Origin of the sequence: Rhizobium phaseoli (genome assembly GCF_010668805.1) — a bacterium.
Classification (GTDB): domain Bacteria; phylum Pseudomonadota; class Alphaproteobacteria; order Rhizobiales; family Rhizobiaceae; genus Rhizobium; species Rhizobium phaseoli_A.
In genome coordinates this window covers 169,424-225,544 of record NZ_WUFT01000011.1, presented here as the reverse complement: position 1 = coordinate 225,544, position 56,121 = coordinate 169,424, and the positions used below count along the sequence as shown (strand labels likewise).

The following is a 56,121-nucleotide window of genomic DNA, read 5'->3' as shown; positions in this document are numbered from 1 at the left end:
CGATCACCCGCCCATTTCCTCTCAGGCCCCGGCGGGGAGACTCACGACGAGGCTCTTGGGAGCACTGGCGCGCACCAACGCCGCATATGTGGCATCCCACAACGCTCCTCAGCCTGCGGCACGCAACTCCCAGGGTGATGCCTCGAAGGAAAGTGCCCCGGCGGACCCAGCGTACGGCTTTTCGATATCGCGGCGACCTTACCCTCCGAAATAGGCCGGATGGTCGATATCGGCGATAAGGCCGGGCTGGGTTGGCTGCCAGCCCAGCAGCGCGCGGGTATGTTCGCTGGAAGTGGGCACGTCGAAGCCGGCGAACATCGCAAACCAGCCGAAATGCTCTGCCGCCTCTTCCCGCGACAGCGAGACGGCGGGCACGTCGAGCCGCCGGCTGATGACCTCGGCGATCTGCCTGAATGACACTCCCTCTTCGGCAACGGCCAGGAAGGGGCCGCCCACCGCGCCGCGCTCCAGCGCCAGCCGATAGAGGCGGGCGGCATCGAGCCTGTGCACCGCCGGCCAGCGGTTCTGACCTTCGCCGATATAGGCCGAAACACCTGTTCGCCGGGCGAAGTCGATCAGGATCGGCACGAAGCCGTGGTCGCCATGGCCGTGCACCGAAGGCGGAAGCCGGACGGTGGAGGCGCGTAAGCCGCGCGCCACAAGCGATACTGCGGTGATTTCGGAGGCGCGGGGATAGGTCTCGGTGGTCGGCATGGGCGGGTCCTTTTCGGTGCCGAAGCGGCCGGGCGCATGGCCGAGGCCTGCGGTGACCAGCAGGGGGCGGCTGGAGCCTTGAAGCGCTTCGCCGAGCGCCTCGATGGCGCGCCGGTCGAGGGCGCAGTTTTCAGCGAATTTCGAGAAATCATGGTTGAATCCCGTGTGGATCACGCCGTCGGCCTCGGTCGCGCCCCGCTTCAGGCTCTCCACATCCTCGAGCGTGCCGCGATGGACCGCAGCGCCGGCGGCCAACAATTCTTCAGCCCCCTTTTCTGAGCGGGTGAGGCCAAGCACTTGATGGCCGCCAGCGATCATTTCGCTGACGACGGCCGAGCCGACCCAGCCTGTGGCTCCGGTGACGAATACGCGCATGTCGATATCTCCGTTTTCGATGGAGACAGATATCGAACGCTGCTGTATCCTGGTAAAGTAGTGACTTTATCATAGTATGTTGGCTAACAGGATGAGTGAATTCGTCACCTCTGAAAACCGGCTGGGCGCCTATCTCAAGGATCGCCGGGCTAAGCTCGATCCGGCCGCCTTCGGGTTTGCCGGCGATCGCCGCCGCACGCCCGGCCTGCGCCGCGAGGAGGTGGCAAACCGCGCCAATATCAGCCCGACCTGGTATACTTGGCTGGAGCAGGGGCGCGGCGGGGCGCCGTCCGCCGATGTGCTCAACCGGATCTCGCGGGCGCTGATGCTGACCGATGTCGAGCGCGAGCATCTGTTTCTCATCGGCCTCGGCCGCCCGCCCGAAGTGCGCTACCGCAGGCAAGAGGGGGTGACGCCCAGGCTGCAGGGCGTGCTCGATGCACTGGACCCGAGCCCGGCGCTGATCCGCAACGCCATCTGGGACGTGATTGCCTGGAACCGGGCGGCAACCGTGCTGCTCACTGATTACGGCGCGCTGCCGCCCGAAGAGCGCAACGTGCTGCGCTTCATCTTCCTCGATCCACGCGTGCGTGCCGCCCAGTACGACTGGGAAAGCGTCGCCCGCTTCGTCGTCGCAGCCTTCCGGGTGGACGCGGCCCGCGCGGGTGCCGCGGCCGAGGTCGAGCCGCTGGTCGACGAACTCTGCCGTAAGAGCCCGGAATTCCTGGCCATGTGGCGTGACAACGATGTGCGGACCCACGGCGAGGGCGCCAAACACATCAAGCACCCGGTGCTTGGGCTGCTCTCTTTCGAGTATTCGGCCTTCCAGGTGGACGGGCGGCCGGATCTCAGCATGGTGGTTTATAATCCGGCGACGGCAGCGGATGCGGAGAAGATCAGGCGGGTGGTAGGATGAGAATACTTAAGCGCGGGACTGATGCCAGCGCACCCGCCTCGTCCTTCGAGGCTCCAGCCTTCGGCCTGCACATTTCAGGATGAGGCTCTCTTGAGCGTTGGCGTCATCCTCCGACTACCGATATTGCGGGCGCGGCATCCACCAACGTCCCTCATGCTTGAGGTGCGCAGCCCGTGAGGGCGGAGCCTCGAAGCACGCGCCGCAGTGTTGCTTCTTGCAAGCACTGAGCGCCGGCACGCATGCCTCGTCCTTCGAGGCTCTCTCAAGCGGAGACGATTCATCTCGAACGTTGTCTGTGATTTCGCAGCAGATGATCTCTACATCCCAAACAGGCAGACCATCGAAATCTCCGTGTTTGGGATGTCTCGGACATGCTCTTCGTCTGACCGGGTTTCAGCCCGGTCAGACGTTTAGCCACGATACGGCGGCGCTACTGCAGCGTGCGCGTCTGGATCTGCTCTGCGGCTGGCTGAGAGGCGGAGGCGGGCATGGCGCTGCCTTCCAGGCCGGTCGCCACGACCGAGACGCGGAACCTGCCGTCGAGGCTGCGGTCGAAGATGGCGCCGACGACGATGTCGGCGTCTTCCTGCACTTCGTCGCGAATGCGGCTTGCCGCTTCGTCGACTTCGAACAGCGTCATATCCGAACCGCCGGAGATTGAGATCAGCACGCCCCTGGCGCCCTTCATCGAGATATCGTCGAGAAGCGGGTTGGCAATTGCCGCTTCCGCCGCCTTCATCGCGCGGCTTTCACCGGAAGCTTCGCCAGTGCCCATCATGGCGCGGCCCATGCCGCGCATGACCGACTTCACGTCGGCAAAATCGAGGTTGATCAGGCCTTCCTTGACGATGAGATCGGTGATGCAGCCAACGCCGGCATAGAGCACGCGGTCGGCCGTCATGAAGGCGTCGGCGAAAGTGGTTTTCGCATCGGCGATGCGGAAGAGGTTCTGGTTGGGGATGACGATGACCGTATCGGCGGCCTGGCGAAGCGCCTCGATGCCGATCTCTGCCATTCTCATGCGGCGGTTGCCTTCGAAGGTAAAGGGTTTGGTGACGACGCCGACCGTCAGGATGCCGGCGGCACGCGCGGCTCGGGCGATGACGGGTGCTGCTCCCGTGCCTGTTCCGCCGCCCATGCCGGCGGTGACGAAACACATGTGCGACCCGGCCAGATGATCCATGATCTCATCGATCGATTCCTCGGCAGCCGCATGACCGACCTCCGGCAGGGAACCGGCGCCGAGACCCTCGGTCACATTGGCGCCGAGCTGGATACGGCGCGTCGCCTTGGAGGTGGCGAGCACCTGAGCATCCGTGTTTGCGGCGACGAATTCGACGCCTGCCAGGTTTTCCGCGATCATATTGTTGATCGCATTACCACCACCACCACCGACGCCGATCACAGTAATGTGCGGCCGCAGTCCCGAAATGCCGCCCTTGGCGTCCGTCATCGCGCTCTCCTTTGATGCTTCGTTCACGCCACGCCCTCGTCGCGGATAGCGAATCGTCGCTTAGGATAGCCGTCCAACAAGGCAGAGGCGAGGCGAAAGACGTCTCGCCGACAACGGCGGCGATCGGTAAAGAGGGGCTGGTCGCGGCTTTGAGGGCGGGAGCATCATGTCGATAACCGACAATTATGCTTCTGAGGCGCTCAATTTTCCACCTCGATCTTACCCCGCCACTCCCACCGCCACCGGCAAACACAATATGCACACCAACCCTACCGCCCCAGCCTCGAGCGCCAGCGACCCGCCATAAAGCCCCGCCAACTCGTTCACGATGCTCAGCCCAAAACCATTGCCAGGGACGCGTTCGTCCTCCCGCACGCCCGGCAGCAGCACGGCGGCGAGACGGTCGGCGGGGATGCCCGGGCCGTCGTCCTCGATGGTGATGCGGGCGATCGGGCCGTCGCGCCGGGCGCGGATGGTGACGCGCGAGGCAGCCCAACTGAAAGCGTTATCGATAAGGTTTCCGAGCATTTCCTCGACATCGCTTTCGTCGCAGGCGACCCGCAGGCCCCGGGGGATGTCGCTGTCGAAGGCAATCCTGCGCTCGGCATGGATCTGGCCGATCGCCCGGTAGAGATCGGCGAGCGATGCCGCCATGTCGGTGCTGGCAACATTGTTCGACGAGGCCATCACCCGGCGGGCGGCGGCGAGGTGATGCTTGATCCTGTTGTCGATCCGGGCGGCCAGGCTGCGCAATGCGCCTTTGGGATCGTTTTTATCGTCGAGCGCCAGCAGCAGGCTCGCCACCGGGGTCTTGAGGCCATGGGCGAGGTTTGCGAACTGCATGCGCGTTGCCGCGAGCCTCTCCTCATTGGCCGCCAGAAGCGCATTGGTTTCCAGCGACAGCGGCGCAAGCTCGGCGCTCGCTTCCTCGGGCAGGCGGGCGCGTTCTCCCCGGTTGATGGCATCGATATTGGTCGCCATGGATGTCAGCGGCCGCAAGCCAAAGCGGATCTGCCAGAGGGTGCCCGCCATCAGCACCAACCCGAGCAGCAGCATGCAGGGAACCAGCCAGAAGAGAGCGCGAAGCGCCGGGCCGACGAGGGCGATCATCGGCGCCGTCGCGGTGATCGTCAGCGTCATGCCGTCGATGCTGCGCACGGCCTGGCGAAGGTAGAGCGGCCCTCTTCCACGATCGCCGCCCGTGCCGGATGTCGGCATGCCCATCAGCATATGACGCAGATCCTGCCGTGGCGGCGGCGCGTCTATCGTGCCGTTCATCAGTGAGCGGGAGGTCAGGCGCTGTTCTCCGGCGTCGATCTGCCAGTACCAGCCCGAGGAGGGACGATCGAAAGGCGGCGCATCGAGCGGCGCCGATAGGGCGATTTTTCTTTCCGCGTCGTGTGTCACGGCGCCGGCAAGGGCGCCGATCTGGGTGTCGAGACGCTGGTCGACCTGCTCGCGCACCACAGTCTTCAGCGCCAGCCAGAGCACGATGGCGGCCACAGCGAGCGCCAGCGTCACGAAGATGCCCGAGAACATCAGCAGCCGGCCGGCGATCGATCTCGGCTTGAACAACGGAGCCTTCATAGCGCCGCTGCCGCCGTCAGCATATAGCCGCGGCCGCGCACCGTCTCGATGCGGTCGCCCCCGAGCTTCTTGCGCAGCCGGGCGATGATGACTTCGATAGAATTGGAGTCGACCTCGGCATCCCCGTCATAGACGCGCTCGGTCAGCTCCCGCCGGTCAACGATCATCTCCTTGCGCAGCATCAGGCAGGAGAGCACCCGCCATTCCAGCGCCGTCAACTTCAGCGGCAGGCCGTCGAGTTCGAAGGTGCCGAGCTGGGCATCGAAGACCAGCGCGCCGCAGGTCAGCCGCGCGGCCGCGTGGCCGGCCGCCCGGCGCACCAGGGCGCGCAGGCGCAACACCAGTTCTTCCACCTTGAAGGGTTTGGCGAGGAAATCATCGGCGCCGGCCTTGAAGCTTGCGACCTTGTCCGGCCAGCCGTCGCGCGCCGTCAGCACCAGAACCGGCAGGTTGCGGCTGCCCTCGCGCCAGCCCTTCAGCACGCTGACGCCATCGATCTTCGGCAAGCCGAGATCAAGCACAGCGACATCGAAGAGTTCGGTCAGCCCCGCATGGAGAGCGTCCTCGCCGTTGCGCGATATGTCGACGACGAAGTTTTCCGATCGCAGCACGGAGGCGATCCGGCCGCTCAGGTCTTCGTCATCTTCGACGAGCAGTACGCGCATGGTGCAGGGCTTTCATCGGGGCCGGGCATCTTTGGGGACGGACCAAAACTATCGGGCCGAGCTTAACTCAATCTGAACGGAGAGGTTCAGGCGGGCGACGGGGTGGAGCGGCTAGAGTGCGACCACGACTGACGCAAGGAGCAGATATATGCCGAATGAAGACCAGGACAACGTGCATACCGAGGGCGCAGCCACGCCCGTCTCGCCAGGACAGCGTCGGCGACGGCTGGCGATTCCCGTCATTGCTGCCGCCGTGGCGCTTGTCATCGGTGCTGCCGGGGGTGCGGGCGCGGTGAAAATGATGCGTCCTATGCCAGAGATGGCGCCGCTGGCGCCGGTGGCGATTTCGGCCATGCCGGGATCGAGCCTCGTCACGATCAAGGGCAAGGTCGCCGAGATCTACGGCAACAAGTTCGTGCTGCAGGACGATAGCGGCAAGGCGCTTGTTGAAACAGGCTGAGCCGGCGAGGGTGGCGCTCTCGTCACCCGAGACGAGGCCGTCACCGTGCAGGGGCGCTTCGACGATGGCTTCGTGCATGCGAGCTACATCGTTCGCCAGGACGGACGAACCGAAGCGCTGCGCCCGCCGAAAGGTCAGCCGCATCGACCGTTTGAGGATTTCGATCACAGGCCTTGACGGGCCGTGAACCAAAGCCGCGTTGCGGTGTTTACAAACGTGCTTCTAAATTCCCGCAAAGGAACAATTCCCATGCAAAGACTTCTCCTATCAGGCCTTGCTCTTGCCGCACTGGCCGGCACTGCCTTCGCCCAACAACCGCCCGCCCCGCCACCCGCCGGAGCTCCGCCCGTGGCGACCGACCCGGCCTCACCACCACCGCCACCGCCTCCGTCTGCTTCTGGTGATAACGAGCCGATGACGGGTGGGCCGGATGCGCGGCCGGGCGATCGCCCCGATGACCGGTGGCATGGTTCGAGAGGCGACATGGGTTTTCGCGACGACAGGGGTTTCCGCGGTCATCGCCCGCCACCGCCGCCGCCGTCCAAGGCTGCGCATTTCCGGATCGAGGATGGCGACACCCGGATCGATCTGAAATGCGCCGAGGACGAACCGATGAAGGCCTGCGCCGACCTCCTGCTCCAGGTGATGGACCGCCTGCAGGGCCAGAACTGATCTTGAACATCCCGGCATAGCCCGGATGCCGGACGATGAACCGCCCGCCTTCTCGCGCGGGCGGTTTCGTCTCCTTCGGAAGCATTGACGACGAGCCGATTTGCCTTTAGCTGTGCCGCTATGAAAATCGCATTGGTTCTGGCAGTGGTGATCGGGCGCATGGGCAGGATGGTGTAACCATCCAGCGAAAGCACCCATGCGCGGTAAGCAGGCTCCTGACGGGGCCTTTTTTTATGCGCTGAATTTGGGCGCGGGCCTCGTCGGACTTTCCACACATCATCACACTGATCAAGGAACGGAACCATGAGATCCCGTCATTCCATCGACACCCCGCGCGCGCAGATGACCGGCGCGGAAATCGTTCTCCAGGCGCTGAGAGACAATGGCGTCGAGCATATATTCGGCTATCCGGGTGCTGCGGTGCTGCCGATCTACGACGAGCTTTTCCAGCAGGAAGACATCAGCCATATTCTGGTTCGCCATGAACAGGGAGCCGGCCATGCCGCCGAGGGATATGCCCGCTCGACGGGCAAGGTCGGCGTCATGCTGGTGACCTCGGGTCCAGGCGTCACCAACGCGATCACGCCCCTTCAGGATGCCTTGATGGATTCCGTGCCGCTCGTTTGCCTGTCCGGCCAGGTGCCGACGTCGCTGATCGGGTCCGATGCCTTTCAGGAATGCGATACTGTCGGCATGACCCGCGCCTGCACGAAACACAATCGGCTGGTCGGCGACGTCAATGATCTGGCGGCGGCCATCCATGAAGCCTTTCGCATCGCCGGATCAGGCCGGCCCGGCCCCGTTCTGGTCGACATGCCGAAGGATGTGCTGTTTGCGAGCGGAAATTATACACCGCCTGAGGCAGTCGCCCCGAGGACGAGCTATCAGCCGGACCGCCTAAGCGACATCAGCGAGATCGAGGCTGCGACCGCTCTGATGGCGACGGCACGTAAGCCGATTATTTGCGCGGGCGGCGGCGTCATCAATTCCGGTCTTGAAGCGTCAAAACTGCTGCGTGAACTGGTCGATCTCACCGGCTTTCCCGTCACGTCGACGCTGATGGGGCTCGGCGCCTATCCGGCTTCCAGCCCGAACTGGCTGAAGATGGCCGGGCTTCACGGCTCCCATGAGGCCAATATGGCAATGCATGACTGCGACCTCATGCTCTGCATCGGGGCGCGCTTCGATGGCGGGCTCGTCGCCGGCGTCGATGGTTTCTCACCGAATTCCCGGAAGATCCAGATCGATATCGATGCTTCCTCGCTCAACAAGACTGTGCGCGCCGATATCGCCATCCGGGGCGATGCCGCGGGTGTGCTGGCCGAGCTCGTTCGCCTGTGGCGGGCGCTGCCGCAGGCGCCGGACCGGGCGCGGCTGACCGAGTGGTGGAGCGCGATTGCCGGCTGGCGGGCGCGCCGATCGTTTTCCTATGCGAAGCGCGACGACGTCATCATGCCGCAATATGCCATCGAGAGGCTTTATGAACTGACGAAGCATCGGGATACCTACATCACGACGGAGGTCGGCCGGCATCAGATATGGGCGGCGCAATCTTATGACTTCGAGCGACCGAACCGCTGGGTGACTTCAGGCGGCCTGGGGACGATGGGATACGGGCTGCCCGCCGCCCTCGGCGTGCAGATCGCCAATCCCAACAGCCTTGTCATCGACATAGCCGGCGATGCCTCCGTGCAGGTGACGATGAAGGAAATGTCGGCCGCCGTGCAGCACAACGCACCGATCAAGATCTTCATTCTCAACGGCGGCGATCAGGGAACGGCTCGGCAAAGGCAGCACGGAAACCCGGATTTCGTAAAACTTGCCGAAGCCTATGGCGGACACGGCATTCGCTGTGAGAGGCCGGCCGAACTCGACGATGCGATTACGGAGATGATCGCGGTGAACAAGCCTGTTCTGTTCGACTGCCGCGTTGTCGAACTCGCCGATCGCCTGCCGACGATCGGGGCGGGGCGGGCGCGCAACGAGATGCTGCTGTCCGGCGAGGTTGGCGCCGCGCTGTTTGCCGCGTCAGCCGATGTTGGCGGAGAGGGACGCGTCTAGCGACTTGGGAGCACGGTTTGAAATGTCAGTCGCAGCAGTGGATTATGCGACTGACATCGAACCGTCAGGCCTCCGATATAGCCTAGCGCCGACAGCATCATCGCGGCGCCAATCTGATCTCGCTCAATATCTCCACAGGCGGAAATCGGACACAATCGGCGGCATCGAAATTTACCGAGAACTGCATGCTGTTTTCGTTCGCCCATTTGATCGCGGCCACTGATTTCGCCTTCGGCACTTTCGCTGCAATGGTGCAGCGAGGCGCCCAATTGCCGGGTCGATAATGCTCATGACAGAAGGTGGGATCGATCTTTCGATGGAGAGTCGCGTGCAGTTGGAGAAGAGCGTCGTCTGGGATCGGGCGTGCCCATAGAACGAGGAACTCGTTCTGAAAATAGCCGATGCCCGAAAAAGCTACGGTTACGGTGGAGTGCGTGCGGAAAACACTGTCAAGCGCCTCGCCCAATCGATCTGCATCAAACGCCTGATAAACTCCGAGGGTGAGGTGCGGAGGATAACCCAAAGCCCGCATCGAAGCCGTCTCTTCGAATGCCGCGGCTTCATCCCAGAGTTTGAAAACCGGCGATGCGGTCTCGTTCAGACATTTGAGGCTGATCCCGTAAGGCATTTGCGAGCGTTATCCAGTCTATCGCGCCGGGACCTTAGGCCGATATCGTTGCCGATGTCGAGCGGTCAGAAAGAGTTGATGGCGGTCGGCGGTATTGGATATCGGAGTTGGTTTTTGTTTGTTTTTCGCCGCGCGGATTCGACTATCATGGGATGCTTGAACGATAGGGATGCACGGCATGATCGATCATGTCACCATTGCGTCAGTGACCTTGAAAAGAGCAGGGTATTCTATGAACGCGCTTTCGACCCTCTGGCCTATCGCCGCACCTTCCGGAAGGAAGGCGTTTTCTGGGCTTTCGATGTCGGTGGCAGCCTCCTCGAAATCCAGCACACTGACGACAAGCCGCCTCTGACCCGCTTGCACGTTGCCTTCCGGGTTCGGAGCAGGTCGGAGGTCGAGGCGTTTTATCGGGCCGCGCTCGAAGCAGGCGCCCAGGACAATGGCGCGCCCGGCCCGCGGCCGGAATATGAAGAGAACTATTATGCCTGCTTCGTTCTCGATCCCGACGGATACAATATCGAAGCGATGCTCAACGAGCCGGCGTCGCAAGGGTGAGGCGCAGGCTCTGCGGAAAGGTTTTTCAGCCGCTCAAAAGGCCGGCCAATCCTGAGAGGCGCAGAAAGCCGTCCGACCTGATGCCAGGCGCCTCACACGCTATTCCCGCGCGATCACCCGCCAGGCGGCCGGTGGGGTGGCGAAGGCGCGGGAGAAGGCGCGGTTGAAGGCGGCTTCGGTGGCGTAGCCTGCGTCGTCGGCGATCGCTGCGATCGGCTGGCTTGAGGTGGCGAGCGCCACACTTGCGAGGTAGAGCCGCCAATCCCTGATATAGCGGATCGGTGAGGTCGAGAGCATCGCCTGGAAGCGGTCGGCAAGTGCGCTGCGCGACAGGCCGGAGGGGGCGGACAGATCCTCCAGCGACCAGTTGCGCCTGGGATCGTCGTGAATGCGGGAGAGACAGCGCGAAAGCCCCGGGTCGGCCAGCGCCGCCAGCCAGCCGACCGAGCGCGGCTCGGCCATTATGATCTGATGGCGGAGGATTTCGATGAAGATGATTTCGGTCAGCCGCGGCAGCATCGAGACACCGCCGGCGCGCGGTCGATCGACCTCGTCGACCATCTGGCGGATGGTGGCGCGCAGCCAGTCGCCGTCATTGGCGGCCCGCGTTCTGAGATGGATCAGCTTGGGCAGCGCCTGGCGCAAAGGCGCGAAGTTCAACCCGTCCCACTGCAGATAGCCGCAGAGCAGCCGTACCCCTTGCGTCTCCTCGCCATAACGAAGCACAGGGATCTCGCGCCACGGCTTCGGCGGCAGGTCGCGGGTCGGCAGCACCAGCATGCCGTCTCTTCCGGCGCCGAGCTGATGCCCGGTGCCGAACGGAAAGACCAGCACGTCACCCGTCTCCAGATCGGTCTCTTCACCTTCGGTTTTCAGCCAGCAGTTGCCTGCAACGACGATGTGAAACGGCATCGTGCCCGAGGACCTGGCCGCAAGATTTGCAAGCGACGGCGCGGCATCGGTCTGCCAGTCGCCCGTCGGCATGAAGCAGAACTGCAGCGATCCCGAAAGGCGGATCGTCGACAGCAGTGCCGACAGCACGTCGTCGCGCGCGACACCCGCCGCGTCTGGATTTTCGGACAAGACTTCACGCATTCCGGCCAAATACGCGTCCCGCGCACCCTCCTATGGTGAATAGGTCACTTCAACAGGAGATTACTATGCAAACGCCAAGCGACAAACTGGTCGTGCTTGTTACCAAGGGCATCCAATCCGAACTGTCTTCCGTCGCCTTCACCATTGCCAATGGCGGCATCACCGCCGGGCTGAAGGTCTCGGTCTCCCTCACCAGCACCGCAATCGACCTTGTGCGCAAGGGTGGCCAGCGGATGACGCATGTGCCGCCGCTCGATCCCCTCTCAACGCTGATCGAGAATTTTCAACAGCGCGGCGGCACGATCTGGGCCTGCCCGCCCTGCGTGACCTCGCGCGGCTATACGCAGGAAGACATGCTCGATGGCGTCGTCATCGTCGGCGCCAGTGCCATGCATGCCGAGATCAGGCAAGGTGCGGCGACGCTGTCGTTTTGACTGTGACGAGCCGGGCCGGGAGGGGGCGGCAGCGTCTCCGGCGATGTCGTCAGTCCGCGGGCTGGTCGCAGGCGCGGGGGCGGCGCCAAGCGACTATTCTTGCGCTCGGCAATATACTTGTGAGATTGTACCGATATACATGCGATACTGCCGAGGCAGGCAGCGCGGGGGCTTCGATGACATCCGTAAGGGTCAATGAGCTGATATCGGTGGCGGGGCAGCCCGATGCCGCCGGTTTTGCTGCTTTTGCGGCAGACGGTTTTGCGGGCGTCATCAATGCCCGGCCGGATGGCGAGGAGCCGGGGCAGCCGGGCGATGCGGCGGAAAAGGCTTCTGCCGCCGCTGCGGGGCTCGCCTACAGCTTCGTGCCGGTGAAAGGGGCCGAGATCACCGAGGCCGATATCCGCGCCTTCCAGAGGGCGATGATGCAAGCGAAGGGGCCGGTCGTCGCTCATTGCAAGAGCGGCACCCGGGCGCTGACGCTCTATGCGCTCGGAGAGGTGCTCGACGGGCGGATGCAGCCCGGGGACGTCGAGGCCTTCGGTCACAACCTCGGCTTCGATCTTGCCGGCGCACGGCGCTGGCTGGAAAAGCGGGCAGGGCAGGCGGCTGTCGTGAAGGCCTTCTTCGAACCCCGCACCTGCAGTGTGCAATATGTCGTTTCAGACCCGGTCACGAAACGCTGCGCCATCATCGACCCGGTGCTCGATTTCGACGAGATGTCGGGTGCGACGGGAACGACCAATGCCGACGCCATCCTCGCGCATATCGACAGCGAAGGGCTGACGGTCGAGTGGATCCTCGATACGCACCCGCATGCCGACCATTTCTCCGCCGCCCACTACCTCAAAGGAAGGACCGGCGCGCCGACGGCGATCGGCGCCCATGTCACCGAGGTCCAGGTGCTCTGGAAGGAAATCTACAACTGGCCGGCACTTGAAACCGACGGCTCGCAATGGGACCGGCTGTTTGCCGATGGCGACACCTTTGAAATCGGCGGGCTCAAAGCCCACGTGATGTTCTCGCCCGGCCATACGCTTGCCTCGGTGACCTATGTCATCGGCGACGCCGCCTTCGTGCACGACACCGTATTCACCCCGGATTCCGGCACGGCGCGCACTGATTTTCCCGGCGGCAGCGCCAGCGCCCTCTGGCACTCGATCCAGGCCATCCTGTCGCTGCCCGAGGAGACCCGGCTCTTTTCCGGCCACGACTATCAGCCTGGCGGTCGCCATCCCCGCTGGGAAAGCACGGTGACCGCCCAGAAGGGCGCCAATCCGCATATATCGGGCATCGAAGAGGCCGGCTTTGTGGCGCTGCGCCAGGCGCGCGACCGTACGCTGCCGAAGCCGAAGCTGATGCTGCACGCGCTGCAGGTCAACATCCGTGGCGGGCGGCTGCCCGAGCCCGAGGAGAACGGCCGGCGCTATCTGAAGATTCCGCTGGATGCGTTGTAGGAACGCAGGGAGCAGCGCTGCGGCGCGTGCTCCGAGGCTTCGCCCTTGCGGGCTGCGCGCCTCAGCATGAGGGAGGTCGGAGGGTGCCGCGCCCTCATGGCCAGCTTTGAGGGATGCGGCGGCGGCGCCCAAGAGAGCCTCATCCTGAGGTGTGTAGGCCATTGGCCGAAGCCTCGAAGGACGAGGCGGGTGCTCCATTTGCAGAGCTGGATGCGTCTGTAGCAAGGAGCAGCGTTGCGGCGTGCTTCGAGGCTTCGCCCTCTCGGGCTGCGCACCTCAGCATGAGGGACGTGGGCGGATGCCGCGCCCCGGAACGGGAGAAAGCGGCGCCAACGCTGAAGAGAGCCTTATCCTGAGGAGGCGAGGATGCTGGCATCACGCCGGCCACCAGCCCTCCCACGTTCCATCTCCATTTTTCACCCACCCAAACTCAATCCTCCGCAATAATCATTGACGTCGCGCGGGCCGGCAACGTAACTGGGGGCGACGGTTCCCTGAAGATGACTCCAAGGGGATTAATAGGGAACACGGTGAGGACGACCCAGTAGGGACCGAGACCGTGGCTGCCCCCGCAACTGTAAGCGGATTGTCGATCATCTCAGCTGTGGCCAGCGACCGGCCATGTCTGAAGGGCTTATGGCCCCGCCACTGCGAATATCGCGGGAAGGCGGATGAAAGACGGATATCCGCAAGCCAGGAGACCTGCCGTCAATCACGATCCAATTAACCGGGCGGGGATGCCCGGACAAGGAACAGACATGATTGACCTTCTGAACCTTCGCCGAATTTCGGCATGCATCCGTCTCGATTGGACCTCGTGCGGCTAGCGCGCGTCAGCGTGCCTTCGGCCGCGCGTGCGGCATAACCGTGCTTTTTTCCTTCAATCGAGGTTTTCATGCGCCAGATTCTCGCCACCATGACATTTGCCTTCGGGCTGATCGGCCTTGCGGTACCCGGCCTTGCCGCCACCCAATATCCCTTGACCATCACCAATTGCGGTGAGCAGGTGACGTTCCAGAAAGCGCCATCGAAGATCGTTTCGATCGGCCAGGGCATGACCGAAATTCTCTTCTCGCTCGGCCTTGCCGAGAAGATCGCCGGCACGGCCGTCTGGGTCGGTCCGGTCCTGCCGCAATATGCCGAGGCCAACAGCAAGATAAAGCGTCTCGCCGACAATGATCCGAGCTTCGAATCCGTCGTCGGACAGGAGCCCGACCTGGTGGCGGCCGAGTTCGAATGGCATGTCGGCGCACAGGGCTCCGTCGGCAAGCGGGAGCAGTTCGAGGATCTCGAGATCAATACCTATCTCGCGCCGGCCGATTGCGTCGCCAAGGTCAACACCGATGGCGGCGACGGTGTGCGCAAGGAGCTGTTCACGATGGAGCTGGTCTACCGTGAGATCGCCGAGCTCTCGGAGATCTTCGACGTGAAGGAGCGCGGCGATGCGCTGATTTCCAAGTTGAAGAAGCGCGAGGCGGATGCCGTCGCATCGATATCGGGCGCATCGGGCAAGAGCCTGCCTATCGTCTTCTGGTTCTCCAGCAAGGAAGTCAACGGCGATGCCTTCATCGCCGGCAAGAACAGCGCGCCTGCCTATATCCTGAAGGCGATCGGCGCCAGGAATGTCGTCACGACCGAAGAGGAATGGCCGCTGGTCGGCTGGGAAACCATCGCCCAGGCGAACCCGGCCGTCATCGTGCTCGCCACCATGGACCGGCGCCGCTACGCCGCCGACGATCCGAAGGTCAAGATCGATTTTCTCGAGAACGACCCCGTGACCAAGGAACTCGATGCCGTCAGGAACAAGCACTTCGTGATGATGGACGCGCAATCGATGAACCCGACGATCCGCACGATCGACGGCATCGAGACCTTGGCGAACGGCATCAAATCCTTCGGCCTGTCGCAGTGAAGGCAGTGTCGGTCAGGCAACAAGGATGGTGGGCGCTTGCCGCGCTCACCATTTCAGCCCTTCTCCTTCTCGGACTGATGATCAGCCTTGCCGTTTCGATCGGCGAGATCGCGATCCCGCTGGCGACGACGGCGGAGGCGGTCTCCAACCGGCTGTTCGGCACGCAGTTCGAGCTCAGCCGCATCCACCAGGGCATCGTCTGGGATTATCGTCTGAGCCGGGCGCTGGTTGCGGCCAGCGCCGGCGCGTCGCTCTCGCTCTGCGGCGCCGTCCTGCAGGCGCTGCTGCGCAATCCGCTGGCCGAACCCTATGTACTCGGCATCTCCGCCGGCGCCTCGACCGGAGCCGTCTGCGTGATGATCCTCGGCCTCGGCTACGGTGTTTTCGGCCTGTCGAGCGGCGCCTTTATCGGCGCGGTCATCGCCTTTCTGCTGGTGGGCTTCCTGGCGACAGGTGTGGGGGGAACCGGCGAGCGCATCATCCTGTGCGGCGTCGCCGGCTCGCAGCTCTTCAATGCGCTGACCTCCTACATCGTCACGACGTCGGCGAATGCCGAGCAGGCGCGCGGCATCCTGTTCTGGCTTCTGGGTTCGCTCAGCGGCGTGCGCTGGCCGGATGTCTATCTCTCGGTGCCGATCGCGCTTGCGGGTTTCGTCATCTGCATGGCCCATGTCAGGGCGCTCGATGCCTTCGCCTTCGGCGCGGATGCGGCCGCCTCGCTCGGCATTGCCGTGCGCCGTGTCCAGATCCTGCTGTTCGCCCTGACGGCGGCGATGACGGCAAGCGTCGTCAGCGTGGTGGGCTCGATCGGCTTCGTCGGCCTGGTCATTCCGCATGCGGCCCGCTTCCTCGTCGGGCCGGGCCATCGGCGGCTGCTGCCGGCAACAGCGCTCGGTGGCGCGATCTACATGGTCGGCGCTGATATCGTCTCGCGTATCATCATCCCGCAGCAGGTCCTGCCTATCGGCGTCGTCACGGCGCTCTTCGGCGCGCCGGCCTTCGCCGTCATCCTCTATCGCGTGCGGAGAAGCGCATGAGCATTACCATCGACGCGGTGAGTTTTTCCGCCGGCGACACGGTCATCGTCAACGGTGTCAGCCTGACGGTGACAAAGGGCAAGGTGCTCGGTCTGCTCGGGCCGAACGGGTCCGGCAAATCGAGCCTGCTGAGGCTGATCTGCCGGCTGCGCAAGGTCCGCAGCGGCGTCATCCGGCTGGGCGACGACGATATCGCTTCGCTGTCGCGCGCTGCCCTTGCCCGGCGCATCGCCTTCGTCGAGCAGCAGTCGACGACCGATACCCAGCTGACCGTGCGCGACGTGGTGCGGCTCGACATGCAGGCGAGGGCGGGCCAGCTCTGGCAGACGCTGTCGGGCGGCGAGCGCCAGCGTGTCCATATTGCGCGATCTCTGGCGCAGGCGCCGAGCGAGCTGCTGCTCGACGAGCCGACCAACCATCTCGATATCCAGCACCAGCTCGACATTCTCCAGCTGATCTCGAAGCTCGGCATCACCTGCATCGTCGCGCTGCACGATCTCAACCTGGCGGCGATGTTCTGCGACAGCCTGGCGGTGCTTCAGAAGGGCGGGGTCGTCGCCTCGGGCGCGCCGGAGGATGTGCTGACGGAGGAGATGATCGGCCGGGTGTTCGGCGTTCGCGCCCATGTCCAGAAATCGGCCGTGCATGGCCGGCATCATATCCAATACGTCATGGATTGAGGAACGGCCGGGACTTTCGATCGCTACGAGGAGATATGACCTCACTGGCCTTTTTCATGGACTGGCGTATGATTTCTCGGGGCGCGCGCGTGCGCCCCGCCCGGTCGAACGGAGTTTCGAGATGCTCGAACGAAATCAGTTTCCCCTGCGCCCCGTCATCCCCGGCTTCGCCGTCGCCTGGGTCGTCATCATTTCAGGTACAAGTGTCGCTCTCAGCCTGGTTTTTGCCTGCGTCACCCCCTTCGTGGCCCTGGCGGCGGTATCGGCGGTCATTCTTCCCCGGCGCATGGCGCTGACGGCGGTTCTGCTGGCCTGGCTCGCCAACCAGATGGTCGGCTATCTCGTGCTCGGCTATCCCCAGACTTGGGACAGCTATGCCTGGGGTCTGGCGATCGGTATTGCGGCATTCGCATCCCTGGCCGCAGCGCTCGGCGTGCTTCGCCTTGCCGCCGGCCTCAGCGTCGCCGCGGCTGGCGCCTTCATCGCCGGCTTCGTTGCCTATGAAGGCGTGCTCTTTGCCGCGACGGCCGTGCTTCCGTCAGGCGAGGGAGCGTTTTCGGCGTCGGTTATGGCGAATGTCCTGCTGATCAATGCTCTGGCCGCGATCGGCCTTATCTGCTTTCATGCCGGCGCGGCGGCCGGCCGTGCGCTTGTTGCAAGTCAGCCGGGACCGGCGCTGCCTTAAGCGGTTGACTTCATGCACGAAATCAAGGCGCCGGAAACCGCATTACCTCCCGCAATAACGTAATGACCTCTGAGACCGATGGCCCTCTGACCGGTGGCGGCACTGCGCGTTCACAGAACTCGCGCCAGACGAACAGCGTCAGTTCCGCGCCGTCCGTTGCGGTTTCTCCCGGTCCTTCTGCAAAATTCTCGAGCAGACGATACCGGCCGTCCTTCCAGAACAACTCCTCCACCCAGTCATATATCGGGATGACATGAAAATGGATCGGATAACCGGGCGAGTGCCCGTATCGGCCGATATAGACGCGCTGAGCATTCAGGTCTTGTTTCAGCGCCTTCTGCGTTCTTGCAAGCAATGGGCCGAATTCGCCCAACGCCTTTTCGGACAAATCCGAAAGGTCGGTCGTGTCGGTCTTGCAACTGATCATGAGATAGCCGGGAAGGGCGGAGTTCATCCGGTGGTTCACCAGCCATCCCGCGGTCTCGGCAACATGAAACTGCGGAGGAATTTGCAAGCGCCGCCTCTTTCGCTTTCGCAAAGGAACATTTCGACGCCGGAGAATAAGCAGTTTTGCGAGGGCTGCAACGGTGATCCTGGAGATCGACCGTGACTCGTTCTCGGCTTCGCGGTGGTCGCTCGCAAACCCAATGAGTACGAATGGGTGGCGAGCGGCGGGGCGGCGCTGAAGTGAAATGCGCCAAGCATGGGTTGAGATCGTCGCCGGCAACGGCTATCTGGTTCCGACCCGCAAGCGGACCCTCCGCGAACGACAAGGCGCAAAGCTCCCATGATCCCCGATTTCCTCGTCACCCATTCCGGTGGCTTCCATGCCGATGAATTGCTGTCGAGCGTCATTCTGACCCGGCTTTTTCCGCAGGCGCGCATCGTTCGCAGCCGGGCGCCGGAATGGATCACGCCGGGGCAAGGCCGCATCATCTATGATGTCGGCGGTGCCTATGACCCTGCTACGGGGATATTCGATCACCACCAGCGCGGCGCGCCGACGCGCGAAGATGGCCAGCCCTACAGCTCGTTCGGCTTGATCTGGAAGCATTACGGTCGTGATTATCTTGCAGCCTCCGGCCTTCCCGAAGCGCATGTCGAGGCGGTGCACGGCTCTTTCGATGCCGGCTTCGTGCTGCCGATCGATCTGACCGACAATGGCGCGCTCAGCCCCTCGGGACCGTTGGCGGGCTTGACCCTGCCGGCGCTGCTGGAGACGCTGAAACCGGTTTTCGACGAAGCTGAACCCGAGGCCGACGATCGCGCCTTCCACGCAGCACTTGCCGTTGCCCGCAGTTTCGTCGAGGCGAGGATCGCCCAGAGTGCTGCAAAATTGCGGGCCGAGGCGATGGTGCATCTGGCAATCGAGGCTGCGGGGCAGGGGCGCATTCTGGAGTTGCCGAGGGGAATGCCGTTCCGTCCCGCCATCGTCAAGGCGGGGGCCGATCACCTGCTGTTCGTCGTCCACCCGCGCGAAAAGGATTGGTGCGTGACCGGCATCCGCCGGGCCGAGGAGGGCTTCGAGCTCAGGGCCGATTTGCCGGCAGCCTGGGCCGGTCTTGCCAACGGAGAGCTGGAGGCGGTTTGCGGCATAGAGGGCGCGAGCTTCTGCCACAACGGCCGCTTCATCGCCGCCGCCAGGACTCGCGAGGCAGCACTTGCCATGGCGGATTTGGCGGTGACGGAGGCGCTTTCGATCGGGGTGTAGTGGCCGTTGTCCGCGCCGGGTTCACCTGATCTCATATGCGTTCAGGTGACCCCAACTGTGAGGCGATTGACTTGCATCCGCGAAGGATTAAGCTTCTAGGCATAACAACCACCACCCACACGCGAGAGATAATGGAGGGTGTGAGTGGCCGGCGACCTTGAGGAGGATGAGGTTTGCCATGGATTACCGTGTTGTTCTGCTGATTGGTGCAACTGTGACTGCCCTTTTCCCCGGTCATGCCGGGGCGCAGGAGGGTGATGCGACGGCTGGCGCCACTGTTTTCAAGAAATGCGCGACCTGTCATGTCGTCGAGTCCGATACCAACAAGGTCGGTCCGTCGCTGAACGAGCTGTTCGGCAGGAAGGCCGGGACGCATCCCGATTTCGCCTATTCGGCCGCAATGAAGGCGGCCGGCGAAGGCGGTCTCGTCTGGGACGAGACGGTGCTGCGCGACTATCTGCACAATCCGAGGGCGAAGGTGAAGGGCACGAAGATGGCCTTTGTCGGCCTGAAGGACGACCAGGAGATCACCGATCTCATCGCTTATCTCAAGCAATATTCCCAGTGAGGTGGAATACTCCAAATGACGGGTCGCGGCCGACGGCGCATGCCTAAATTGCCGTAATTGCCGATATTTTCTATCTGTGCGATAATAAAGACGGACTTTTTGCGGAATGCGGTTTCACGGTCAACCTGCTCGAGGAGGAGCGGAAATGGCTGTCGTGCTGATCCTCGTCCTGATTGTCGTCGGCTCCGTGCTCTTCCATGTGCTGAGCCCGTGGTGGTGGACGCCGATCGCGTCCAACTGGACCTATATCGACAGTACCCTCGTCATTACCTTCTGGATCACCGGCATCGTTTTCGTGGCGGTGGTTTCGTTCATGGCCTACTGCGTGTTCCGCTTCCGCCACAAGCCAGGCAACCGGGCGCATTATGAGCCTGAAAACCGCCGGCTGGAATTGCTGCTGGCCGGAGGAACGGCGGTCGGCGTCGCGGCGATGCTGGCGCCCGGCCTGATCGTGTGGAACCAGTTCATCACGGTGCCCGCCGATGCCGCTTCGGTCGAGGTCGTCAGCCAGCAGTGGCTGTGGAGCTTCCGCCTGCCGGGTGCGGACGGAAAGCTCGGCCGCGCGGAGACGCGCGACGTCAGCCCCGAGAACCCGCTCGGCCTCGACAAGAACGACGCAAGCGGCCTCGACGATATCATCATCGAGGGCGGCGAGTTGCATCTGCCGATCGGCAAGCCGGTGCACATATTGCTGCGATCCGTCGATGTGCTCCATGATTTCTACGTGCCCGAATTCCGCGCCAAGATGGACATGATCCCCGGCATGATCACCTATTTCTGGCTCACGCCGACGCGGAGAGGGACTTTCGAGATCCTCTGCGCCGAACTCTGTGGCGTCGGCCATCCGCAAATGCGCGGCACCGTCGTCGTCGACGACGAGGCGGACTACCAGACCTGGCTCGGGCAGCAGCAGACATTCACCCAGCTGACGGCGTCATCGGGAGAGCCGCCGCCGGCAAACTGACGCGGCGAAGCGGTCGTAGGCCGGTTCAGGGAACCGAAGGAAGACGGCCGGAGGCCGCATCGGGGAAAGGGAAGAGAGATCATGGTCGAGATTCCATCCGGCAGCATCCCCTCCGCCGAAGTCGAGGATGTCGAGCTTTATCATCCGCACAGCTGGTGGACCAAATATGTGTTCAGCCAGGACGCCAAGGTCATCGCCGTGCAATATTCGATCACCGCCATTTCGATCGGCCTGGTGGCGCTGGTGCTCTCCTGGCTGATGCGAATTCAGCTGGCCTTTCCCGGCGCTCTCTCCTTCATCGATGCCGATCATTATTACCAGTTCATCACCATGCACGGCATGATCATGGTGATCTATCTTCTGACTGCACTCTTCCTCGGCGGCTTCGGCAACTACCTCATTCCGCTGATGGTCGGCGCGCGCGACATGGTATTCCCGTATGCGAATATGCTGAGCTACTGGATCTATCTGCTTGCGGTGCTGATCCTGGTTGCCGGCTTTTTCGCGCCCGGCGGCCCGACGGGGGCCGGATGGACGCTTTATCCGCCGCAATCCGTTCTCTCCGGCACGCCCGGCGGCAAGGACTGGGGCATCCTTCTGATGCTCTCCTCGCTGATCGTCTTCATCATCGGCTTCACCATGGGCGGCCTGAATTATGTGGTGACCGTGCTGCAGGGACGGGCGCGGGGGATGACGCTGATGCGGATGCCGCTCACCGTCTGGGGCATCTTCACCGCCACCGTGATGGCGCTGCTCGCCTTTCCCGCTCTCTTCGTCGCCTGCGTCATGATGCTGTTCGACCGGGTGCTCGGCACCAGCTTCTTCATGCCCGCCATCGTCGAAATGGGTACGCAGCTGCAGCATAGCGGCGGCAGCCCGATCCTGTTCCAGCACCTGTTCTGGTTCTTTGGGCACCCGGAGGTCTATATCGTCGCACTGCCTGCCTTCGGCATCGTCTCGGACCTGATCAGCACGCATGCGCGCAAGAACATCTTCGGCTATCGCATGATGGTCTGGGCGATCGTCATCATCGGCGCGCTCAGCTTCGTCGTCTGGGCGCACCACATGTATGTCAGCGGCATGAACCCGGCCTTCGGCTTCTTCTTCGCCACCACGACGCTGATCATCGCCGTCCCCACCGCGATCAAGGTCTATAACTGGGTGCTGACGCTGTGGCGCGGCGACATCCACCTGACCCTGCCGATGCTCTTTGCGCTCGCCTTCATCGTTACCTTCGTCAATGGCGGCCTGACCGGTCTGTTCCTTGGCAATGTCGTCGTGGACGTGCCGCTGTCGGATACGATGTTCGTCGTTGCGCATTTCCACATGGTCATGGGTGTGGCGCCGATCCTCGTCATCTTCGGGGCGATCTATCACTGGTATCCGAAGGTGACGGGACGCATGCTGAACGAGGCGCTCGGCCAGATCCACTTCTGGATCACCTTCCTCGGCACCTATGCGATCTTCTTCCCGATGCATTATCTCGGCCTGCTCGGCGTGCCGCGCCGCTATTACGAACTGGGGGCGACAGCCTTCGTTCCTCCTTCGGCCCATACGCTGAACATCTTCATCACCGTCATGGCACTGATCGTCGGGGCCGGGCAGATGGTCTTCCTGTTCAATCTGGGCTGGAGCCTTTTTCGGGGCAGGGAAGCCGGCGGCAATCCCTGGCGGGCAACGACGCTCGAATGGCAGACGCCGCAGACGCCGCCGGCACATGGCAACTGGGGCAAGGATCTGCCTGTCGTCTACCGCTGGGCCTATGATTACAGCGTGCCGGGGGCGGCCGAGGATTTCATTCCGCAAAATGTGCCGGCAAGCGACGGCGTCACACGGGAGATCCCGGCATGAACGTCATCCTGGTCTTCCTTGCCGCAATCGGCGCCATCATCTTCTGGTGGCTTTCCGGGCAGCGGCTGACATCGAAGCCTTGGCTGGAAACCGGATCCATGCAACTGCCGGATCATCATAGCGCCGATCGGCAACCCGTGCCGGCGGTGAAGATCGGCCTCTTCGTGTTTCTCGGCGTCGTCGGCGCGCTCTTCAGCCTTGCCGTCAGCGCCTATTTCATACGCATGGCGTCGGCGGACTGGTGGGGGATGCCGGTTCCGCGCCTGCTCTGGGTGAACACGGCAGCACTTGCCTTGAGCAGCGCCGCGCTGCAGTGGGCCAAACGAGAAGCGCGGCACGGCCGCATGGAAGCCTTGCGGCCGGCGCTTGTGACGGGACTTGCGCTTGCGGTCTTCTTCCTCGTCGGACAAATCCAGGCTTGGCGGGAACTGACGGCCGCCGGCTACGTACTGGCCGACAATCCCGCCAACAGCTTCTTCTACATGCTGACCGGCCTGCACGGATTGCATATCCTCGGCGGGCTTGCCGTGCTCACGCACACGACGGTCAAGGCATTCGCAACCGACGTTGCGCCCGAAAGGCTGCGCCTCAGCGTCGATCTTTCGGCGATCTACTCGCATTTCATGCTCGCCGTCTGGCTCCTGCTTTTCGCGCTTTTTGCCGGCTGGGCGAATGATTTCGTCGATCTCTGCCGCACCTTGTTGAAATAGGGGCTGAACCAGGAGGTTTGCAGATGGCACAGATTATCGAAACGCACGGTGAGCCAGGTCTCCGGCCGGCCGGCCTGCGCGGTATCGCCGCCGATTTCAGCTCGGATCAGCGCGCCTTCAAGACCGCGTCCTGGGGCAAGGCGATGATGTGGATCTTTCTGCTCAGCGACACCTTCGTCTTCGGCTGTTTTCTGATCGCCTACATGACCGCTCGCATGTCGACGCCGGTCGCATGGCCCAATCCGAGCGAGGTTTTTGCGCTCCACATCGGCGGGCAGGATGTTCCGCTGATCCTGATCGCCATCATGACCTTCGTGCTGATCTCGAGCAGCGGCACCATGGCGATGGCGGTCAATTTCGGCTATCGCCGCGACCGCCACAAGACCGCGGTGCTGATGCTGCTGACGGCACTTCTCGGGGCATGTTTCGTCGGCATGCAGGCTTTCGAATGGACCAAGCTGATCACCGAAGGCGTGCGCCCCTGGGAGAACCCGTGGGGGGCAGCACAGTTCGGGTCGACATTCTTCATGATCACCGGCTTTCACGGCACCCACGTGACGATCGGCGTCATCTTCCTCATCATTACCGCCCGCAAGGTCTGGCGGGGTGATTTCGACGTAGAGCGGCGCGGCTTCTTCACCAGCCGGAGAGGGCGTTACGAGGCCGTCGAAATCATGGGCCTCTACTGGCACTTCGTCGACCTGGTCTGGGTCTTCATCTTCGCGTTTTTTTATCTGTGGTGAGGTCGTCATGAACGAGACAACGGCGCACGGGCAAAGCCCGCATGCACAAGCACTGCACGCACAAGATCACGGGCAGCAGCATCCGATCCGGCTCTATTTCTTCGTCTGGGGCCTGCTTTTCGTGCTCAGCGCCTGTTCCTACATGGTCGATTATCTCGGCATCCAGAGCTATCTCAGGTGGACGCTGATCATTGTGTTCATGATGCTGAAGGCCGGGCTGATCGTCGCCATCTTCATGCACATGGCCTGGGAACGGCTGGCGCTGGTCTACGCCATCCTGCTGCCGCCGGTGCTTGTGCTGGTTTTCGTCGCGCTGATGGTATCGGAAGCGGACTATACGATCTTCACCCGGCTCGCCTTCTTTGGTGCCGCGCCCTAGACGTAGAGCATCTCAACCGGAAGCAAATATGGCCGAGATCTTGCTGTTTCACCACGCTCAGGGGCTGACCCCTGGAGTGCGTGCCTTCGCCGACGAGATCAGGGCGGCCGGCCACATCGTGCACACGCCTGATCTGTTCGATGGGCGTATATTCCATAGCATCGAGGAGGGGCTTGCTCATATTGGCGCGATCGGGTTCGACGCGATCAGGGAGCGCGGCGTCCGGGTCGCCGACCAACTGCCTCCGGAACTGGTCTATGCCGGGTTCTCCTTCGGGGTGCTGCCGGCGCAGAAGCTGGCACAAACACGGCGTGGTGCCCGCGGGGCCTTGTTTTTCTACTCCTGCCTGCCGATCAGCGGCGAATGGGCTTTTGGACCCTGGCCGGACGGCGTCGCGGTCCAGATCCATGGTATGGACAACGATCCGATCTTTGTCGGCGAGGGTGATATCGACGCCGCCCGCGAGATCGTGGCGAAGGTCGAGGACGCAGAGCTTTTCCTCTATTCCGGCGATCAGCACTATTTCGCCGACAGTTCGCTGCCGTCCTATGACGCGGACGCGACTGGGCTCCTCACCACCCGCGTGCTCGCGTTCCTGGATCGCCTTTGATCCTGGGGTTCGTCGGCGCACGCGTGGAGAGGCGATGCTCGGGCGATCGAACGGCTCCATCCCGGCGTCACACTGTCGCTCATCGAGCAATCAATCCGCATGCAGCAGCGGCGAGGCCCTCAGCGTCTCGACCATGTGGTCGATGAAGGCGCGAACGCGATGGGGGATGGGGCCGCCGGCAACGTGGACGGCGTGAATCAATTCCAAGTCGCCCGGGTTGCAATCCTCCAGCAAGGCGACAAGCCTTCCCTCGGCAATTTCGGCCGCAACGTGGAACCGGCCGAGACGGGCGATACCAGCGCCGGCAAGCGCCATCTGCTTCATCGTCTCGCCATTGTTGACCACAAGGCTTCCGGACACCGGCTGTTCGCTATCCTTGCCGTCGCAGCGGAAAGGCCATGCCGGCCGGGCGCGGCGGAAGCTGAAGGTCAGGCAATCGTGGTGTTCGAGATCGGCCGGGATCTGCGGCCGCGTCTTCAGCGCAAGGTAGGATGGCGAGGCGCAGACGACGCGCCGGGACTGGCCGAGCTTGCGGGCGATCAGGCCGCTATCGGGAAGGTTTCCCATGCGAATGGCGACGTCGGTCTTCTCGGCGACCAGATCGACGATGCCGTCGGTGAGGCTGAGCTCGACGGTGAGATCGGGGTTGCGGGCGACGAAATCAGGCATGGCGGGGGCGACGAACATTGTTCCGAGGGGCACTGTGACGCTGACGCGCAGCCGGCCCCGAACAGCGCCGCCCGCTGCTTCCTGATCGGCGTCGTTCAGATCCTGCAGGATTCTGAGTGCTGCGCGATGATAGGCTTCGCCTTCCTCCGTCAGCGTCAGAGCGCGCGTGGTGCGCAGCAACAGACGCGTTCCAAGCCGCGCTTCCAGCCGTGCAATCAGTTTGCTGACAGCGGACGGCGTGATTTCGAGGCTGCGGGCTGCGGCCGAAAAGCCGCCCTCCTGGACCACACGGGCAAAGACTTCCATCTCGCCCGAACGCTCCATCAGAACGCGCATTATTGAGGAACCTCGTTCACAGGTGCATGTCCATTTGAGGCAATAGTTCTTTGTCTTCTCAGATCATAAATTGGTCGGGAACGCAATTTGGAGACCTCATCATGGACTTGAAACTGACCGACAGGACTGCACTCGTCACCGGCGGCACCGCCGGCATCGGGCTGGAAATCGCCCGCGCGCTCGCAGCCGAAGGCGCACGCGTTATCATCACCGGCCGCGACCGGGGTAAACTCGACGCTGCCATTGCCGATATAGCGGCATCGGGCGCCAAGGGCGTCAGCGGTATTTTGGCCGATGCCGGTACCGGTGAGGGGGCGGCCGAGATCGCCAAGGCGGCGCCCTCCATCGATGTCCTGGTCAACAATCTCGGCATCTATGAAAGCAAGGCATTCAACGACATCAGCGACGCCGACTGGAGCCATCTTTTCGAAGTCAATGTGATGAGCGGCGTGCGCCTGTCACGCATCTATCTGCCCGGCATGTTGGAGCGGAACTGGGGCCGGATCATCTTCATCTCGAGTGAATCCGCGCTCGCCATCCCAGAGGATATGATCCATTACGCCACCACCAAGACGGCGCAGCTTTCGATTTCACGGGGATTGGCACAGTTGACGCGCGGCACCAACGTCACCGTCAATTCGGTGCTGCCCGGACCGACCCGATCCGATGGCATCGAAGCCTTCCTGCGCAGCCAGGCGAGCGATCCTTCCGCGCCGATCAAGCAGATCGAGGCCGAATTCTTCGCGACCTCACGCTCCGCCTCGATCCTGCAGCGCATGGTGGAGGCCGAGGAAGTGGCAAGCCTGGTCGCTTATCTCGCGAGCCCCCGTTCCTCCGCTACCAATGGCGCGGCACTCCGGGCCGAAGGCGGCCTCGTCAACACCATCTCATAAGGGATGGCATGACGATACACCGCTGATGATCACAGCCGTCACCTTTGCCGAACGGAGCAAGGCGGCGGCCGTGGCTGGATTCCTGAAGAGCACCGGATGAAAGCGGAGAGGCGGCGGTCTAAAATCCCCACCTAAAACGCGTCCTAAAACATGATCGAGGTCGCGCCGGGTGATGATCTCGGCAATGATGGACGTCTTTCGTCACTCCGATCCTGCCAGGCCATGCTGTTTATTCCGCTTCCCTTTGCCGTTGCCCTTCTGCTGCTTATCCTCTTCGTCACCGTTCTCAGGCGGGACGAGGAGGCGACGCCAAACCGACCGTTTCTGGCGCTGATCCTGCTCGCCGCGCTGCAATCGGTGCTCTCCGGCCTGCGCTGGGGGTATGGGGTGCAGACGGTGGGGATGGTCGCGCCGGTGATCGCGGCGTTGGTGCCGCCGCTTGCCTATGCCGGCGTTTCCAGGCTGGTGAGGACGAGCCGGCGGCCGCTGCCGGTGCGGATTGCGCTGCATGCCTTGCCCGCCGTCGTCATCCTGCTTCTGACAGCCTTCTGGCGGGATGCGATCGATATCGCGCTGGTGCTTGTTTTCGTCGGGTATGCCCTGGCCATCCTGCTTCTGATGCGCCCGGGCGCCGATGCGTTGCGGCTGGCGCCCTTCGAAGGGGCGGTGCCGGCCTATCGGGCGATCATCTTTACGGCCGCCGCCCTGTGTCTCTCGGCCGCGGTCGATACTTTCGTCTTCCTCGACCTTACCTCGGCACACAGCGAGCGCGCGCTGACGCTGATCAGTATCGGAAATCTCTCCGTCCTCGCCATCCTCGGTATCGCGGCCGCCGCCGCCAGCCGAAGCCGGGCGCCGGCCGAGACGGTGGAGACAGCCCTGCGGCCGGAGACGAGCGAGGATAAGGAGACGATCGCTGCGGTCGATGTGCTGATGGAGACCCGCAAACTCTATCGCGATGCCAATCTCAATCTGGACCGGCTGGCCCGTAAGGCCGGCATTCCCGCGCGCCAGATTTCGGCGGCGATCAACCGGGCAATGGACAAGAACGTCTCGCAATATGTCAACGACTACAGGATCGCCGAGGCCTGCAGGCTGCTTGCCGCGACCGAGAAACCGGTGACCGAGGTGATGTTCGAGGTCGGCTTCCAGACCAAGTCCAATTTCAACCGCGAATTCCGCCGAGTGACGGACATGACGCCGGTTGCGTGGCGGCAGCGGAAGGGGTGAAGGGCCGTGTTTCCTCGGTAATGGATGGGCTGTAGTGGCCAGCCACCCGCCCTCGTGGTTCGAGACGGCCCTGCGGGCCTCCTCACCATGAGGGCTAATTGTTGTGCCCTGCGGCTAGCCTCTCGGCGGCAGGGCGCCGCGTTCCCCAGCGATACAAGGTGCACTTTCCCTCCGCCCTCATTTTGAGGGGGCCTCGAAAGACGAGAGCGGCCACTGCCAGGTACACAATCGCGATCGCGGACCGCCTGGATCGTGTTCGAGGTCGCGATTTCTGCCGGGTCGGCGATGTTTACAGGAATGAACACGACATCCGAACATGACCGAGACCTTGCCGCCAAGCTCAGATCACTTTCGATCGAGCCCGCGGCCTTCAAGACGGAGCCGCCGAAGCCTCATGCTCGGCGGCGCACGACCCCTGGCGCAATGTTCTTCCTTGCGGCGACGGCATCGCTGGCGGCGGTTCTTTTCAATGGACCTGAGACGCTGCAGCGTATCCAGACCGTGCTTGCTGGGTTTTCGGGCGGCGACCTTGCGATATCTGCTGATCGGGTGGAGGCGCGAGCCAGCGACGGTACCGCTGTTGAGGGCGTGCGGACTCCGACCGAGGATGGGGAGAGGAGCGCGTCCGCGTCGACGCGGGAAATCACCGGCTCCGGTTATGTCGTCGCCCCTGATATCGCCACCGTCTTTTCCAAATATGAGGGCCGGATCGTCGCGGTCGAGGTCGCAGCAGGCGACAGCGTCGTCGCGGGCCAGGTGCTGGTGCGACTTGACGATGCCGGCGCGCGATTTGCGCTTCAGGGCGCCGAGATAGCAGGGCGGGTGGCGGCGCTGGCGCTTGATGCGAGGACGATCGAACTTGTCCAGGCGCGCTCGTCGTTTGCACGCACCGAGCGGCTCGCCGGGCGCGATGCCATGTCGGCGCAGGCGTTGGAGGAGGCGAAAACGGCTGTCGACAAGGCCGAGAACGCCGCCCTGCAGGCACGCCAGGATGTCGAAAAGGCGGAGCTTGAGATCGACAAGGCGCGAGAACAGGTGGAGGCGTTGACCGTGCGTGCGCCGATCGCCGGCACCGTCACGCGTCTCGATGCCCATATCGGCGACACGGTGCTGTCGCGCGAGGACAGCGTGCGGGAGGATGAGAGCCTGCTCGTCATTACCGATACGGCGAGCCTGGTCATCGATGCCGATGTGGCCGAAGCCAATATCGCGCTGATGCGGCCGGGCCTGTCAGGCGAGGCGGTACTCGACGGCTTTCCCGGCCAGCCCTTTGCGATCAAGGTGTCGAAGATCGCGCCGGTCATTTCGCGGGAAAAGGGGACGGTGACGCTGCGCCTGTCGCTGACGTCGCCACCGCCCGGCATGAGGCCTGCCATGGCGGCGCGCATCCGGCTTGTGGTGGGTGAGGCGGCGGGTGTGGATGCTCATCACCCGCCCTCGTCCTTCGAGGCTCCGGCTCTCGGCGCGCGCGCCTCACGATGAGGGCGGCGACCGGTTACCGGCCACAAAACAACGAACCACCAAGGAGCAGAGCATGAGCGACATTCAAGACCCCTATATCGCGCTTGCCGGCGTCAGGAAGGCGTTCCGGATCGGGGCGGAGACGATACCGATTTTCTCGGGGCTCGACCTTGCCATTCCGCGCGGCGATTTCGTCGCGGTGATGGGGCCGTCGGGTTCGGGGAAATCGACGCTGCTGAATATGCTTGGCGGCATCGACAGTGCGGACGCCGGTGAGATCCGGATCGGACGCAGCCATCTTGAGCAGATGGGCGAGGGGGCGAGAGCTGCCTGGCGGGCGCACGGCATGGGCATCGTCTTCCAGTTCTACAATCTGCTGCCGATGCTCAATGCGGCGGAGAATATCGAGCTGCCGCTGCTCTTGAAGCCGCTGGGGCGTAAGGAGCGGCAGGCGCGCGTCGATACGGTGATGGATCTTGTCGGGCTTTCCGGGCGGCAGCGACAGTTTCCGTCGAGCATGTCGGGCGGGCAGCAGCAGCGCGTCGGCATTGCCCGTGCTATCGTCGCGGATCCCGACCTCATTCTCTGTGACGAGCCGACCGGCGATCTTGACCGGAAATCGGCCAACGATATCCTCGAGATGCTGGGTTTCCTCAATCGCGAGCTTCAGAAGACCATCATCATGGTCACGCACGATCCCGAGGCCGCCGCCTTTGCCCGGCGCACGCTGCATCTCAACAAGGGCGAATTCGTCGAGGGGGAAAGCCGATGACCTTTTTCCAGCTGATGCGGCGCAATGCCTGGCGCAAGCGGTTGCGCGCCATTTTGGTGATGTTTTCGGTCGGCATCGCCTTCCTGATCTACGGATTAACGGCGAGTTTCGTCAGCGGCAGCCAGGGGGCGGCCGGCGCCAGCGACAACCTGCTCGGCGTGTTCAACAAATCGGGGCGAGGGCTGCCGCTGCCCTTTGCTTATCTCAACCGGATCGCGGCGGAGGAAGATGTCGCGGCCGTCGCCTATACGGCACGCATGCGAGGTTTCGTCGAGGTCGAGAAGAATGTCGTGGCCGTCAGCGCGGTCGATCCAAAGGCGATTGCCGCCGCCAATGGTGCCGAACTCGGGCTGACGCCCGAGCTGATCGCGGCGCTGGAAGAGGGTCGCGACCGGGTGCTCGTCGGCAGGGCGTTGGCTGAGGCGCAGGGCTGGTCGGTCGGCCAGCGCATCGGCGTCACCAGCCAGATCACGAAGGCCGACGGCAGCCGGAACTGGAGCTTCACCATCGCAGGCATATTCGAGGGCGCCGATGCCGGCACCGACACCTATTTCATGCTTGCCCGCTACGACATGGTCAATGCCGCCCGCGCGCGGGACAGGGATACGGTCGACGCCTTCGTGGTGCGCCCGCGCGACGGTATCGCCTCAGGCGTGCTGGCGGCGCGCATCGACGCGCTCTTTGCCAATTCGGCGGCGCAGACCCGGACACAATCGGAAAAACAGTTCCTCGAAGCATTTCTCCGGCAGTTCGCCGATGTCGGGCTGATCGTCAGCCTGGTCGTCGGCGCCGCTTTTGTGACCATCCTGATGATATCGGTCAACACCATGTTGTTTGCCATCCGGGAGCGCCGCTTCGAGATCGGCGTGATGAAGGCGCTCGGCTTTTCCCGCGGGCGGATCGTGGCTCTCATTCTCGGCGAGACGCTGTTCATCTTCGCCATCGGCGGGGCGGGTGGGCTCCTCGTCGCCAAGCTCGTGACTCTCTCGATCGGACCGGAATTCGGGCTCGTCTTTAGCGGCGAGGTGCTGCTGAAATCCGCGGCGATCGTTGGCGGGCTTGGCCTGCTGACCGGGCTGCTGCCGGCCGCTAACGCCATGCGTCTGCCGATCGGCAACGCCTTCAGAGCGAGATAATCCAATGTCATCAGCGCTCAAGCAGACCTTTCTCATGATCAGAGTCAACCTCGGCAGCCTGCCGCGGCGGCTCGCGATTTCGCTGTCGATGGTGTTGTCTGTCGCCCTTGTGGTGGCGGTGCTGGCAGGGTTTCTGGCGATGGCGCGCGGTTTCGAGGTGGCTCTGGCCGGCGCCGGCTCGTCCGATATCGCGGTCATCCTCGGCGGCGGCACCAATCAGGAAACCGGTTCCGACGTGCCGGCCGATGCGATCCGCAGCCTGACCGCCATGAGCGGCGACACAGGGATTGCGCGCGACGAGGCCGGCGGGCTGGCGCTGTCGCGCGAGACCATCGTGCCGATCGATGTAAAGGGACGCGACGGTGCCGAGCAGACGCTGTCGCTGCGGGGCATGGACCCCACAGGGCTCGAGCTGCGCGGCCGCGCCCGGCTTTCACAGGGGCGTCTGTTTGCAACGGGCGGGCGCGAGATCGTCGTCGGCGCCCGCATCGCAGAGGCTTTCCCCGGCTTTGGCGTCGGCCAGACGGTACGGTTCGGCGCGGTCGATTGGACCGTCGCCGGCCATTTCACTGCCGGCGGCAGCGCCTTCGAATCCGAGATCTGGGCGGATCTGGACGCGGTTCAATCGGCCTTCGACCGGCAGGGACAGGTGCAGAGCCTGCGCGTGAAGCTTGCCGGCGTCGACCCCGCAATAGCGTTGGCGGCGCTGCGCCAGCGCCTGTCTGATATGCCGGGCACGCCGCTCGCCGCCATCTCGGAGGCCGATCTCTATGCCGCGCAGGCCGAACGCACCGAGAGCCTGATCCGCTTGTTCGGCTGGCCAATCGCGCTGCTGATGGCGATCGGGGCTGCGGCGGGTGCCTTGAACACGATGATGAGCTCAGTCTCCGACCGGGGCGTCGAGATCGCCACGCTGCGCCTGCTCGGCTTTTCCCGCCTGCCTGCCTTCGCCGCTACCTGGTTCGAGGCGGTGCTGCTCTCCGTGGCTGGCGCCACCATCGGCATCCTCGCCTCCCGCCTTGCCTTTAACGGCTGGCAGGCGAGCACGATGGGCGCCAACAACACCAAAATAGCCTTCCAGCTCGATGTGACACTCGACGTGATCTTGACGGCGGGTTTGTTGGGGCTGGGGGTCGGCATCCTCGGCGGTGCCTTGCCGGCGCTGGCGGCTGCGCGGCTGCCGCTGAGTGCAGCCTTGCGGGCGAGAGGGTGAAGTCGTGCCTCGGAGAGGGGCAGCCTGCCTTGGAGGGCATGGCACGCGTTTTATTGCCTGGCTCCATCCCTCCACAATCGCCGATTCATGCAATTACCCACCGGATATTTTTCGGATAAGTTGCATCTTTCAATGCCTTAGCGAACCCCTGCCATTGTCTGTGGAGTAGGGGCCGAAAACGGTCTCGCTGCCGCATTGACAACATCTTGTCGCCTTCTTGCCGTGGCCGGTTGCCCCCGCCGCATTGGATCGGCCGATCCCGATTCGATTCTCGCGGCTCATAGCGATCCGACCAACAGGGCAACACGGCGATATGACAACCTATTATGTGAATTCAGCAATCGGCTCCAATCAGAACAGCGGCACGAGCGAGAAATCAGCTTTTGCGACTTTAGCCAAAGTGGAATCTTTGACGCTGAAAGCCGGCGACAGCGTTCTTCTTGCCAAGGGCAGCGTGTTCAACGAGCAGTTCGATATCAAATATTCCGGCAGCGCGAGCGCGCCGATCAAGATCGGCAGTTACGGGACGGGGAACGCACCTGTCATCCACAGCGGCGGCGACGGTATCCACAGTCTTTATGCGTCGAACATCGTTATCGAGAACCTGAAGATATCGAACACCGGCGGTGCGGCCATTTATGGCGGCGATGTCACCAACTGGACGGTCCGCAATGTCGAGATCGCCAAGTCGGGAATGTCGGAAAACGCCGGCGCCGTCACCTTCAGGAACAGCAAGAACGTCACGATTGAAGGCAGCAAGATATCGGATGTCAAAGGCGACGGCTTCTGGATCGAAAAGGTCAGCGGCGTCAAACTTTTCAACAATACCGTCACCAGCGCCAATGGCTCGACGGCCGATGCCGTGCAGGTCAACGACAGCAGCAATATTCTGATCAAGGGCAATCATCTCGACCAGACGCATGCCGACAGCCCGAAGGGCGTGATAGCGCTAGTGCGGGCCACGGATGCGGTGGTAGACGATAACACGCTCACCGGCGGCGGCTTCGGCATCAGCGCGCCTGCGGGCAAGAACGTCGCCATCCGCGACAACGACATATCGGGATATCACGGCTACAGCTGGTCCTTCGCCGTCGGCCTCGGCGATCAGGGCAGTGCGCGGGATTACGACATATCGGGCAACCATATTCACGACGGCGCCTGGGGCGTGGCCGTCAGCGGCCCCACCGGCACCAGCTACACCCTCAAGAATATCAAGGTCCACGACAATGTCTTCGACGACATCAACCAGGCGGCGCTGAAGGTCGACAGGCCGGCATCCGGCTCGTTCTATAACAATACCCTCGAGAGCGGCGTCAAGGCCACCGCCATATCGCCTGCCATCGTCGCCGCGCACACCTTTTCCGTCAGTAGCAATCACACGGTCGCAAATGTCGAGACGGCGCTTGCAAGCACCGAGACCAAGGCTGCCGCAGTTACGGACGCTGGCGCGGATCCGGCAGTCGTCGCCGTCCACGACAATCTCAAGATCTTCACCGATACGGGCGAGGCCCATCGCGGTAACCTCCTGGAAAACGACAGCTCCGACAACGACACGCTGGTGCTTCGCCGCTTTGGCGACGAAGCCGTCGGCAAGCACGGGCTGACGCTGACCGGAGACTACGGTTCCATCCACGTGGACCGGGAAGGCAACTATGCCTATACGCTCGATGGCACGAAGCTGCCCGACGACCATAGCGGACATGTGAGCGAGTCTTTCAAATACGGCATCGACGATGGAACCTCGCACCATAGCGACGCGGACACGCTGACCGTCTTCATTCATATGGATGGCTTGCTGAGCTGAGGGTAGGGGACACGGCCACCCTCACCCTGAAGCGCCCCCTGAGAGGCTTGAAGGGCGAGGGTGGCCATCCGCGAACGTTAATTGCAAAACGATCCGTTACCGTTCATTCACCCTTCGGTCGTTATTTTATAGACTATTTTCTCTTAAGTTGTATTGTCGAGGATGCAGCCACCGCCAGGCTTCTCGGGAACATCGCAGGCCACAGCCTGTCTACCGCCGTCATGACAATCGAAGATTGTCTGATGGCCTTTCGCCCCGACCGCATCCGATCCATTCATCGCAGCTGACCCCAGACGGCTGCGCGACAATGCGAGAACACGGCGATATGACAGTCTATTATGTGAACTCGGCAACAGGGGCCAACAGCAACAGCGGAACGAGCGAGGACTCGGCCTTTGCGTCCTTCGGGGCAGTCGAAAATTTGAAGCTGCAGCCCGGCGACAGTGTGCTGCTCGCTGCCGGCAGCGTATACAACGACCAGCTCGACCTCAAATATTCCGGCACGGTCAGCGCCCCGATCACCATCGGCAGCTACGGGGTCGGGGATGCGCCCGTCATCCACAGTCCCGGCGATGGCATTCACAGCCTTTATGCCTCCAACATCGTTATCGAGAACATCAAGATTTCGGATACCGGCGGTGCAGCCATCTATGGCGGCAGCGTTTCGAACTGGACGGTCCGCAATGTCGAGGTCGATCACACCGGCCTGGCGGGCAAGGCCGGTTCCGTCACCTTCCGAACCGGCTCGAACATCACCATCGAAAACAGCACGATCAACGACGTGAACGGCGACGGCATCTGGATCGAGAAGATCAATGGCGTCACCCTCATCAACAATACCGTTACGAACGCCCATGGCACTGCGGCAGACGCCGTGCAGATGAACGACAGCAGCAACATCCTGATCAGCGGCAATGTTCTCGATCAGGCGGGTGCCAGTACCCCAAAGGGCGTGCTGACACTCGTCCGGCCTGTGAATGCGGTGATCGAGGACAATACGCTGGTTGGCGGCGGCTTCGGGGTGAGCGCTCAGGCGGGTACGAATATCGCCATCCATGACAACGACATTTCCGGATATGGCGGTTACAGCTGGTCCTACGCCATCGGTCTCGGTGACCAGGGCGATACGCGGGACTATGATATCTCGGGCAATTATATCCATGACGGCGTATGGGGCGTGGCGGTCAGCGCTGCCGGCACTGCCAGTTATGTTCGAGACGATATCGATATCCATAACAACGTCTTCGACGACCTGTCGCAGGCAGCGCTGAAGGTCGACAGGCCTGCATCCGGCGCCTTCCACGACAATGTCATCGCGAGCGACGTTACGCCCTACAGTATATCCCCCGCCATCATCGCCGCGAACACCTTTCCCGTCAGCAACAACACGACGCTCAAGGAGGCTGACGCCCTGTTCGTGAGCCTTGATAATCACGTTGCCGGCGATACAACGCATGTGGGCGCGGCCCCGATAATTGTCGCAACCCATGACAGCCTGAAAATCTCAGCCGACACGGATGGCGCCCATCATGGCAATCTCTTGGAAAATGACAGCTCGGCCAATGGGACCCTGCTGCTTCGCCGCTTCGAGGGCGAAGTCGTCGGCAAGAATGGTCTGACGCTGACCGGCCAATACGGCACCATCCATGTCGACGATCACGGCGACTACAGCTACACGCTCGATGCGGCGAAGCTTGCCGGCGTTAGCGGAGACGTGAGCGAGACGTTCCACTATAAGATCTCCGATGGGGCTGCGCATCATTTCGATACGGATACGCTGAGCATCTCCATCGATGTGGATGGCGTGCTGATCTGAAAAGGATACCGGCTGCAGCTCATCGGCCGTCAAACAGGATCCTGGTAACGTCGATTTCGATTTCGGCGCAGATGATCTCGTATTCGCTGACAATCGCCGGGTCGGACGACAGATCCTTGCGCATGCGATCAAGAACGGCGCAGGCCTCGCCATAGGCTCCGCACAGTTCGTAAAGATGGGGCTGGCTCGCCGCGGCCGCTCGGATCGTTGCCCTCGTCGCGGGCAGCCTCATCATCAGCCTGGCCAGCCCCTGTTCGGCGACCTGCCGGATGATGTGTGCTACGCCTTCTTTCCTCACCATGCCATCAACCCTCGCTGCCTGTATTCCGCTGTCGAGAGTTAGTACGCAGGAATGCTGCATCTGGTTTCATGCCAGATGCAAAGTCGCTCTTTAGACCTCGATGGCGGAGGAAATCCGGCAAGGCCAGCCGCCGCCGATTGGCGGCTTCTCCTACGTTATCCGCTCAGGAAGAGAGGCCGATCGTGATGGTGGCGGAAAGCAGGCCGCCGTCTAGCTTCTCGAAGTCGAACATGTGATCGGCGGCCTCGTCCGGGATGATGCCGTCGGCTTCATTGCGGGTATCGCGGGGAGGGCGTCCAAGATAGTCCGGATGTTCGCCATAAATGATGTCGCTCAGCGTATCGTCGAAATAGATCTGGCTGACGAGAAGCTCCTTGCCTTCGACGAGGATGCGGCAGTGAATATGCGGCGTGCGGCCCGTGTACCATCCGGGATAGGTCGTCAGGAAGCTTGCCCGCCCATCCGCATCCGTCAGCTGGCGCCCGCGAAAGGCAAGCCCGCTGATTGCCTCGGCGTTGCCAAGCGTACACATGTCGGCCGCCTCGCGGCCGGAATAGATGCCCCGATGATCGGTATGCCAGATCTCGATATCGGCGCTTTCGAGCGGCCGGCAATCGGCGGCATGGACGATGCACACGGCCAACCGCAACGGCAGTCCTGCCTTTCCCTCCGAAACGTCCTGACGGGTCGGAATATTGTTGACATGGCAGGGGCCAAGGGTCTGAGCTGATGTCACGATGCAATTCGGACGGCTGCGGAAGAGTGGAGCAGGCAACTTTTCCAATGCGACCGACTTGGTGCCGCCACTCAGGAAATCCGTTCCCTTCCAGTCGAATGTCCTGGCGGCAACGGTGATATGCCGCCGTGGCCAGATGGTCGCCGCAGCCACGGATGATGCCGCAATGGCTGCACCTCCAAGCACAAGCGTTCGCCTTTTCATAGTCTTCCTTTCCTGAAGACGCAGCGTGTAAGGAGGATGCGCAGGAAACTCCAATTAAATCCAGGCAGTGATTGATGGCATAGAGAGCCAAAGTCTCCAAACTCGCCATCCCCGCTCATGCAGCTTTTACACCGCGTCGTGTCTTTTCAGATGCGCAAGGTCGCTGTAACTCTTTGCGGCAGGCATCCGACATTCATTGCTGAGCCAGGGCAGGGCATATGGAACCAACCCACCTATTCGAGCTTGTTATCGCGATGTTTCTGGCGATCATCGCGCTGCATTATGCCGCCCACAGGCTCGGACTACCGCCGTCCGTCGCACTGCTGACCGGTGGCGCTTTGCTGGCCTTTGTGCCGGGGCTGCCGGCGATATCAGTCGATCCCGAGCTGGTGCTGGTCATTTTCCTGCCGCCGCTGTTGATGGATGGCGCCTGGTCCATCGCGTTGTCGCGGCTGCGGCGCCATATGATCGGGATCGCCTCGCTTGCCGTCGGCGCGGTACTCTTCACCTGCGCCGTCGTGGCCGTTGTCGTCCATCTTATCTTTCCATCACTTCCCTGGGCCGCCTGCGCGGCACTGGGCGCGATCGTTGCGCCGCCGGACGCGGTTTCGGCGCGCGCTGTGCTGGAGCGCGTCAAGCTGCCACGGCGGCTGCAGATTCTGCTGGAAGGCGAAAGCCTGCTCAACGATGCGAGCGGCCTGGTTCTTTTCCGTTTTGCCGTTGCGGCCGCCGCAACGGGCGCCTTCAGCGCTGGGGAGGCGGTCGGCAACTTCTTTGTGCTGGCGCTCGGCGGCGCCATCGTGGGCGTCGTCGTGGGAACGGCATGGGTCAAACTCATCCGGCATCTCGGCGACGACTATCTGATCATCGCGGCCACCGTGCTGCTCGGCTGGATTTCCTATCTGCTCGGAGAGATGCTGCATGTATCCGGCGTCATCGCCACGGTGACCACGGGTCTGATTGCTTCCTGGCACCAGCACACCGTATTTTCAGCGGCGACGCGCATGCGAGGCACGTCGTTCTGGACGGTGATGATCTTCCTGATGGAAGCTGCGGTCTTTACTTTGATCGGGCTGTCGCTGCGGGACGTCGTCGAACGCGGCGGCGGCTTTAACACCGTGATCGCGACAATGGGTCTGCCGATGCTGGCAATCCTTGTGGCACTCGTGGCTGCGCGGTTTGCCTGGGTCTTTGCCTCCGATCTCGTCATCAGGTCATGTGCCGCGCTGGGGTTCACGCGTGCTCGGCCGCTCGGCGCAGGCGGAGCGACCGTTCTGAGCTGGGCAGGCGTGCGGGGCGTGGTCACGCTCGCCTTGGCGCTGAGCCTGCCCGAGGATTTCCCGGGCCGTGACTTCATCCTCGCCACGTCCTTTGCCGTCATTCTCGGAACCGTGCTGGTGCAGGGCACGACATTAGCGCGGGTGATTGCCTGGGTGCGGCTAGCGCCGGAGACGGAAAGAGCGCGCCTGACCATGAGCCAGGCCGAAGCCGCCATGGCGCAGGTGCAGCTCGAGATCGTCCAAAACCTGGCCTATGACGCAGAGGGAAAGCTCATCCACCCTCAATTGCTGGAGCGCTATCAGCGCAGGGCGACAGCGATCGTCGACTATGCCGAGAGAACCGAGCACTACGTGCCGCTGCTCCATGCTCATTTCGACGTCGTTCTCGAAGCGGTTGCGACAGGGCGACGGGAACTCATTCGTCTCCACCGTGTCGGCGACATCGATGACGAGACGCTGGACGAGCTGGAACGCGATCTCGACCTGGAGGAGCTCAGCGCGATCTCGGCCAAGGCCTGACCTTCAATGTCCGACGCGCGAAGCGGGTCCACTCTCCTGACACTCGTCGCCACTATGCTCTAAATGGCAACCTGTTCACCGAGCTCGACGACACGGTTCGACGGCAGGTTGAAATAGTCGGAGGGATCGATCGCCAAGCCTTCCAGCGCCATGAATATGCGCTCCTGCCAGCCGGGCAGTCCGGTGTTCGGCGTCCTGACTAGGTTCCGGCGGCCGAGATAGAAGGAGGTCTTCATGATCTCGAACTTGAACCCTCCCTCGCGGCAGAGGGCGAGCGCTTTGGTGACATCGGGGTCGTCCATGAAGCCGAAGGTGAGATCAAGGCGCACAAAGCGCGGCGAGAGCTGGCTGATCTTGATGCGGCGGCTGTCCGGAACATAAGGTTCGTCTTCCGTCCAGACGCTCAGGATGACGTTCTGTTGGTGGAGCACGTGGTTGTGCTTGAGATTGTGGAGCAGAACATTCGGCGTCCGATCCGGAACGCTTGTCAGGAAAACCGCCGTTCCCGGAACGGTGACCGGCGAATGGTCCGACTTTCGTTCGATCGACCTTATGAAGGAATCGAGCGGGATCTCGTTGTTGGCACGCAGCCGCTTCAGATAGGCCTGCCCTCGAGTCCACGTCCACATGAGGATCATGATCGCCAGCGCAAGGGCGACCGGAACCCAGCCGCCATCGTAGATTTTCAAGAGGTTGGCCGCCAGGAACAGAACTTCGATGAGGAAGAGCGGCAGCAACACGACGGCGGCGAGCACGAGGGAGTAGCCCCAGACGGCCCGGAGGAACTGGAAGACCAGCATGGTCGAGATGACCATGGTTCCGGTCACCGAGATGCCGTAGGCCGTCGCCAGCGACTCGGAGTCGCGGAAGGAAAAGATCAGCATCAAGACGCCGACCAGCAAGAGAAGATTGACGCTCGGCACATAGATCTGGCCGGTGTTGGTCTCCGATGTGAACTTGATCCGCAGCCGTGGCAGGAAGCCGAGGTGAACCGCCGAGCGGGCCAGCGAAAATGCGCCGGTGATGACAGCCTGGCTAGCGATGATCGTCGCCATCGTCGCGAGCAGAACCACCGGCAGCAAGGCCCAATCGGGATACATCAGAAAGAACGGATTGGCCGCCGTTTCGGGACGGGCAAGAACCAGCGCGCCTTGGCCGAGATAGTTGAGGAGCAATGCCGGAAAGACCAGCACGAACCATGCCGTCTGGATCGGGCGGCGCCCGAAATGCCCGAGATCGGCATAAAGCGCTTCGCAGCCGGTGACGGTCAGAAAGACGGCGCCGAGCACGATGAGGCCGACGGTGCCGGCATGGGTGAGGAACAGGAATGCATTGATCGGATTGAGCGCCTCCAGAATCGTCCAGTCGTCACCGATATGGATCAAACCGCCCGCCGCCATGGCCAGAAACCACAACACCGTAATCGGCCCGAAAAACGTCGAGACGGCAGCCGTTCCCCGCGACTGGACGCCAAACAGAACGATCATGATCGCAGCGGAGGCAAGCGGGACGTATTCGGCAAAGGCCGGTGTGACGAGCTTCAGGCCCTCGAGCGCCGACATGACCGACAGAGCAGGGGTGATCATCGCATCGCCGATGAACAGGGCCGCTCCGATCAGCCCGGCGAAGAAGAGCACGGGCACGTTTCGCCCCATCTTTTTCATCAGCAGGGCGAGAAGCGAAAGCGTGCCGCCTTCGCCGTCATTGTCCGCTCTGAGAAGAAAGAGCACGTATTTGAAGGTCACGATGATCGTCAGCGTCCAGACCATCAGTGAAATGAGACCGATGACCTCTGCCTCGTGCACGCCATCGGCGGCAAAGGGCCTCAGCGCCTCACGGAGGGCATAGAGCGGGCTCGTGCCGATATCGCCATAAACGACGCCGACTGCGCCGACGACCAGCCCGACAAAGCCCTTTCGGCCGGCACCTTCACCCATCTTGTCTGCATGTGTCGACGTCATGTTTCCCCGCTCATGCCACCTGGCCTTGAACACAAACATATGCCGCATTGCAGAACGGCAAGTAAATTGACGTGGCGTGCGATTTTTTTGTGAGCGGTCAGGATGCCCAAAACGGTGCAACCATACGGTTGACACGTGTGGCGGCTGTCGGTTGTCCGGAGGACATTCATGTTCGCAACCGGCAGGGGTGATCGCCGGCTTTTGCTGGACGATTGGAGCCGTCCTCACTGTATTTCCCGTTGCATCTAAAGTATTATTCATGGTTGTCGAGAATGTAGCTCGTATAGGTGACAACCTAAGTCGCACACTATCGTCAACTCCCTGGCGAATGATCTTGGCGCTCAAGCACTTGCGGGTGCGGTGCGTCGCCTCTGCGTGAACCTCGTTCGGATAGCGGATGTCTAGCCCCTATGGCCTGCAAAATAGGCGTTCCTCCGAATTTGTGATGGTCGTGTCCATCCGAAATCGATGGCTTGCCTGGGGGATTTGCGGTCTCGTTTCGGACAAATTCTTGCCGCCAAAATGCCAGTATTAGTTGTTTCTAAATCACGCCATAATTGGCACCTACGTTGCCGCGCCTGATTTATTCTTTGCCACATTTCGGAATTTCAACATTATACAAACAATGGTGGGTAACTATGAAGGTTATTCTCGTCATCGTCCTCACGGTGCTTGCCGTGCCCTGTGAGGCGGACATGCTGGGCACGGCATCCAAGTACAAGAGCATGCACGAACGCTCCATTTCCTTCCTCAGCATCAATCCGCGCAGGGTTTCGTGGTGCGGAGCGTTCCTGGCCTTTGTCGCCAAGCGATCTTTCCGGCAGCCGCCGCCCAATCCTAATATGGCGATATCCTGGAAAAAATTCGGCAGGCCGGTCTTCTTCCGCTCAGCCAGGCGGGGAGACGTGGTGGTGATCCGAAGCGGCCGACGCTTCCATGTCAGCCTGTTCGATCACATCGACCAGCGCCGACAGTACGTCTACCTGTTCGGCGGCAACCAATCCAACCGGGTGCAACTGTCCAGGTATCGCGCCAGTTCGGTCGTCGCAGTGCGACGATGATGCCGGCTTGCAGGCCGAGTGGGCGCGGGTGGCCGGTGGCCGGCCTCGTCCTTCGAGGCCCCTGCGGGGCGACTCAGGATGAGGGCGGAGAGGGGGGTGCGCTTGTGTTACCCGATGGGGTCGCTGCGTGCCAGCGGCCAGACTTTGCAGGGCTATCGAGCGCCGACGGACGCAACGGCGGGCTAGCGCTGATGGGAATTGCGGCTGACGCTCGTGAACGCAGCGATGATGCTCTTCACCGCCAGTTCTGCCTGATCAGAGGTCGTTTGGAAATTGGTGACGGAGAGGCGCAGGACGTCACGGCCGCGCCATTTGGCGCCGCCGGCGAAGATCATGCCGTCCGCCTGGATCTTTTCGATCGTCTTTCGGGTCAGCACGTCCCCTTCTTCGGAGGGCAGGTCGGCTCCGAAGCGGATGATGAGTTGGTTCAGCGTTACCTCGTTCAGAATGGCGATGCCGGGCTCGCGCCTGAGCAGATCGGCCGCCAGCCGCGCAGAGGTGCAGCACTGGTCGATGAGGGCGGCCACACCCTCGCGGCCGAGATGTTTCAGCATCGCCCAGGTGGCAAAGCCGCGCGCGCGCCTCGAAAGCTCCGGCACGTAATGGGAGGGATCGCGTTCGCCTTCGCCGGCGAGCGGCAGGTAGCTAGCGGCGATCGTCATGGCGCGGCGATGGGCGAGTTCGTTGCGGACGATCGCATAGCCGCAATCATAGGGCGTCTGTAGCCATTTATGGCCGTCGGTCGCCCAGCTGTCGGCTGCTTCGATGCCGCGGCTGAGATGGTGGGTCTTCGCTGACGCCTGCGCCCAGAGACCGAAAGCACTGTCGACGTGCACCCAGGCGCCTTTCGCTTTCAAGAGGGGGATGATGGTGGCGAAGTCGTCGAAGGCGCCGGTATTGATCTGCCCCGCCTGGAGAATGGCGATGACGGGACCGGAGACCGTATCGAGCATGTCCGTCAGCGCAGCGGGGTCGATCCGCCCCACCGGATCGGTGCGCACGCGCCGCACGCGATCGTGGCCGAGGCCGAGGAATTGCAGCGCCGAGAACACCGTCGTGTGGGCATCGTCGCCGATCAGCACGGTAATCTCGGGCGCGCCGAACAGGCCGCGGGCATCGGCATCCCAGCCGACTTGGCGCAGCACCTCGCCGCGTGCGGCGGCAAGGCAGGTGAAGTTCGCCACCGTCGCGCCCGTCACGAAGCCGACCGAGCTTTCGGCCGGCAGCTTCAGAAGATCGAGAAGCCATCTTGCAGCGACGGTTTCGACGGCGGCGGCGGCCGGAGCGACGGTATGATTTCCGGCATTCTGCCCCCAGGCGCTGGTAAGGAAATCAGCCGCGACACCGACCGGATGCGAGCCGCCGATGACCCAGCCGAAAAAGCGCGGGCCGGTCGTTGCGTGCAGGCCGGGCTCGGCACCATCCGAGAGCTGCCGGATGACATCGAGCATATCGGAACCGGCGGCCGACAGCGGCTCGTCGAAAGCGGCGAGGGAGGCGGCGTAGTCGTGAGTGGGCACATGGCGGGCGGGCGCTGCCTGTCGGAACCCGGCTGCAAGCCGAGCGGCTTCCTGAAACAGAGATGCGATTGCCGACATGCGGATCCCCTTCTGCCGTTGATCCTGAAGGGCCGCCCGCTCAAAGCGAGTTGCTCTTTCAAGGCAGTTTACCGATATCGCCGACGCTTTCCTTGCCGCGCCTCGAGGACGCATATTGAGGGTGGCGCACAGCCATGCCGAGCGCTCCCGCCCAGGCGACTAACCCGAAATCGTCGTTGCCACGCTTGCGAGATTTCTAACCCCCCGCGAAGTCTTGGCGCGATAGAGGAGGATCTGGTGGCCGCCGCGACAGCCGCCTTCGGCGCGCATCTCGCCTTTACCGGGATGTTTCAAGATAAATCGAGCATAGCGGGAGATGCTTTCTCATTCTCTCCAATAACCACCCTATCATCTGCTGTTCATTTCTGAAATCCTTAACATTTGTTTAAAATCTATTGCGTTCCCTCCAAGTATCATTCAATGATGCGAAAATATCATTCGCGCCGCTGTCAAGGCCGCTCTGCCAATCAGCGAGGGATATGCACTGAAGTATTTCGTTCTCTACGCGCTGGTGTGCTCTCTGGTCGGGATAGTTCTTCTCGCCATCATTCATCATATTGCGCCCTTCAAAATTGACGGGCTCAGCGAACAAGCGACCGCCTGGCCAGCCGGTACATCGCTGACCGAGCCAGCCGATCAATCGGCGACTGGGTCAACCGATCAATTGGCGGCTGGGCCGAGCGAACAGCCGGATGATCTGGTCGTTCGGTCGACGCGCAAACCGGCGACGGACCAACCAGCCGTCCAACCGCCCGATCAATGGGACCTCCGGCCGTCGAACCAACCGGTGGCCGGGCCATTCGGTCAATCGGGCGTCCGGAAGGGCGGCCGGGTTGGAACTCCGGCGGAGTAATCGCCAGCGGAACATCAGCCTCGTCCTTGGAGGTTTTCGCGGCGCGCGCCTTAGAGTGAGGCCTCCTTGGAGGCGGCGTGCATCCTTCGGCGCCGGCTATTCTATGCGCGGTCATCTTCCACGCTCCTCATCCTGACGCGTAGCCGACCGGGCGGAGCCTCGAAGGACATACCGCCGCGCTGCTTCCTGCATTCTTTCCACATCAGTGCGCTCGCCTCGTGCTTCCAGGCCCTGCAGGCGCCGCAGGATGAGGCTCTCACAGGCGCTGGCGCAAGGGGAATAGGCGCAGGAATGGAAGTTCGCGTAGGCTTGCATCGGCCGGAGCCCTCTGTAATGAGGTAGCTGAGATATCCGAGGAGGTCTCCGATGGATGCGAGCGGCGTGACGATCAGGCTTATCCAGGCAGACGAAGTGGCGGCTTTCCGGCGTATTCGTCTGGAAGCGCTACGCGCCGAGCCATCCTCCTTTGCCAGCCGCTACGAAGATTGGGAGATCTTGCCCGACGAGGAGTGGCGCAATCGCCTGAACGAGCCGGTCTTCATTGCGTTTCAGGACGGCGAACCCATGGGCATCATGGGACTGTTTCGCCAGCGGTCGAGCAAGATGGTCCATCGTGCCACGATCGTCATGGTCTATGTCCGCGCCCACCTGCGTGGAACGGGTTTGGCTCAGAGGTTGCTGGAGGCGGTTTCCGATCACGCGCGCAATATCGGCATTCGGCAGCTGGAACTGTTCGTCAGCGCGGAAAACCCGGCGGCAATACGCTTCTATCAACGGCAGGGCTTCTCCGAGATCGGCAGGATCCCGGGCGGGGTTCTGGAGGAGGGCAGGGAGATCGACGACGTTATAATGGTTCGCCGTCTGGTCGATTAGGCGTGACGGGGGAATTTCAGTCCAAGCGCTTTACTTCTATTGACCTCAAGCGCGGTTGGGGTCTCAGGATGCCGGCATAGGCTGGAGGTTTGCCGTGACGAAAATTCTGAGAGACGAGGATCTGATCGGCAGTGCATTGATGGGCGTGGCGATCGATGCGCTCGAGATCGCTTTTCTCGCCGGAGCCGGCAATCGATTGGTCTCTCCGCCTCGGCATCATGTGTCCTTCCCCGATCGAGGCGATCTCGTCTTCACCGTCGGCGGCATCCTCGGCGACAAGCCGCTGGCGGGCTTTCGAGTCTATGAAACATTCGGGGGGACGGAGCATTCGCAGATCGTCGCGGTGTGGTCGGCCGACGATGCCAGGCTCAAGGGCATCGTCCTCGGAGAGCGCCTCGGCAACCTCAGGACCGGCGCTATCGGAGGTCTCGCCATCCGCCACCTCAGCGCGCCTGATGCCAGGATAATCGGGATCCTCGGCAGCGGCGCGCAAGCGCGAACCCAGCTTGCCGCAGCCGCAGCCGTTCGAAAATTGGACTGCGCTCGCGTCTATAGCCGTGACGAGAAAAATCGCGCCGCCTTCGCAACCGAAATGCAGCACGCCCTGGGGCTGGATGTGGAGCCTGTCCGCAGCGTTCGCGAAGCCGTTGATGACGCCGACATCGTCATCTGCGCGACGACGAGCCAAACCCCCGTGGTCCATGCGCGGGATGTGAAGCCTGGCGTGCATGTCAACACCGTCGGCCCGAAAACGCTTCAGGGATACGAGCTTGGCCTGGATGTTGCTGATACCGCAGCGGTGATCGCAACGGATTCGCCCGAACAGGCCCACGCCTACGCTTCGCCCTTTTTCCTCGCCGGCTCCGGCAACGAAGATCGTTTGGCCGACCTTGCCGACATCATTGCCGGGAAGGCGGCTGGGCGAGGATCGCTTGGGGAGACGACGCTGTTTTGCTCGGTCGGCCTTGCCGGAACCGAAGTCGTCGTCGCTTCGGCAATCCTTGATAGGCTGGGGCTGTCGGCCTAGGCCTTGATTCAAGGGCGGGTTTTAAGCCTTTGTTTTGAGGCAGGTTATCGCCTGTCTGCCGCCGCCGCAGCCGCCTCGTCCTTCGCGGCTCTCTTAAAGCCGTGCGGTAACCAGAGATGTGCTTAGAATCTGATTCAAGGATGCGCTTCAAGCCCCTGTTCACGCTGTCCGTTCGCCCCTTGTCACCCCAGACCCAGGACATCCCGCATTCCGTATTCGCCGGGTGCGCGTTCCGCGACCCAGCGGGCAGCGGCAAGCGCGCCGCGGGCGAACATGCCGCGATCGAGCGCCGAATGCGAAAGCGTTACGACTTCCTCGGCGGCGGCAAACAACACGCTGTGTTCTCCAACCAGTCCGCCGGCGCGCAAGACGGCGAAGCCGATCTCGCCGGGCGGGCGCTCGCCGGTGATGCCGTCGCGTCCGCGCCGCTCGACGGATGCGAGGGAAACGCCGCGACTCTCGGCGGCCGCTTCGCCGAGCATCAGCGCTGTGCCGGACGGCGCGTCGATCTTCCGGTTGTGATGGGCTTCGAGGATTTCGATGTCCCAGCCATGCGCGGGAAGGGCGCGCGCCGCCTGGGCGACGAGGCCGACCAGCATGTTCAAACCGATGGAGAAATTACCGGATCGCAGGATCGGAATCGTCCGGGCGGCCTCGGCGATCCGATCGAGTTCAGTCGGCTCGAAACCGGTCGCCCCGATCACCAGTGCCGGTCCGCCGGCCGAGGCGCACAGACCGGCAAGTTCGGTGGCAGCACTTGCCGTGGTGAAATCCAGGATCACGTCGGCCTCCGCGATCGCGTCCGATCGGTCGATCAGTCCGGCCCCTGCAGAGCCCTGACGACCGATGCCGCCGACGAACGCAAAAGTCGGATCGGCCGCCAGCAGCGGCAGGATGGCGCGACCCATTCGGCCGTTCGCACCGGCGACGGCTATTTTGATTGGTGATGTCACAGTCTTTCCTTGCGACGATATTGCCGATGGGGCCTGTTTTCATCCGGCGTTCGCGCCGAAGAAAGGGATCTGCAACTACCGTACTTCCGCTCCCGGCGCAAAGCGGGGATCTCCTTCAGCTGTCCCCGTGAACGTCTGGCGCTTACCAGTTGCCGGGGTCGGCGGTGTGGTCGATGCTGGCGAATTCATCCGCCTTTTCCCGATCCAGTTTCACCTCTGTGGTCATGCCTGTCTCGTCGGCGACCGCGTAGCGGTCGGGGAGCGGTTCTTTTGAAAGTTCCTGATACAGGAGCAGCGCTGCCTCCTCGGCGGTATCGGCCTCGATCTCCCGGGTGAGGGTAACGGTGAATTTATGCATGTTCGGCCCTTTCGATCGGCGCGCAAGCGATGCGAGCTTGCGCAGTCTGGCACGAGTTTTGTGGCAAGGACACAAAAAGCGTGCCGCTGAGAATTTGATTCATGCGATGGTTTCAGGTTCTTGTTTTTATGGATGTCGCGGTCACGGCACCGCCGCGCAGTTTTGGGCGAACTCAGCCGAGAAGGATAGATCATGCGTCTGAACCAGGTGACCGTTACGATGCCTGACCTCGACCTGGGCTGGAACTTCTACAGCATCCTCGGTCTGAGGCCTGTCGTTGATGCCCGTCCGCGGTATGCGCGCTTCCTCTGCCCTGACGGGGACAGCACCTTCTCGCTGCATCAAGGCGATAGTGGCGGTGGCGGAACCACAGTCTATTTCGAGTGTGAGAGCCTGGACGAGACGGTTGGCCGCCTTGGTGAGGCCGGCCTTCAATTCGTCAGCGGACCCGAGGATAAGAGTTGGCTCTGGCGTGAGGCGGAGCTGCTCGACCCTGGCGGCAACCGCATCATCCTTTATTTCGCCGGATCGAACCGCGTCGATCCGCCTTGGCGAGTGGGTCAAGGCGGGCCACTCGAAACAGGACCTTCGGGAGCCGCCGATCTCGGCCATTCCGCGAATTGACGAATCGCGGCCGCCTCGGCATCTTTGCCCTCGGCGTGACCTAACGCCGAACCTCCCTAGACCTTCCCCAGCGGGGTCTTCAACCGGAGGCAAAGGGACCTTCGTCTCGGGTCGTTATCCTGGTCCTGATGTTTCGGGCGTGTTGCTGGAGGAACGATGTCCGGAACGTTAGAGGCCCTGATATGACTGAGAATGGCAATTTCAAACGGCGGGTGCGTGCGCGCGCCGCCAAGACGGGTGAATCCTATACCACCGCCCGCATGCATCTCCTCCCCAGGTCGGCGGAAGGCGCAACGCCCGAGGTGAGGCGCCTACGCCTTGCCGTGGCGCAGACCACGCATGCAGACGATCCCCGCGATATCGACAAGCTTCGCAGCAGCGGCCAGGAGATCCGCCTGCTGATGCGGCGGGCGCGGCAGGCGGGAGCACGGCTCGTGCACTTTCCCGAAGGTGCGACGTCAGCGCCCAACAAGCGTATCATGTCGGAAATCGGGCCGAGAGAGATTGGGCCGTCCGATTGGCGGCGGTTCGAGTGGGGCGTGCTACGTGAGGAATTGGATGCAACACGCAGGCTGGCGCGAGAACTCGGGCTCTGGGCGGTCATCGGCTCGGTGCATCCGCTGACGGCGCCGCACCGGCCGCACAACAGCCTCTATGTCGTCTCCGACCGCGGCGAACTGGTGACGCGTTACGACGAGCGCCTGCTGTCCAATACCAAAATTTCCTTCATGTACACGCCGGGGTCGATTCCTGTGACCTTCGAGGTCGACGGCATCCGCTTTGGCTGTGCGCTCGGCATGGAATGCCACTATCCGGAGATTTTCAGCGAATATGAACGGCTCGACGTCCATTGCGTGCTGTTTTCGACGACAGGTGGTTCACCGGCTACCGAACCGTCTTTCGCCGCAGAGGCGCAAGGGCATGCGGCGAGCAATAGCTACTGGGTCAGTTTCTCGATCCCCGCCCATCCCGGTCAAGCTGATCCTGCTTCTTCCGTGATCGTCGCGCCTGGCGGCCGATGGGCGGCACAATGCCCTACGGATGGAACGGCCGCGATAACGCTCGCCGATATCGACGACAATCCTGGCGATCTTTCTCGTCCCTGGCGGCGCAAAGCGCGGAGCGGCCTCTATGAGCCGCATCGCGTCGACGGCGACCCGCGCAGCGACGGGCGGGATATGTTTTAGAGCCGCGTCGCGGCGAACCCGAATTTCATTACCGGCGGCTCGCCCCCCGCCGGTGATGCGACGGCAAAAGAGCTCACCCTGAGGTGCTCCGCAGGGCCTCGATGGGTGAGGAGTGCGCGGCTCGGCAGGTGCGCGGCGATCGTAACCGGGAAATTGCTTCGGTGGGCTGGAGAAAGACGGTTTGCCTCTTATCTCACGGAGGAAATGCGAAACGAAGGGCGAAAGGACCGCGCAATGGCGAAGAATACGATCTGCGTATGGTATGACAAAGACGCCGAGGAGGCTGCCCGCTTCTATGCGGCGACGTTTCCAGACAGTGCCGTCGGCGCGGTTATTCGGGCACCGGGAGATTATCCGGATGGCAAGCAGGGAAACGTTTTGGTCGTTGAATTCACCGTTGCGGGTATTGCCTGCATCGGTCTGAATGGCGGTCCCGCGTTCAAACACAGCGAGGCTTTCTCGTTCCAGATCGCCACCGACAACCAGGAGGAAACCGATCGCTACTGGAACGCCATCGTCGGCAATGGCGGCCAGGAAAGTGAGTGCGGCTGGTGCAAGGATAAATGGGGTGTGTCCTGGCAGATCACGCCGCGTATCCTCTCCGAAGCGCTGTCGGCCGGCGGTGGTCAGGCAAAGCGTGCTTTCGACGCGATGATGACGATGAGGAAGATCGATGTCGCAGCGATCGAGGCGGCCCGGCGCGGCTAAGGCGCTTGAGGCCAATAGATGGCAGGTTCTCAGAACCAGAGATCGCGCACGCAGCGCCCTTTGGAGGGAAGATCTTCGAACGTGTCCAAGCCATCGAAATGATCAATGGGTAGATCGGCAACAAGATCCGGCGGCGCAAGCCGCATGTTGACCGCCATGCGCCGGCGGCCATCCTTCTGAAGCCGCAGGCCGCGCCAGCTCAAAACGCAGGCGCAGGACGGGCAGAACAAGATTTCGAGGGGCGACGTCTCCCGGCCGGAGCGGGTATAGGAGGCGGTTTCTCCGCTGAGGCTGATACGCTCTCCTTCGTAATCATAGGCCCAGAGGGTGCCGTAGCGCCGGCAAAGGGTGCAGTTGCAGGCGGTGATCGAGCCGGGATCGCCTTCGAGCGTCCAGCTTGCTTTGCCGCAATGACATGAGCCCATCAGCATGAGTGTTCGTTCAATCCTGCTCTGTGTTCAAGGACAGCATCCTGCCTGAATAGCGCGCCGGCCGCAATTGGGGCTTTCGGGCGCTCGCTTTCTCGCGCTCTCACATCCTGCTCCCCAAGCCTAGTCGGCAGGTCTTCTAAAATTTATAATTGAGATTTTAGCAATAAGATGGTCCCATGCGACCCAGCGTAGTTGAGTCCACGCCTCCTCCCGATTTTTCATCCGAGTGGCCCATGTCGATTTCCGATGCGATCTACCGTCCCTTTGAAACCTGGATCCGGCCGCTCGACATCCCTTACCGGCCGCTGCCGTCCAAGGGGCCTGTAGCGCTCCTTCTGCACTTCATCCAAATGCTTCGCGGTGTCATCATTGCCATGGCGTTGACGTCTATGGCGGTAGAAGCAATCAACCTGACAATCATCTGGGGGCTTTCGGTGATCGTCGACGGCGTGACAACACACGGCGTCGAGCAATTCGTTCAAGGCCGGTTTTGGCTGTTGGTTTTTCTGGCGGTTCTGATCTTTCCGGTGATGCCGGTCTTCTTCTACGTCACCAATATTCTGAACTCGCATACTATCGGCATCAGCCTGCCGATTGCCATACAATGGCAGGGCCACAAGGCGATCGAACGGCATGACCTTGCCTTCTTCCATGATCTTTTCGCCGGTCAGGTCGCATCCCGGCTCGGCCAGGTGGCCAATGCGGTTCAGCAACAGATTCTCATCGGTTTTCAAACCGCGCCCCGCTTTCTGCTCCAGATTGTCGGCTCGGTTCTGCTTCTGCTCGCGTTGTCCTGGCAATTGGCAGTACCCGTGATCATCTGGGTGATCGTCAACGTGCTCTTCACCATCAAGGTCGTACCAGATTTCACGGAGCGTTCCCGGCGTTCGGCGAAGCAGAACAGCCTGGTTTCCGGTGCCCTCACGGACATTTACGGCAACATCCAGATGGTCAAGCAGTTTGCCGCCGAGGACAGCGAGGCGGGCGCGCTCAAGAAAATCATGTCGAAGACGGTGCTTACGCTCCATCATGAACAGCGCATCTACCGGACAACGGAGCTGGTCGTCATCAGCTTCAACATGCTGCTTTGGCTCATCATGCTCAGCATCGGCTTCTGGGGCCTGTTTGACCGGTTCCTGACCGTGGGCGATTTCGTGGCGACGGTTTATATTCTCCAGCGCCTCTCAGCCGGGTCCTTCACCTTTCTTCAAATGGGGCAGCAGGTCTTCAAGGCGATCGGCACGATCAAGGACGCCATGCCCGTCCTGACGACGCCGCCGACCATCACCGACCGGCCGCATGCGGAAAGCCTCACGGTCAGCCGTGGAGAGATCCGCTTCGAAAAGGTCCGTTTCGCCTACAAGTCAGGCAAAGCTGTCATCGACGCGCTGTCGCTAACGGTTCGGCCCGGCGAGAAGGTTGGCCTGGTCGGCCTCTCCGGGGCCGGCAAGACGACGCTCGCAAATCTGCTGCTGCGCTTCTACGACATCGGCGACGGCGCTATTCTGATCGACGGGCAGGACATTCGGGCGGTCACGCAGTCGAGCCTTCGCCGTGCGATCGGCGTCATCGCGCAGGACGTCGCACTGCTACACCGATCGGTCGGCGACAATATCCGCTACGGCCGGCCGGAGGCGACGCGGGACGAGATCGAACAGGTGGCGAAGATGGCGAGCGCCGATGCTTTCATTGCCGATCTTGCCGACGGCGAGGGCCGCAAGGGTTACGACGCCTTCGTCGGCGATCGCGGCATCAAACTGTCAGGCGGGCAACGGCAGCGTGTCGCTATCGCCCGCGTTCTCCTGAAGGATGCGCCGATCCTGGTGCTTGATGAAGCGACCTCGGCGCTCGACAGCGAATCCGAAGCGGCCATTCAGGAAAGGCTCAACCTCGTGATGGAGGGAAAGACGGTGATCGCCATCGCGCACCGCCTTTCAACCATCGCCAGAATGGACAGGATCGTCGTGCTCGATCATGGGCGGATCGTGGAGGAGGGCAGGCCGGACGAACTGGTCGAACGCGACGGCCTGTTTGCCCGCCTGTGGAAACGCCAGACCGGCGGCTTCATTCCCGAAGATATCGATGAGCCCGTTAGCGAATTTCAGAGGAAGCCATGACGGCAGAGGAGACTGTCAGCTTTGAGGTCGGTGGGCATCGAGTCGTCGGAACATTGCGTCTGGCTGTCTCGGCAAACGCACCGATAATCGTGCTTCTTCATGGGTTTGGAGGAACGCGACACGAACTCGTGATTTCTCAGACCGGCGCCGGTATCTTCACGCATACGGCGGAGAAGCTCGCATCTCTCGGTTTTTCGAGCCTGAGGATCGACTTCCGAGGTGTCGGCGAAAGCGGCGGACGCTTTCAGGACGCGACGTATAGTCGCCAGATCGAGGATTGCATCGCGGCAATGGACTTCGTAAGCGATCTGCCGTCGGGTGGTCCCAAAGCGATCTTTCTGCTCGGATGGAGCCAGGGTGGGCTGGTTGCCGCCGTCGCGGCGGGCCGAACAAATCGACCAGCGGCGGTCGCGCTCTGGACCCCCGTCGGCGAGCCGAAAGTTTCCTTTCCAGCCTTGATTGGGCGCGATGGGTATGAACGGGCGCTCGCAAGCCGATCGCCTGCCAAGATTCAAATGCCGTGGGGCGCATCATTAATCCTCGGGCATGAATTCTTTGTCGACGTCGAAAGCATGAATCCGTTGGACGAGATCGCCAAGTATCACGGACCGGTTTTTATTGCTGAAGGCAGCCTGGATACTGCCATTCCTCTCGGAACAGCGGCAAAATTCGCTCAGGCGCATAGCGGTACAAACCAAGTTTGGGTGGCTCCGATGGATCACATTTTCAACACGTCTGAGAACGTCGAGATGCTGGACAAGCTGATCATCGCCACGGCACTGTTTTTCGGTGCGCGACCGATTTGAGGTGAATCAAGATGCGGAACGCGCCTCGATCCAAGCGGATTTCCTAGCGTACTATTCGACAAGCCCGAGCATCGGACCGTAGCCGCCGTGCCAGGAGCGGTCGTTGCGGTCCATTGCCGGATGGTAAAGTCCGACACCGTGTCCGCCATCGAGAAACAAGGCGTCGGGGCATTTCAGATTATCGCGGAAGAGCCGCGCGAAATCGTGGAAATTGACGCCGTCTTCGCTGATCGCCAAGCGAACCGTGCCGGCCGCGCAGACGCCGACGCCGCTTCGGCGGGTGCGATCCGTCGAGCCTGGGATGAAGATCGGGTTCAGCGTGTTGGCGATGACGAGCATCGGACCGGACTGTGTGGCGAACCGCACCTTCGGCGTCAGCTTCAGAAACTCATCGGTCGGGAGTATGCCTGCGCCCGTTTCACCAAGAAAAAACACGCCGTTCGGCTTCTTGTAGAAATTCGGAACCTGGCCGGCGGAGCTTTCGGCCTTTGCGGTATTGGCTGGGTTCAATTCCCTGCTGTTTTCGACATACAGTCCCATCGGCGAAAAATCGGCCCGGTACATGCCGGCGTTGACGGCCAAAGTCAGCGTTCGCCCTTCGGCACGGACGGCTTCGGCGGCGCTTGAAAAAGTGCGGTACGGCGTGCCATCGGCTCCTTTCCAGAACAGGCGCAGGTCTGCTTTTTCAGGGTCCAGCGTGCAGACGACGTATGCCGCTTCTTCGAAAGTCTCCTGTTCGCATTGTCCGGCACGCGCTTGATGTGGGGACATTACCGTTGCTGTGAGCATCATGGCCGCGGCAAGCATACCCTGTTTCAGATAGGTCATTGGTCTCACGGTCTCGATCTCGATCTCGTCAAAGTGTGCCTGATAAAGCCGCGCAGGCCAGCAGCGCGCCCGTTAGGATATTCGCGAGGAAGAGCCGATAATTCAGGTCCGGGCGGGCAAGGTCAATCCGCCAGGTCTGCCATGCAAGATGAGCGGCAATGACCAGCATTCCGATCGCATAAGGCGGCGACATGCCCAACAGCCAGCCGCCGAGCGACCACGCCCCGACGGCCAGAGCATAGAACAAGCCGATCCACATCTTGCCATGTCTGCCGAACAGGATTGCCGTCGATTTCAGGCCGAGGCGGGCATCATCCCTGACATCGACATAGGCGTAGACCGTATCATAGCCGATCTGCCAGGCGATCGCCCCGGCCCACATCATGACGGCGCCGGCCGGAATATGGCCTGCAAGCTCGGCCCATGCCATCAGCATCCCCCAATTGAACGCTGCGCCCAGGACGGCTTGGGGCCAGTGGGTGAAGCGCTTGCAGAGCGGGTAGAGGAAGACGAGCGGCAGAACCGATATCGCCACCAGGCGCGTATACGGTGTCAGGAAGAGCAGAAGCGAGGCCGCAGCCATCAGTTCCACGGCCAGAAAGACGAAGGCGTGCAGTGTGCGGAGCTTTCCGCTTGCCAGCGGCCGGAAGCGAGTCCGTTCCACATGGCCGTCAAACTTCCGATCCGCGATGTCGTTGACCGTGGAGCCGGCGCTTCTCATCAGCAAGGCGCCGAGAGAGAAGATCGCCAACTGCAAGAAGTTGGGCAGACCGTGCGATGCCTGGATGAGGGCGGCCCAGCAGGGGAAAAGCGTCAGCCAGATGCCAACCGGACGATCGAGCCGCGCCAGCCGCGTGTATGGCCGCCATGCGGCCGGCAACCGGCGATCCACCCAATCGCCATGGTGGATGTCGCTGAGATCAGGGCGGCTGAGTGTCGTCATGATGAGATCTGAAATTCCTATCGCAATAGACGGGATGCCTAAGCTTTTCATCGCCATCGGCGACGCCGAGAATAGGAATTTTTGCAAGCACTGCAACGGCCCTCTGCCGTGACTTGCATTCGATGTTTGTTCGGGAACCGTCCATCCCTACCAGGCGGTACGAGCGGTACCGAGTGCCGTGGTATGAGAGGAAGAAACGTGGGCGACGTACGCCTTGAGCGACACGACGCAGTTTCCCGGACAGCTGAGTTTGTGCAACGTCAGGTGCTTCAGCAATGCCTCTGCGTCGCGATTTTCGGTTAGCGGAAAGGTCATAGTCATGCGAGTTCCTCCAACGAACACACTGAGCATCTCTAGAAATAATGTTTAAATTCTTTTGCGCTGCAACAAGAAAATTTTAATAATAAAATTAAAATCGATTAGCTTTCTGGCGAGTATTTTTAAAATCGTTTGAAATCGGGTTTTGCGTTTTGAGCTTTCAATTCGCCGGCGGAGGTA

Annotated in this window: 51 protein-coding genes, 2 pseudogenes and 1 riboswitch; of the genes and pseudogenes, 36 read left to right on the top strand and 17 right to left on the bottom strand. The window is 62.2% G+C overall.

All coding sequences use genetic code 11. The features are described from left to right. Window positions 1–198: 198 nt before the first annotated feature. Window positions 199–1,089 (bottom strand): SDR family oxidoreductase, encoded by an 891-nt coding sequence (locus GR197_RS19075; RefSeq protein ID WP_164012270.1) that lies wholly within the window; start codon window positions 1,087–1,089, stop codon window positions 199–201. Between the two features lie 91 nt (window positions 1,090–1,180). Between GR197_RS19075 and GR197_RS19070 the strand changes: the two genes are divergently transcribed. Next, window positions 1,181–2,005, top strand: a complete 825-nt coding sequence (locus GR197_RS19070) for a helix-turn-helix transcriptional regulator (RefSeq protein ID WP_164012268.1) — start codon at window positions 1,181–1,183, stop codon at window positions 2,003–2,005. A gap of 430 nt (window positions 2,006–2,435) precedes the next feature. Here the strand turns inward: GR197_RS19070 and ftsZ are convergent, their stop codons facing one another. From ftsZ to GR197_RS19055, 3 genes are all read right to left on the bottom strand, one after another. Continuing rightward, window positions 2,436–3,458, bottom strand: coding sequence for a cell division protein FtsZ (ftsZ, locus tag GR197_RS19065; protein WP_164012266.1), 1,023 nt, complete (start codon window positions 3,456–3,458; stop codon window positions 2,436–2,438). A gap of 219 nt (window positions 3,459–3,677) precedes the next feature. Further along, a complete protein-coding gene (locus GR197_RS19060; protein WP_164012264.1) occupies window positions 3,678–5,045 on the bottom strand; it encodes a sensor histidine kinase in 1,368 nt (455 codons plus the stop codon). Further along, on the bottom strand, window positions 5,042–5,710 hold the full coding sequence (locus GR197_RS19055; protein ID WP_164012262.1) for a response regulator transcription factor: 669 nt from the start codon (window positions 5,708–5,710) through the stop codon (window positions 5,042–5,044). The genes GR197_RS19060 and GR197_RS19055 overlap by 4 nt, the downstream gene beginning before the upstream one ends. Before the next feature lie 148 nt (window positions 5,711–5,858). Between GR197_RS19055 and GR197_RS19050 the strand changes: the two are divergent. From GR197_RS19050 to ilvB, 3 genes and pseudogenes are all read left to right on the top strand, one after another. Next, window positions 5,859–6,347, top strand: a pseudogene (locus GR197_RS19050) (hypothetical protein). A 72-nt stretch (window positions 6,348–6,419) separates the two neighbouring features. Further along, entirely contained in the window at window positions 6,420–6,842 is a 423-nt protein-coding gene (locus GR197_RS19045; protein ID WP_164012260.1) for a hypothetical protein, read from the top strand. Between the two features lie 342 nt (window positions 6,843–7,184). Then, entirely contained in the window at window positions 7,185–8,903 is a 1,719-nt protein-coding gene (gene ilvB / locus GR197_RS19040) for a biosynthetic-type acetolactate synthase large subunit (protein ID WP_164012320.1), read from the top strand. Window positions 8,904–9,000: 97 nt separating this feature from the next. Here ilvB and GR197_RS19035 read toward each other — a convergent pair whose 3' ends face one another. After that, window positions 9,001–9,531: a 2'-5' RNA ligase family protein gene (locus GR197_RS19035; protein ID WP_164012258.1), complete on the bottom strand. Its 531-nt coding sequence runs from the start codon at window positions 9,529–9,531 to the stop codon at window positions 9,001–9,003. Between the two features lie 178 nt (window positions 9,532–9,709). Here GR197_RS19035 and GR197_RS19030 point away from each other — a divergent pair. After that, window positions 9,710–10,089, top strand: a pseudogene (locus GR197_RS19030) (VOC family protein). Between the two features lie 99 nt (window positions 10,090–10,188). On the opposite strand, the gene GR197_RS19025 reads toward GR197_RS19030, so the two are convergent. Then, window positions 10,189–11,184, bottom strand: coding sequence for an AraC family transcriptional regulator (locus GR197_RS19025; RefSeq protein ID WP_164012256.1), 996 nt, complete (start codon window positions 11,182–11,184; stop codon window positions 10,189–10,191). Between the two features lie 65 nt (window positions 11,185–11,249). Here GR197_RS19025 and GR197_RS19020 point away from each other — a divergent pair, with 65 nt between their 5' ends. The 6 genes from GR197_RS19020 to GR197_RS18995 all read left to right on the top strand — a co-directional run bounded on the left by GR197_RS19020 (window position 11,250) and on the right by GR197_RS18995 (window position 17,389). Beyond that, window positions 11,250–11,618 carry a DsrE family protein gene (locus tag GR197_RS19020; protein ID WP_164012254.1) on the top strand — a complete coding sequence of 123 codons (369 nt, stop codon included), beginning with the start codon at window positions 11,250–11,252 and terminating at the stop codon, window positions 11,616–11,618. A 176-nt stretch (window positions 11,619–11,794) separates the two neighbouring features. Further along, window positions 11,795–13,075: a bifunctional sulfur transferase/dioxygenase Blh gene (gene blh, locus GR197_RS19015; RefSeq protein ID WP_164012252.1), complete on the top strand. Its 1,281-nt coding sequence runs from the start codon at window positions 11,795–11,797 to the stop codon at window positions 13,073–13,075. A 470-nt stretch (window positions 13,076–13,545) separates the two neighbouring features. Continuing rightward, a riboswitch (cobalamin riboswitch) is annotated at window positions 13,546–13,799 on the top strand. A gap of 171 nt (window positions 13,800–13,970) precedes the next feature. After that, window positions 13,971–14,987: an ABC transporter substrate-binding protein gene (locus GR197_RS19010; RefSeq protein WP_164012239.1), complete on the top strand. Its 1,017-nt coding sequence runs from the start codon at window positions 13,971–13,973 to the stop codon at window positions 14,985–14,987. After that, window positions 14,984–16,024, top strand: coding sequence for an iron chelate uptake ABC transporter family permease subunit (locus tag GR197_RS19005; RefSeq protein WP_164012237.1), 1,041 nt, complete (start codon window positions 14,984–14,986; stop codon window positions 16,022–16,024). The genes GR197_RS19010 and GR197_RS19005 overlap by 4 nt, the downstream gene beginning before the upstream one ends. Then, window positions 16,021–16,704 (top strand): ABC transporter ATP-binding protein, encoded by a 684-nt coding sequence (locus tag GR197_RS19000; RefSeq protein ID WP_164012234.1) that lies wholly within the window; start codon window positions 16,021–16,023, stop codon window positions 16,702–16,704. Before GR197_RS19005 ends, GR197_RS19000 begins: the two co-directional genes overlap by 4 nt. A gap of 121 nt (window positions 16,705–16,825) precedes the next feature. Next, entirely contained in the window at window positions 16,826–17,389 is a 564-nt protein-coding gene (locus GR197_RS18995) for a hypothetical protein (RefSeq protein WP_164012232.1), read from the top strand. A 22-nt stretch (window positions 17,390–17,411) separates the two neighbouring features. Here GR197_RS18995 and GR197_RS18990 read toward each other — a convergent pair whose 3' ends face one another. Continuing rightward, window positions 17,412–17,903 carry an HIT family protein gene (locus tag GR197_RS18990; protein WP_164012318.1) on the bottom strand — a complete coding sequence of 164 codons (492 nt, stop codon included), beginning with the start codon at window positions 17,901–17,903 and terminating at the stop codon, window positions 17,412–17,414. Window positions 17,904–18,176: 273 nt separating this feature from the next. Between GR197_RS18990 and GR197_RS18985 the strand changes: the two genes are divergently transcribed. The 8 genes from GR197_RS18985 (at window position 18,177) to GR197_RS18950 (ending at window position 24,925) form a co-directional block, all read left to right on the top strand. After that, on the top strand, window positions 18,177–19,100 hold the full coding sequence (locus tag GR197_RS18985; protein ID WP_164012230.1) for an MYG1 family protein: 924 nt from the start codon (window positions 18,177–18,179) through the stop codon (window positions 19,098–19,100). Window positions 19,101–19,278: 178 nt separating this feature from the next. Beyond that, complete coding sequence (locus tag GR197_RS18980) at window positions 19,279–19,668, top strand: c-type cytochrome (protein ID WP_164012228.1); 390 nt, start codon at window positions 19,279–19,281, stop codon at window positions 19,666–19,668. A 145-nt stretch (window positions 19,669–19,813) separates the two neighbouring features. Next, the gene (locus GR197_RS18975) at window positions 19,814–20,632 is read left to right on the top strand and encodes a cytochrome c oxidase subunit II (protein WP_164012226.1); all 819 of its coding nucleotides are present in this window, start codon (window positions 19,814–19,816) and stop codon (window positions 20,630–20,632) included. An 81-nt stretch (window positions 20,633–20,713) separates the two neighbouring features. Beyond that, entirely contained in the window at window positions 20,714–22,483 is a 1,770-nt protein-coding gene (gene ctaD, locus GR197_RS18970; RefSeq protein ID WP_164012224.1) for a cytochrome c oxidase subunit I, read from the top strand. After that, window positions 22,480–23,193, top strand: coding sequence for a cytochrome c oxidase subunit 3 (locus GR197_RS18965; RefSeq protein WP_164012221.1), 714 nt, complete (start codon window positions 22,480–22,482; stop codon window positions 23,191–23,193). Before ctaD ends, GR197_RS18965 begins: the two co-directional genes overlap by 4 nt. Window positions 23,194–23,216: 23 nt before the next feature. Further along, the gene (locus GR197_RS18960; RefSeq protein WP_164012220.1) at window positions 23,217–23,936 is read left to right on the top strand and encodes a heme-copper oxidase subunit III family protein; all 720 of its coding nucleotides are present in this window, start codon (window positions 23,217–23,219) and stop codon (window positions 23,934–23,936) included. Between the two features lie 7 nt (window positions 23,937–23,943). Further along, the gene (locus GR197_RS18955) at window positions 23,944–24,315 is read left to right on the top strand and encodes a cytochrome C oxidase subunit IV family protein (protein ID WP_164012218.1); all 372 of its coding nucleotides are present in this window, start codon (window positions 23,944–23,946) and stop codon (window positions 24,313–24,315) included. Window positions 24,316–24,343: 28 nt separating this feature from the next. After that, a complete protein-coding gene (locus tag GR197_RS18950; protein ID WP_164012216.1) occupies window positions 24,344–24,925 on the top strand; it encodes a dienelactone hydrolase family protein in 582 nt (193 codons plus the stop codon). Between the two features lie 90 nt (window positions 24,926–25,015). Here the strand turns inward: GR197_RS18950 and GR197_RS18945 are convergent, their stop codons facing one another. After that, window positions 25,016–25,933, bottom strand: a complete 918-nt coding sequence (locus GR197_RS18945) for a LysR substrate-binding domain-containing protein (protein ID WP_164012316.1) — start codon at window positions 25,931–25,933, stop codon at window positions 25,016–25,018. Between the two features lie 98 nt (window positions 25,934–26,031). Between GR197_RS18945 and GR197_RS18940 the strand changes: the two genes are divergently transcribed. The 8 genes from GR197_RS18940 (at window position 26,032) to GR197_RS18905 (ending at window position 36,255) form a co-directional block, all read left to right on the top strand. Further along, on the top strand, window positions 26,032–26,823 hold the full coding sequence (locus GR197_RS18940) for an SDR family NAD(P)-dependent oxidoreductase (protein ID WP_164012214.1): 792 nt from the start codon (window positions 26,032–26,034) through the stop codon (window positions 26,821–26,823). Window positions 26,824–27,045: 222 nt separating this feature from the next. After that, complete coding sequence (locus GR197_RS18935; protein WP_164012314.1) at window positions 27,046–28,053, top strand: helix-turn-helix domain-containing protein; 1,008 nt, start codon at window positions 27,046–27,048, stop codon at window positions 28,051–28,053. Between the two features lie 252 nt (window positions 28,054–28,305). After that, the gene (locus tag GR197_RS18930; RefSeq protein WP_164012212.1) at window positions 28,306–29,535 is read left to right on the top strand and encodes an efflux RND transporter periplasmic adaptor subunit; all 1,230 of its coding nucleotides are present in this window, start codon (window positions 28,306–28,308) and stop codon (window positions 29,533–29,535) included. A gap of 52 nt (window positions 29,536–29,587) precedes the next feature. Then, window positions 29,588–30,286 carry an ABC transporter ATP-binding protein gene (locus tag GR197_RS18925; RefSeq protein ID WP_164012210.1) on the top strand — a complete coding sequence of 233 codons (699 nt, stop codon included), beginning with the start codon at window positions 29,588–29,590 and terminating at the stop codon, window positions 30,284–30,286. Then, complete coding sequence (locus GR197_RS18920) at window positions 30,283–31,422, top strand: ABC transporter permease (RefSeq protein WP_164012208.1); 1,140 nt, start codon at window positions 30,283–30,285, stop codon at window positions 31,420–31,422. The genes GR197_RS18925 and GR197_RS18920 overlap by 4 nt, the downstream gene beginning before the upstream one ends. A 4-nt stretch (window positions 31,423–31,426) precedes the next feature. Continuing rightward, a complete protein-coding gene (locus tag GR197_RS18915) occupies window positions 31,427–32,635 on the top strand; it encodes an ABC transporter permease (protein WP_164012206.1) in 1,209 nt (402 codons plus the stop codon). Window positions 32,636–32,948: 313 nt separating this feature from the next. Further along, window positions 32,949–34,439 (top strand): right-handed parallel beta-helix repeat-containing protein, encoded by a 1,491-nt coding sequence (locus GR197_RS18910; RefSeq protein ID WP_164012204.1) that lies wholly within the window; start codon window positions 32,949–32,951, stop codon window positions 34,437–34,439. A 325-nt stretch (window positions 34,440–34,764) separates the two neighbouring features. Beyond that, window positions 34,765–36,255: a right-handed parallel beta-helix repeat-containing protein gene (locus GR197_RS18905; protein WP_164012202.1), complete on the top strand. Its 1,491-nt coding sequence runs from the start codon at window positions 34,765–34,767 to the stop codon at window positions 36,253–36,255. Between the two features lie 19 nt (window positions 36,256–36,274). Here GR197_RS18905 and GR197_RS18900 read toward each other — a convergent pair whose 3' ends face one another. Then, window positions 36,275–36,556 (bottom strand): nodulation protein, encoded by a 282-nt coding sequence (locus tag GR197_RS18900; RefSeq protein ID WP_164012200.1) that lies wholly within the window; start codon window positions 36,554–36,556, stop codon window positions 36,275–36,277. A 163-nt stretch (window positions 36,557–36,719) separates the two neighbouring features. Beyond that, the gene (locus GR197_RS18895; protein WP_164012198.1) at window positions 36,720–37,496 is read right to left on the bottom strand and encodes a protocatechuate 3,4-dioxygenase; all 777 of its coding nucleotides are present in this window, start codon (window positions 37,494–37,496) and stop codon (window positions 36,720–36,722) included. Window positions 37,497–37,714: 218 nt separating this feature from the next. Here GR197_RS18895 and GR197_RS18890 point away from each other — a divergent pair, with 218 nt between their 5' ends. Beyond that, window positions 37,715–39,295 carry a Na+/H+ antiporter gene (locus GR197_RS18890; RefSeq protein ID WP_164012196.1) on the top strand — a complete coding sequence of 527 codons (1,581 nt, stop codon included), beginning with the start codon at window positions 37,715–37,717 and terminating at the stop codon, window positions 39,293–39,295. 59 nt (window positions 39,296–39,354) lie between these two features. Here the strand turns inward: GR197_RS18890 and GR197_RS18885 are convergent, their stop codons facing one another. Further along, window positions 39,355–41,256 carry a potassium transporter Kup gene (locus GR197_RS18885; RefSeq protein WP_164012194.1) on the bottom strand — a complete coding sequence of 634 codons (1,902 nt, stop codon included), beginning with the start codon at window positions 41,254–41,256 and terminating at the stop codon, window positions 39,355–39,357. Between the two features lie 638 nt (window positions 41,257–41,894). On the opposite strand from GR197_RS18885, the gene GR197_RS18880 reads away from it, so the two are divergent. Continuing rightward, window positions 41,895–42,317, top strand: a complete 423-nt coding sequence (locus GR197_RS18880) for a TIGR02594 family protein (protein WP_164012192.1) — start codon at window positions 41,895–41,897, stop codon at window positions 42,315–42,317. A gap of 182 nt (window positions 42,318–42,499) precedes the next feature. On the opposite strand, the gene GR197_RS18875 is transcribed toward GR197_RS18880, so the two are convergent. Beyond that, window positions 42,500–43,915, bottom strand: coding sequence for a pyridoxal phosphate-dependent decarboxylase family protein (locus GR197_RS18875; RefSeq protein ID WP_164012190.1), 1,416 nt, complete (start codon window positions 43,913–43,915; stop codon window positions 42,500–42,502). A gap of 1,219 nt (window positions 43,916–45,134) precedes the next feature. Here GR197_RS18875 and GR197_RS18870 point away from each other — a divergent pair. Together GR197_RS18870 and GR197_RS18865 are read left to right on the top strand one after the other, a co-directional pair. After that, window positions 45,135–45,641, top strand: coding sequence for a GNAT family N-acetyltransferase (locus GR197_RS18870; protein ID WP_164012187.1), 507 nt, complete (start codon window positions 45,135–45,137; stop codon window positions 45,639–45,641). A gap of 94 nt (window positions 45,642–45,735) precedes the next feature. Further along, window positions 45,736–46,668 carry an ornithine cyclodeaminase family protein gene (locus tag GR197_RS18865; RefSeq protein WP_164012185.1) on the top strand — a complete coding sequence of 311 codons (933 nt, stop codon included), beginning with the start codon at window positions 45,736–45,738 and terminating at the stop codon, window positions 46,666–46,668. 182 nt (window positions 46,669–46,850) lie between these two features. Here GR197_RS18865 and dapB read toward each other — a convergent pair whose 3' ends face one another. Beyond that, the gene (gene dapB / locus GR197_RS18860; protein WP_164012183.1) at window positions 46,851–47,621 is read right to left on the bottom strand and encodes a 4-hydroxy-tetrahydrodipicolinate reductase; all 771 of its coding nucleotides are present in this window, start codon (window positions 47,619–47,621) and stop codon (window positions 46,851–46,853) included. 142 nt (window positions 47,622–47,763) lie between these two features. After that, on the bottom strand, window positions 47,764–47,979 hold the full coding sequence (locus GR197_RS18855) for a hypothetical protein (RefSeq protein WP_164012181.1): 216 nt from the start codon (window positions 47,977–47,979) through the stop codon (window positions 47,764–47,766). 192 nt (window positions 47,980–48,171) lie between these two features. On the opposite strand from GR197_RS18855, the gene GR197_RS18850 reads away from it, so the two are divergent. The 3 genes from GR197_RS18850 (at window position 48,172) to GR197_RS18840 (ending at window position 50,498) form a co-directional block, all read left to right on the top strand. Continuing rightward, on the top strand, window positions 48,172–48,603 hold the full coding sequence (locus GR197_RS18850; protein ID WP_164012179.1) for a VOC family protein: 432 nt from the start codon (window positions 48,172–48,174) through the stop codon (window positions 48,601–48,603). Between the two features lie 182 nt (window positions 48,604–48,785). Beyond that, window positions 48,786–49,790 (top strand): carbon-nitrogen hydrolase family protein, encoded by a 1,005-nt coding sequence (locus GR197_RS18845; RefSeq protein WP_164012177.1) that lies wholly within the window; start codon window positions 48,786–48,788, stop codon window positions 49,788–49,790. A gap of 234 nt (window positions 49,791–50,024) precedes the next feature. Then, a complete protein-coding gene (locus GR197_RS18840) occupies window positions 50,025–50,498 on the top strand; it encodes a VOC family protein (protein WP_164012175.1) in 474 nt (157 codons plus the stop codon). A gap of 29 nt (window positions 50,499–50,527) precedes the next feature. Here GR197_RS18840 and GR197_RS18835 read toward each other — a convergent pair whose 3' ends face one another. Then, a complete protein-coding gene (locus tag GR197_RS18835) occupies window positions 50,528–50,929 on the bottom strand; it encodes a GFA family protein (RefSeq protein ID WP_164012173.1) in 402 nt (133 codons plus the stop codon). Between the two features lie 233 nt (window positions 50,930–51,162). On the opposite strand from GR197_RS18835, the gene GR197_RS18830 reads away from it, so the two are divergent. Together GR197_RS18830 and GR197_RS18825 are read left to right on the top strand one after the other, a co-directional pair. Next, the gene (locus GR197_RS18830) at window positions 51,163–53,046 is read left to right on the top strand and encodes an ABC transporter ATP-binding protein (protein ID WP_164012171.1); all 1,884 of its coding nucleotides are present in this window, start codon (window positions 51,163–51,165) and stop codon (window positions 53,044–53,046) included. After that, window positions 53,043–53,852 carry an alpha/beta hydrolase gene (locus GR197_RS18825; protein WP_164012169.1) on the top strand — a complete coding sequence of 270 codons (810 nt, stop codon included), beginning with the start codon at window positions 53,043–53,045 and terminating at the stop codon, window positions 53,850–53,852. Before GR197_RS18830 ends, GR197_RS18825 begins: the two co-directional genes overlap by 4 nt. A 51-nt stretch (window positions 53,853–53,903) precedes the next feature. Here the strand turns inward: GR197_RS18825 and GR197_RS18820 are convergent, their stop codons facing one another. Beyond that, window positions 53,904–54,680, bottom strand: coding sequence for a phosphodiester glycosidase family protein (locus GR197_RS18820; protein ID WP_164012166.1), 777 nt, complete (start codon window positions 54,678–54,680; stop codon window positions 53,904–53,906). Window positions 54,681–54,708: 28 nt separating this feature from the next. Beyond that, entirely contained in the window at window positions 54,709–55,623 is a 915-nt protein-coding gene (gene ubiA / locus GR197_RS18815; protein ID WP_164012164.1) for a 4-hydroxybenzoate octaprenyltransferase, read from the bottom strand. Window positions 55,624–56,121 lie beyond the last annotated feature (498 nt).

What these genes read in the sequence shown, in the direction of transcription:
- GR197_RS18825 (WP_164012169.1), top strand. Translation starts at nt 53,043, where the DNA reads ATGACGGCAGAGGAGACTGTCAGCTTTGAGGTCGGTGGGCATCGAGTC.
- GR197_RS18940 (WP_164012214.1), top strand. Translation starts at nt 26,032, where the DNA reads ATGGACTTGAAACTGACCGACAGGACTGCACTCGTCACCGGCGGCACC.
- GR197_RS18885 (WP_164012194.1), bottom strand. Translation starts at nt 41,256, where the DNA reads ATGACGTCGACACATGCAGACAAGATGGGTGAAGGTGCCGGCCGAAAG.
- GR197_RS18840 (WP_164012175.1), top strand. Translation starts at nt 50,025, where the DNA reads ATGGCGAAGAATACGATCTGCGTATGGTATGACAAAGACGCCGAGGAG.
- GR197_RS18900 (WP_164012200.1), bottom strand. Translation starts at nt 36,556, where the DNA reads ATGGTGAGGAAAGAAGGCGTAGCACACATCATCCGGCAGGTCGCCGAA.
- GR197_RS18910 (WP_164012204.1), top strand. Translation starts at nt 32,949, where the DNA reads ATGACAACCTATTATGTGAATTCAGCAATCGGCTCCAATCAGAACAGC.
- GR197_RS18870 (WP_164012187.1), top strand. Translation starts at nt 45,135, where the DNA reads ATGGATGCGAGCGGCGTGACGATCAGGCTTATCCAGGCAGACGAAGTG.
- GR197_RS18850 (WP_164012179.1), top strand. Translation starts at nt 48,172, where the DNA reads ATGCGTCTGAACCAGGTGACCGTTACGATGCCTGACCTCGACCTGGGC.
- GR197_RS19055 (WP_164012262.1), bottom strand. Translation starts at nt 5,710, where the DNA reads ATGCGCGTACTGCTCGTCGAAGATGACGAAGACCTGAGCGGCCGGATC.
- GR197_RS18895 (WP_164012198.1), bottom strand. Translation starts at nt 37,496, where the DNA reads ATGAAAAGGCGAACGCTTGTGCTTGGAGGTGCAGCCATTGCGGCATCA.
- ilvB (WP_164012320.1), top strand. Translation starts at nt 7,185, where the DNA reads ATGACCGGCGCGGAAATCGTTCTCCAGGCGCTGAGAGACAATGGCGTC.
- GR197_RS18835 (WP_164012173.1), bottom strand. Translation starts at nt 50,929, where the DNA reads ATGCTGATGGGCTCATGTCATTGCGGCAAAGCAAGCTGGACGCTCGAA.
- GR197_RS19000 (WP_164012234.1), top strand. Translation starts at nt 16,021, where the DNA reads ATGAGCATTACCATCGACGCGGTGAGTTTTTCCGCCGGCGACACGGTC.
- GR197_RS18955 (WP_164012218.1), top strand. Translation starts at nt 23,944, where the DNA reads ATGAACGAGACAACGGCGCACGGGCAAAGCCCGCATGCACAAGCACTG.
- GR197_RS18890 (WP_164012196.1), top strand. Translation starts at nt 37,715, where the DNA reads ATGGAACCAACCCACCTATTCGAGCTTGTTATCGCGATGTTTCTGGCG.
- blh (WP_164012252.1), top strand. Translation starts at nt 11,795, where the DNA reads ATGACATCCGTAAGGGTCAATGAGCTGATATCGGTGGCGGGGCAGCCC.
- GR197_RS18920 (WP_164012208.1), top strand. Translation starts at nt 30,283, where the DNA reads ATGACCTTTTTCCAGCTGATGCGGCGCAATGCCTGGCGCAAGCGGTTG.
- GR197_RS19025 (WP_164012256.1), bottom strand. Translation starts at nt 11,184, where the DNA reads ATGCGTGAAGTCTTGTCCGAAAATCCAGACGCGGCGGGTGTCGCGCGC.
- ubiA (WP_164012164.1), bottom strand. Translation starts at nt 55,623, where the DNA reads ATGACGACACTCAGCCGCCCTGATCTCAGCGACATCCACCATGGCGAT.
- GR197_RS18985 (WP_164012230.1), top strand. Translation starts at nt 18,177, where the DNA reads ATGATCCCCGATTTCCTCGTCACCCATTCCGGTGGCTTCCATGCCGAT.
- GR197_RS19070 (WP_164012268.1), top strand. Translation starts at nt 1,181, where the DNA reads ATGAGTGAATTCGTCACCTCTGAAAACCGGCTGGGCGCCTATCTCAAG.
- GR197_RS18935 (WP_164012314.1), top strand. Translation starts at nt 27,046, where the DNA reads ATGCTGTTTATTCCGCTTCCCTTTGCCGTTGCCCTTCTGCTGCTTATC.
- GR197_RS18830 (WP_164012171.1), top strand. Translation starts at nt 51,163, where the DNA reads ATGTCGATTTCCGATGCGATCTACCGTCCCTTTGAAACCTGGATCCGG.
- GR197_RS18975 (WP_164012226.1), top strand. Translation starts at nt 19,814, where the DNA reads ATGGCTGTCGTGCTGATCCTCGTCCTGATTGTCGTCGGCTCCGTGCTC.
- GR197_RS18925 (WP_164012210.1), top strand. Translation starts at nt 29,588, where the DNA reads ATGAGCGACATTCAAGACCCCTATATCGCGCTTGCCGGCGTCAGGAAG.
- GR197_RS18950 (WP_164012216.1), top strand. Translation starts at nt 24,344, where the DNA reads ATGGCCGAGATCTTGCTGTTTCACCACGCTCAGGGGCTGACCCCTGGA.
- ctaD (WP_164012224.1), top strand. Translation starts at nt 20,714, where the DNA reads ATGGTCGAGATTCCATCCGGCAGCATCCCCTCCGCCGAAGTCGAGGAT.
- GR197_RS19060 (WP_164012264.1), bottom strand. Translation starts at nt 5,045, where the DNA reads ATGAAGGCTCCGTTGTTCAAGCCGAGATCGATCGCCGGCCGGCTGCTG.
- GR197_RS18855 (WP_164012181.1), bottom strand. Translation starts at nt 47,979, where the DNA reads ATGCATAAATTCACCGTTACCCTCACCCGGGAGATCGAGGCCGATACC.
- GR197_RS19010 (WP_164012239.1), top strand. Translation starts at nt 13,971, where the DNA reads ATGCGCCAGATTCTCGCCACCATGACATTTGCCTTCGGGCTGATCGGC.
- GR197_RS18980 (WP_164012228.1), top strand. Translation starts at nt 19,279, where the DNA reads ATGGATTACCGTGTTGTTCTGCTGATTGGTGCAACTGTGACTGCCCTT.
- GR197_RS19020 (WP_164012254.1), top strand. Translation starts at nt 11,250, where the DNA reads ATGCAAACGCCAAGCGACAAACTGGTCGTGCTTGTTACCAAGGGCATC.
- GR197_RS18965 (WP_164012221.1), top strand. Translation starts at nt 22,480, where the DNA reads ATGAACGTCATCCTGGTCTTCCTTGCCGCAATCGGCGCCATCATCTTC.
- GR197_RS18995 (WP_164012232.1), top strand. Translation starts at nt 16,826, where the DNA reads ATGCTCGAACGAAATCAGTTTCCCCTGCGCCCCGTCATCCCCGGCTTC.
- GR197_RS19045 (WP_164012260.1), top strand. Translation starts at nt 6,420, where the DNA reads ATGCAAAGACTTCTCCTATCAGGCCTTGCTCTTGCCGCACTGGCCGGC.
- ftsZ (WP_164012266.1), bottom strand. Translation starts at nt 3,458, where the DNA reads ATGACGGACGCCAAGGGCGGCATTTCGGGACTGCGGCCGCACATTACT.
- GR197_RS18905 (WP_164012202.1), top strand. Translation starts at nt 34,765, where the DNA reads ATGACAGTCTATTATGTGAACTCGGCAACAGGGGCCAACAGCAACAGC.
- GR197_RS19075 (WP_164012270.1), bottom strand. Translation starts at nt 1,089, where the DNA reads ATGCGCGTATTCGTCACCGGAGCCACAGGCTGGGTCGGCTCGGCCGTC.
- GR197_RS18960 (WP_164012220.1), top strand. Translation starts at nt 23,217, where the DNA reads ATGGCACAGATTATCGAAACGCACGGTGAGCCAGGTCTCCGGCCGGCC.
- GR197_RS18875 (WP_164012190.1), bottom strand. Translation starts at nt 43,915, where the DNA reads ATGTCGGCAATCGCATCTCTGTTTCAGGAAGCCGCTCGGCTTGCAGCC.
- GR197_RS18915 (WP_164012206.1), top strand. Translation starts at nt 31,427, where the DNA reads ATGTCATCAGCGCTCAAGCAGACCTTTCTCATGATCAGAGTCAACCTC.
- GR197_RS18845 (WP_164012177.1), top strand. Translation starts at nt 48,786, where the DNA reads ATGACTGAGAATGGCAATTTCAAACGGCGGGTGCGTGCGCGCGCCGCC.
- GR197_RS19035 (WP_164012258.1), bottom strand. Translation starts at nt 9,531, where the DNA reads ATGCCTTACGGGATCAGCCTCAAATGTCTGAACGAGACCGCATCGCCG.
- GR197_RS18880 (WP_164012192.1), top strand. Translation starts at nt 41,895, where the DNA reads ATGAAGGTTATTCTCGTCATCGTCCTCACGGTGCTTGCCGTGCCCTGT.
- GR197_RS18820 (WP_164012166.1), bottom strand. Translation starts at nt 54,680, where the DNA reads ATGACCTATCTGAAACAGGGTATGCTTGCCGCGGCCATGATGCTCACA.